This is a genomic window from Lysinibacillus sp. RC46 (genome assembly GCF_041262385.1).
In the GTDB taxonomy this organism is placed as follows: domain Bacteria; phylum Bacillota; class Bacilli; order Bacillales_A; family Planococcaceae; genus Lysinibacillus.
The window spans coordinates 57672-115342 of record NZ_JBGCCF010000011.1 but is presented as its reverse complement, the minus strand read 5'-3'; the positions used below and the strand labels follow the sequence as shown (position 1 = coordinate 115342).

Here is a 57671-nt window from a genome sequence, read left to right as displayed (position 1 = left end):
ACCGACTAAATCGACCAATTCGAACGGTCCCATTGGATAATTTAAGCCTAGTTTAATAGCTTTATCGATGTCTTCAGGACTACCTAAGCCTTCCTGTAACATATAAAATGCTTCATTCCCAACGAGTGCACTAATACGGCTTGTAACAAAACCTGGGAATTCATTGATGACGACCGTTTGTTTGCCCATTTGTTCAGCAATTTCGCAAATGTTTTGGACTGTTTCATCACTTGTTTCCAAACCTTTAATAATCTCCACGAGCTCCATCTTATGCACAGGATTAAAAAAGTGCATCGCAATCGTTTGTTCAGGTCGTTTTGCGTAGGAAGCAATTTCTGTTGGACTCATCGTTGAAGTATTTGTGGCAAATAAACAGTGGGGTGAAGCAAACTGTTCCATCTGCTCGAAGACAGCCCGTTTAATGTCCCTTTTTTCGGGTACGGCTTCAATGATTAAATCTGCTTTATTGGCGACAGTAGCTAAATCTGTCACATAAATCAAACGTAATGTTGCTTCCTGTACTTGTTGCGCTGTTAATTTTCCTCGTACAACAGATTTTTCGAAAATGGATGTAATTTCATTTTGCGCATTTTGTAACGCCTGTTCATTAATGTCTATAATAGCTGTTTCAAAGCCACTTATTGCGCTAACGTAGGCAATGCCGCGACCCATAACCCCTGACCCGATGACAATAATTTTTTTCATGAAAGCAACCTCCTTATTGTGAAAACCACATACGACGAGTGAAGATATCTCATCGCATATGGTTTTTGTGGTGGTTAGACGCCTAGTGGATTTAGTGGGCGGCTACCGTAATATGAAATGATACTTTTCGTCTCTGTATATAAATCTAATGTTTCGATGCATAGCTCACGTCCGAAACCAGATTGTTTATAGCCGCCAAATGGGGTACCTGGCATTGCGGAGAATGGGCAATTGACCATTACGATTCCTGCTTGGATTTGATTCGCAACACGAGTAGCACGTGCCCCATCTTTAGACCAGACTGCTGAGCCTAAACCAAACTCTGAATCATTTGCTAGTCGAATCGCTTCTTTTTCATCGCTAAATGGCATAACAACAACTACTGGACCAAATATTTCTTCACGCACAACTTTCATGGATTGCGTTACGTCTGTAATAATAGTTGGCTCATACCAGAAACCATTTTCAAAGCCCTCTACAGCCGCCACTTTACCACCTGTTAAAATGGTTGCGCCCTCTTCAATGGCTGATTTCACATAGCCATCGATTGTATTTAATTGGTCTTGATCGATAATTGCCCCCATGTGAGTACCTTTATCGAATGGATCACCTAATTTAATTGCTTTTGTTTTCGCAACAAATTTCTCTAAAAACTCATCATAAATGTCTTTGTGCACGTATAAGCGTGAACGCGCCTCGCAAGATTGCCCTGAGTTATAGAAAATGCCGTACAATGAACCATCTACCGCCGCATCAATATCAGCATCTTCAAACACTAGATTTGGTGATTTCCCGCCTAGCTCTAATGTAATACGTTTTAATGTTTGAGAAGCTTTTTCCATAATTCCTTTACCGACTGGTGTGGAACCTGTGAAGGCCACTTTATCGACTTGCTGATGCTCCACTAAGTAATTCCCTACATCTTTACCTGAACCAGGAATAATGTTGACAACCCCTGCTGGGACACCTGCTTCTAGGCAAATTTCACCTAACACGATCGCTGTTAATGGCGTTAAAGAAGCTGGTTTAACAATAACGGAACAACCAACAGCAATGGCTGGGGCAATTTTCCAAGCAGCCATCATGAGTGGGTAATTCCAAGGAACAATTTGTGCACATACTCCGACAGGCTCTTTTTCTGTGTAATTATGAAATTGACCTGGCATATTATTTACGGCACCACGATGGCCAACAATCGCACCTGCGTAAAATTCGAAATCTTCTATTGCTTGGTTTACTTGGCCTTGCGCAGTGCCAAGAGATTTCCCTGTATCAAGCATCTCAAGCTCTACGATTTCATTAAAGCGAGAGCGCATAATAGCAGCAATCTTATGGAGCACCTGTGCACGACGATTAACTGGATATTGCTTCCACTTCCCGAAATCAAATGCTTGGCGAGCTGCTTGCACTGCACGCTCTGCGTCTTCCTGTGAAGCTTTTGCAACAGTCGCTACGGCTTCTCCTGTCGCAGGATTAATCGTTTCGAATGTCTCACCATTACTGCTCTCTACTTTTTCACCATTAATAATTAAATGATAAAAATCGCGTTTCACTAATACTTTCTCTTGTACTTGTTGTGTCATTATCATTCACTCCTTTTTATTGTCCATTAAATTGAGGCTGTCTTTTTTCTGCAAATGCTTTCATACCTTCTTGATGATCATCTGTCGCTCCAGCAATACTTTGGCTTTGTGCTTCGTAAACAAGGAAGTCTTCGAACTTTAAGTGTTCTGCTGCCTTGATATTACGTTTAATAAGGCCGATTGCTTTTGTCGATAACTGGACAATCTGTTGCGCAAATGAATGAACGTCATCTTCAAATGTTTCATTGCTATAGACAGCAGTTGTTAAACCTAATTGTTTGGCTTCCTCTGCTTTTATACGTTGACCGAGTACTGAAATTTCAAGCGCTTTAGCATCGCCTACTAATCTTTTTAAGTAGTATAAATTCCCTGAATCCGGGATTAAACCTACATGGATAAAGGCATTCATAAAGAAAGATTTTTCCGACATTACTCGAAAGTCGGCAGCAAGCGCTAAACTAAAGCCAGCACCTGCAGCTGCACCATTCACAGCTGCGATAATTGGTTTTTCACAGCTATGTAACTGTTGAACCATCGGACCATAGTCATCTGTTAAAATATCACCAAGTTTAGTATCTTCACCAATAACCGAAAGATCTTGACCTGAACAAAATGCGCGTCCTTCACCACGAAGTACAATACAACGTACTTCATCATCTAATGATGCTTGTTTGACGGCAGTACGAATTTCATGATTCATCTGTGCAGTGAATGCATTTAATGTGTCGGGACGATTTAATGAAATATAAGCTACGGATTCATTTAGTTCGTATTGTATAGTTTCAAACATACTTATCTCCCCTTAAAGTTCGGTTGACGTTTTTCAACAAATGCTTGCATGCCTTCTTTTTGATCTTCTGAAGAGAATAATAAATAGAAATTTTTCCGTTCAAACTGCATTCCTTCATAGAGCGAGTAGTCGACAGCTTTGTTGACAGCTTCTTTAATAAGACGTAAAGCGAGGGCAGGTTTTTGTGCGAGCATCATCGCTGTTTTATGTGTTTCTTCTATTAATATCTCTGGTTGTACAACCTTGTTGATGATGCCATATGCGAGCGCTTCATCAGCAGTAATCCTCGCTGCGCTCCAAATCCACTCTAATGCTTTCGTTCGCCCTACTAATTTTGTTAAGCGCTGTGTACCACCTGCACCGGGCATAACGCCAAGGTTTATTTCAGGGAAGCTAAATTCTGTGCCCTCTGCGGCGATTAATACATCACAACAAAGGGCTAATTCAAAGCCACCTCCGAAAACAAATCCTTTAACACTACCGATAATAGGCTTTTTAATTTGTCCTATGCGATCCCAATCAGCGAATTGATTTAATAGTTCTAAACGCACTGTATTGTCTGCCGCCATTTCATCAATATCTGCACCGGATGAAAACGCTTTTCCATTCCCGGCTAAAACGATGACCTGTACGCCTTCATCACGATCAAACAATTCCATCGCCTGCACAATTTCTCGTATCATGGCACGATTTAATGAATTGTATTGGCCAGGGCGGTTTAAGTTAATAAACCCGATCCCACTGTCAATCGTTACTTCAATAAATGTGAATGCTGTCATTATGCATCTTCACCGATGATTAATGTGACGATATCACTCGCAAAGCTCATTAAATCTTTGCCCGACGCTTTCCCTTCTGGTGACCGTAGTCCATTCTTTAAATCTTCCGGGCTATCATATGTCATTTCGCACATTAAGTAATATGGCGTTTCTGTACCCATCGGAGTTGAATTAAATTTTGTTACTTTCATTTCTCGTAGGCCTGGTATTTTCGCAGTAATCGGTGTATGAACTTTTTCGTAATGCTCATCAAATGCCACCTTATCAACAGGGTGTTTATATAACGCGATTAATTTTGCCATCTTAAAATACGCTCCTTTGTCTACATGGAAGTAGAAATTATTTTCATTGCTTCAAATGGATTTTTACAGCTTTTGCAATATAAAATACTGCGACAAGCTGTTGGACCAAAAATATTTTCTAGCGTGACATAGGTAGAGCCACAGTACGGGCAATCTACATGCCAAGAGCCGTCTTCTTTTAAAAAACGAGGTGGTGGTGCAATACCAAATTTCTTTAGTCCTTCTCGTCCCTTTTCTGTTACACGATCAGAAGTCCAGGTAGGATGATTAATAAACACAACACTCACTTCCCGAACATCTTCTAGTCGTTCGACTGCTTTTTTTATATTTTGTTGAATAATTGTTAATGCAGGACATCCTGAAAATGTTGGTAGCACTTCAATACGGACATGACCATCATTCACTTGCACACGCTCAACCATGCCAAGGTCAATAATACTCACCGTATCAATTTCAGGGTCCTTCACTGTATCGAGTACTTCATAGATGTGTGCTTCGTGCAGACCCGTAGTTGCCATCGTTATCCTCCTTTTTTTTGCAATAGATCGTTACCAGCTTGCCGCTAAATCTGATCGATACACCTCTGACATTGTTTCAATAGCCGAAGTTAAATCCTCTGTATGTTGTCCGAGGCGACCATTGATGATCGGTTCTGGTAATACAGGTATTGCGATTTCTACTGCTTCAAAAATCGGACTTACAATGGCCAACCAACGTTTATTTATGGCCGCTTCTGACTCAATCAGTCCACATGCTGTTATATGCTCAGCTGTGTTGCCCAATGACAATAAATCCCCAGAATCTTTTATTACCTCTTGTAATGCTTTCGTCATACGTGAACGTGATTCTTCTGTTGCTGTACATAATTGCGTAAACCACGCTGTCCAGTGCATCTGATGATAATAAAGCTCCGTACTAATTTTCACAGCCACTTCTCGGATTGGTACATAACTGCTCGCTTTGAGTGCATCAATCTTTGCTTTTTTCGCCGTTGTATAGGCAAAATTACGTGCTACTGCGTATCCCCAATCATAATTCGGCGCTTCTTTGTAGTAACCTTCTCCATTCGGGCGTTCTACAAGTAGACTGTTACAACGCTCCTCTTTTGGTCGAAGCTGTGCTAATGAATCTGCAACGCCTTCGCCAAGCTCTTCTAAAAGCGTATAATATAATTTTGCGTGTCCCATTGTATCTTGTGTTATGGACGAGAATGCTACATCTTCCTCAATATGCGGCGCTAGCCCAAGCCACTCAGAGCCACGATACGAAAATAAGTAATCATCATCCGCTAATTGATAAAGTACTGTAATAACTGCCTTTGTATATTCAGGCGTTACTTCGTTAGTCATCTTTCTTCCCTCCTCCGCCCCAAGATAGAATTTCTTTTTCGTCCAGCATGACTTGTTCATAGTGACGCCATTTTTTCTTTAAGTAGCCGTAGCCTTTTGTTGTACGGTAATCTTTATTGTCTAGTCGTTTTAGCGCTTTTTTATTGTCTTGGGATAGTCCGTGTAAATGTTTACGATTGACTACCCAAATGTCTACCACAGGCTCACGACGCATAAAGTTTTCCTGAGCCATAACTAGCGCCATTTCTCCATTCGGTGCTAAAAGGCTAAATTGATGCTGAAAATGTGATGTTGGTGTTCGTTTACTAAATACTTCGAATTCTTGATAGAAAGATTGTTTTTCCACGATGATACCCCCTCTCTATAGCGTTAATTTACTAGAGCCGTTAATGCTTCCCGTACCCAAGCGTTATTTTCGTATGATGAACGACGAAGTGCTAAGCGTTCTTGAGAACATGGACCTTCGTTGCGTTGGATTTTTTTGAAATATTCCCAGTTTGGCTCTTGGTAAATCCATTTATTTTGCACTTCATCAAAATGCAAAGTTGGGTCTGGCACAGTTAAACCTATTGATTGAATACGAGGAACGTATTTTGTTAAGAAGCTTTGACGTAATTCTTCATTCGTTAAGACACGAATTTTATATTTAATAGTCAAATCTTGTTTGCTAGAACCTGTTGTGTCCTTTGATGCTGGGCCAAAGAAAAATAATAGTGATTCCCACCAGCGATTTAACGCGTCTTGCACAAGTGCACGTTGTTCAGGTGTACCTTCTGCCAACGCCATAATAATAGCTTCACCGTGTTGTGCATGGAATACTTCTTCTGCACAAATACGTTGTAAAGCACGTGCGTAAGGACCATACGAAGAACCTAACATGTTTGTTTGCGAGATAATGGCAGAACCATCTACAAGCCAGCCAATTAAACCCGCATCCCCCCATGATTTTGTTTCCATATGGAATACATTGTGGAACTTAAGACGCCCTTCGAATAAATCAATCATTATATCGCCGCGATCTTTACCATATGGTTTTAGTAAATCTTCTGCTACGCGTAATAATAATTGACCATGTCCCATCTCATCTTGAACCTTCGCCATAATTCCTAGCTTTCGATATAATGTCGGAGCTTTTGGAACCCATTCTTTCTCAGGAAGAGCACCCATTATTTCACTAATACCATGCATCGAAATTAATTTGATTAGTGCCAAACGATACTCTTCCGGCATCCAATCATCTACTTCAATCTTTTCACCTGCAGCAATCCGCGCCTCGAATTGCTCTTGTAATTGTTGTTCAGATACTTGAGCAACGACACTCATACTAAAAAACCTCCTTATATAACTATTATTCGATAATCGTTACTATTATGTTATGTTGAAGGGCAAAAAAAATCACACTTCCAATAAGACTTTATTATCGTTTGCTACTTTAATTGATTCTGTTGGACAACCTTCCATTGCATCCTCTAAATCATCATATAAATCGATCGGCACTTCTTTGCAACCTTGGTTATTGTCTAAAATAACAAAGGCGATTCCTTCGTCATTATAATCAAAAATATCCGGAGCCGATGCGCCACATGCGCCACAAGCAATACATGTATCTTGATCTACTCTAGTGAATTTCGCCATACACTCATTCCTTTCATAACCTTCAGCATTAGGTAAGCTGTTTCTTTTTTTCTTCCATTAGACTCGTACTATGCAACGGTTGCACTTTAGATGTCGGATCAATATATACTTTTGCGTTACTAATAGCAGTAGGCGCCTCTCCAAACCCACTAACAATTAGCTTCACTTTCCCATCATATGTGCAAATATCACCTGCCGCATAAATTCCTGGAATGTTAGTTTCCATACGTGAATTAACGACGATGGCATTTTTACTAATTTCCAAGCCCCAGTCTTTAATGGCCCCTAACGACGAAACAAAACCAAAGTTTACGATAATATCATCGACACCATAGATTGGTTGGATGGTTTCGTCTTTTGCATGCTTTAATTTGACATGTGTAATGTGCTCTTCCCCTAGAAGTTCTTCGGGTACATAAGGTGTAATGACCTCAACAGTAGATTGCATTAAATTTTCTACACTATGTTCATGCGCACGAAACTTATCCCGTCTATGGACAATAGAAACCTTTTTAGCAATTGGTTCTAGCATCATCGCCCAGTCGACTGCTGAATCACCGCCACCAAACACCATCACGTGGCGATCTTTAAAAGCATTGAGATCATCAATGAAATAATGTAAATTACATTGTGCATACTTGTCTTCCCCATCTAATTCAAGCTTTCGAACTTTAAACGCACCGTTTCCAGCAGTAATCAATATTGTGCGAGAATAATGCGTACTCTTCGTGGTAACAATTTTAAAAATACCGTTTTCATCTTTTTCGATAGTTTGTACAGATTCATTCGTACAGACATCTACTGGGAAAGTATTCATTTGTTCTTTTAAATTATTGATAAGATCTTGTGCGCGAGTTTTCGGAAAACCCGCTATATCATAAATATATTTTTCTGGATAAAGAGCCGCTAACTGGCCGCCCAATTGAGGAAGACTTTCGAGAATTTTGACGCTCATGCCTCGCATACCACCATAGAAGGCGGCAAACATACCAACAGGCCCTCCACCTATAATGGTCACATCTTTTATTTGCTCAGTATCAATCATTGAAGAACCTCCTTCTGTTCCATTCTTCTATCAATGACACGAATTGCTTTTCCTTCAGAGCGTGGAATAGCACCTCTATTTTCAATGACTAGACTAACGGAAACTAAGCAGGCATTTTTTAAATCGTGCTTGATCTCCTTTGTCAGTAATTGTATAAGCGGATGGCTGAGGTCACCTCCTACTTTTTCGTATAATTTTGGCGTTAACTCAACATGTAGTTCGATCGCATCCATATTTCCTTTTTTCAATACATGGATTTGATAGTGTGGTGCCAACCCTTCTACTTGCAATAACTCACGCTCGATTTCAGATGGAAAAACATTGACTCCACGAATAATTAACATATCATCTGTACGTCCCTTAACACGTGCCATTCGCATTGTTGTACGTCCACATTTACATTTTTCCCGTGTAATCGAAGTAATATCACCAGTTCGATAACGAATAATTGGAAGCGCTTCCTTTGTTAAACTAGTAATAACCAATTCTCCATCTTCTCCATCAGCTACAGGTTCTAATGTATCTGGATCAATCACTTCTACGAAGAAATGATCTTCCGCTATATGTAAACCATCTTGCGCTTCATAGCATTCAATCGATACGCCAGGACCTAGCACTTCACTTAAACCATAAATATCCATTGCGCGAATTTTTAATTTATCCTCTATGGCACGGCGCATTTCCTCTGACCAAGGCTCTGCACCAAAAATTCCATATTCAAGCCCGTTCGTCGCTGGATCGATTCCCATTTCCTCCATCTTTTCAGCTATGGTTAAAATATAAGAAGGTGTCCCTGCGATGCCTCGTGGTTTAAAATCTTCAATTAATGTAATTTGACGCTCAGTATTTCCACCTGAAACCGGTACAACTGCTGCGCCTAAAGTTTCGGCTCCGTAGTGTAAACCCATCCCGCCAGTAAATAGACCATAGCCGTAAGCATTATGAAAGATATCTGATTTGCGTCCCCCTGCGGTAACAATAGCGCGAGCTAAAAGTCCCGACCACATCTCGATATCATTTTTTGTATAACCAACAATTGTTGGCTTTCCACTAGTTCCCGAAGAACCATGAATGCGGACTACATCATCCATCGGTACTGCAAAAAGTTTAAATGGATATTGCTCACGTAAATTTACTTTTTTAGTAAATGGCAATTTGCGAATATCTTCTAAGCTTTGAATATCAGCTGGTTTAACGCCAAGCTGATCAAACAGTTTCTTATAGAAAGGTGTATTGTTATACACTTTTTCTACTGTTGCTTTTAATCGCTCCAGCTGAATCTTTGCCATTTCTCCCCTTGAAGCTGTTTCTATTTCTAGATGATACATTCCCTAGCCCCCCCTTTATGCTATTACAATTCCCTTTGTATAACAAATAAATTACGATAGTTATATTTTCGTAATTAAGATTAAGATAAACTTATTTGTCCGAATTGTCAATATATTTTATTATTTCTAATTAAAGTTGGTTAATTAGTCGTCTCGAACGTTTTAGCTTAAATACTATTTGTTCACAAACACAAAAAGCTATTTTCATATATCCCCTTTAAACTCGCTATTAATAAGAGATAATCAAATAATATACACAAAAATAAATCGTAAATGCAAAATAATTCTATAAAACTACGTTAATACGTTTACTTTCCCAAAAATAGGTGTTAAATTGATTTTATATTTCATTTTAATTTCAATCGTTTTTAATTTGTATGTATGATTTGTCTATATTATACATATACACAAATGGTATAAATAATTTTTATAAACAAAGGGGGATTCACATTGACATTAACTGAGGCACAACTACACGAGAAATATTATGATGATATTTTTGAAGCTTTATCAAATGAACCATTTGCAAATTATTTAGGGATGGAATTAGTAGAATTAAAAGCAGGCTTTGCAAAAGTGACACTTTCTCCAACACCTCACATGCTCAATACACACGGGACTGTACATGGAGGTATTATTTTTTCTTTAGCCGACTATGCCTTTGCAGCCGCTAGTAATTCTTACGGCAAAACAGCTGTTGGTGTAACGAATACCATACATTACATGAGCGCAGGTTTGGCAGATCACCAACTAATAGCTATCGCAAAAGAGGTTAAAAAAACACGCCGTTTAGCTTGGTATCAGATCCATGTTTGGAGCAACGATGAATTATGCGCAACAATGGAGGCGATGGTTTATCGTAAAAATGAAAATTTCATCGAATAAGAGGAAGATGTGAGTAACCTGTGTTAAATAGGCTGCTCACATCTTTTTTGACATCGTAAAATCCCTCAATTGTTACAACAAGGAGGAATCTCGATGATGCTATCTTATACTTGCATAATATCCTTCGGCGTCGTCTGTGGTTTACCGAAGTATGCTTCTTGGATTTTTGGATCATTCAACAACTCTTGTGCTGTACCTGAAATGGCCATCTTCCCATGGGCTAAAACGCATGCACGATCAGCCACCTTCAATGCAGCTTTCACATTCTGCTCGACTAAAATAATCGTGACACCTCGTTCATCACTCAATCTACGTAAAATAGTCATAATGTCTTTGACGATTAGAGGAGCAAGTCCTAATGATGGCTCATCAAGCATCAACACTTTTGGATTGGCCATTAAACCTCGCCCAATCGCTACCATTTGCTGCTCTCCACCTGACAGTAAACCACCCGGGCGATTAAGCATTTGCTTTAGTCGAGGAAATAATTCCACAATTTCTTCATAGTCTCGATGCACAGTTTTTTTATCTCGACTATAACGGTGATAAGCACCGAGCATCAGATTGTCCTTGACAGACAAAGAAGAAAAAATCTGTCTTCGTTCTGGCACTAAACATATGCCATTGGCAACTGTCTTTTGTACACCATCTTTCGTAATATCTAACCCTTTGTATTCAATTTTCCCTTCACTTGGTGAATACACACCTGCTAATGTACCGAGGAGCGTACTTTTCCCCGCACCATTTGATCCGACAATCGATAATAACTCTCCTTCTACTAGTTCAAATTCAATACCTTCAAGAACATGTAAATGCCCGTGATAAGTATGTAAATTTTCAACTTTAAGCATAGACAACACCTTCTTCCGCTTCATCATCGCCTAAGTACGCTGCTACAACCTTTGGATTTTTGTAGATCTCTTCTGGTGTACCTTCTCCAATCTTAACCCCGTTATCGACAACAACTAAACGATCTGAAATAGACATAACGGTTTCCATATCATGCTCGACGAATAAAAAAGTCATTCCCTCTGCGCGCATTTTTAATATGACATCGACTAATTGCCTTGATTCCTCAGCGTTTAGGCCCGCCATTGGTTCATCTAATAAAATGAGTTGAGGTTTTGAAATCGCTGCGCGTGCAATTTCAAGAAGTCGTTGGCACCCATAAGGTAATTTATCAGACATTTCATAAGCAAACTCAGCAATACCTACATCTTTTAAACATTGCAATGCTCTCTCCATCGTATAAACTTCTTCTTTCACAACATTCGGTAAGCGTAAACCGGCCGTTAAAATATTAGTTTTCATCGTAATATGTGCACCGATCATGACATTCTCGATCACGGTCATATTATCGAAAACTTCTAAGTTCTGAAATGTTCTTGTTACACCGGCTTGCGCAATCTGATACGGCTTTTTTCTTGTTAACCGCTTCCCTTGGAAATAAACATTCCCTGATGAACTTGGCAATACCCCTGTTATCATATTGAAAAGTGTTGTTTTTCCTGCACCGTTAGGGCCAATAACTGCGAATATTTCACCTTTATTAATAGTGAAGGATACATTGTCTACAGCAACAACTCCTCCGAATACTTTCGTTAAGTTTTCTACACTTAAGATAAGCTCTTTATTAGTCATTCGCTTCCCCTCCTGTAGCTTGTCTATCGATTGTGAACGCTATCGGTGCAGGGCGCTCTTTCTTCTGAAACTTCCCGATAATTTTCAGAAATTGAGGAACTAAACCATTAGGCATATAAATCAACGTTAAAACTAGCAATAAACCAAAGAAAACGATTTCGAATTCCCCTCCAATATTAGGGAAGAATACTGGTACAAAATGTTTTAATAGTTCCCCAAGTAGAACATAAGTAGCTGAGCCGACAATGGCTCCCCAAATATTATTTAATCCACCGATTATAACCATTATCAATAAATAAATGGAGGTATTGGCTGTAAATAAATTCGGATTAATAAATGATACATAGTGTGCTAAAAGTGAACCAGAAATAGATGTGAAAATAGCACTTATCACAAAAATTTGTAATTTATATTTCATTAAATTTACACCAACGGCATCTGCTGCAATCTCACTCCCCTCAATCGAACGTAAACCACGCCCAATTCTCGAGTGGATAATATTCCGTGAGAAAATAAGGGCCATAAAAACAAATAGCCAAATTAGATAGAAGTAACTTTGATCTGTAACGAATTCAAAGCCGAATAACTGAATCGCCGGTATACCAAAGAAGCCATTCGAGCCCCCTGTAATAGATGTTAATTCTTTAAATGCTGTATACACAATAATGCCAAACCCTAGAGTTGCTAACGCTAAATAATAGCCTTTCAACTTAAAAGTAGGAATCCCGATGATAAAAGCAACAAACGCAGAAATGAGCGCACCTACCAATATTGCTAACCATGGAGATAACCCTAATGTAGCTGTCATATAAGCAGACGTGTAGGCACCAATTCCATAAAAGGCCGCATGCCCTAGTGAAATTTGTCCAGCATAGCCTGTTAACATCGTTAAACCTATACATACTAATGCATAAAAGCCAATCATCGTAAAAATAGCGAGTGTATAATTAGATCCAACTAACGGGATACAAAATAGTAGAGCAAAAAAAATACTTGGTCCAACTAAGCTGTTATTATAGATGAGCTTTAAGCTCTTTTTGTTCATCGTAGTAACCCCCTACACACGTTTTCCAGAAGCTTTTGCGAATAGACCTTCTGGTTTTACAAATAAAATTAATAGCAATAAAGAGAAACTCACTAAATCTTTTAAACCAGATGACCATAATCCCTCTGTAAATGCTTCAATAATTCCGATGAGAAAGGCACCAGCAATTGCCGCTGGGGCATTTGTTAAACCACCGACAACTGCTGCAACAAACGCTTTAATGCCAAGCATCATCCCCATATCGTAGGATGCACCGGAAATTGGCGCGATTACTGTACCCGCTAAAGCTCCCACACCCGCACTTACAATTACAGCAAACAATGACATTTTATTTGGATTGATGCCCATTAAACGTGCAGCAAATGGATTTATCACACAAGCTGTTAATGATTTTCCTGTAAATGTATAGTTATAGAAGTACATCATGGCGATTAAAATAACGATTGAAAGGCCAATCGCCCACAAATTTTGTGGCAGTAATACCGCTTCAAAAAATTGAATAGGTGTATTATCCGTAAACGGCGGTAGTGTTTGGGCTTGTGTTCCCCAAATTAAAATCGCAATACCTCGAAATGCAATCGATACACCGATTGTAATGATTATTAGCGTTGTCATGGAAGATTTACGAGCTGTATGAATTGCTGTTCGTTCAAATACAGCACCAATTGCGGCCACAATGACGATACTCAAAATGATAGCTAACCATAAAGGTAGATTAGCTTTCGCCAATGAAATACTGATTAACGCACCAAACATAGCAAATTCGCCTTGCGCAAAATTAAGGATGCCTGTCACGTTATAAATAATGACAAAGCCAACCGCAATCAATGCATAAATGGCTCCTATTGTTAAACCTGAAAATAATAATTGCAACATTTGAGAAAATGTTTCCATATAGTCTTTCACTCCATTCTTTTCGAGGTTACTAAGCTCATAAATGAATGAACAGTGATAGAGAGATACCACTGTTCATTGAATGTGTATTATTTTGCAGGTATGTTGATTAACCATTCTTATCTTCTTAGGTTCATCACCATACCGTGGGGTTGATTTCCGTTCCGGCTGGGCGCTTTGTAGCTTCCGCTTTGCTTTCGCTACAGAAAACATTTGCCGCTGACGCTTCGCTTTCGCGCAGAGCAAAGCTTCCTGGGGGCGTCCGATGAGCCGCTTCACTCGCGATGCTCGCTCCAGGGTCTCGGGCCAACAGATGTTTTTTGCGCGAAAGCGTAGTGCTAACGTAGCGGCAGCAGCACCGATGTTGGTCACGAAGGCGTTATCACAGGACGTAATGGTTTTAGCCTTCGTTCCCCTATCGCTGATCCCCAAGGAGTCGCCCAGCCTCCACTCCAATCAACTACATGCAACTCGGTTCCTATGTCTTCCACTTTAATCAAATAAAAATGTGCATACATAAGCAAAATATCAACAAAAGAATTCTTTTATCGGTTAAATTAATGATATATTTCCCCAATAAACAAACCTGTTATTTTTATTTATCTTCTAAAGTCCACTTACCGTCAGCAATACGTACCATTGCAAAACTATCCGGACTCAATCCCATATGATTATCCGCAGTTATGTTAAAAGTACCTGTCAAACCTACATATTCACCGAGTTCTTTTTCAATGTAATCTCGAAGAGCCGCGCTATCACTACCTTTTGCTTCAATTGCTTTCGTAGCAATCGAGAAAGCATCTGCTGCATAGGCACCAAATGTACTTGCTGGTTTATTGTATTTCGCAGTGAAAGCTTCGTTATACGCTATTAATAATTCTTTTTGCGGATTTGAATCTTCTAATTTGTCCGCAATTAATAATTTACCCGTTGGTAATATCACATCGTTTGCTGCAGCACCTGCTACTTCGATAAATTGGTCCGTTGCAACACCATGACTCGCAAGAACTGGTATATCTAGTGCTAATTCACGAATATTTTTAATGACAACCGCTGACTCTTGAACGGTTCCCCATACAATTATTGCATCAGGATTTGCTTTTTTTACACGAGTTAACAACGGCTTTGCATCTGTTACCGTCGCTTCAAATTCATCTTCAATGACTGATTCCACACCGTAATTTTCCATGTGTTTAACAAATTCTTCATGCCCACCCGTTCCAAAAGAATTTGCAACGTTTAACCAGGCAACTTTCGTTAAGTTATTATCTTTTAAATATTGTAAAATCCTCTCCACAGCTTGTTGACCATCTTGCGGCATTTTGAATACCCATTTGCGTGCTTGTCCATTTTCATTCATGTAAATTTGTTTACTAGCAGCAACAGAAATGTAAGGCACCTGATTTTGCTCTGCCAAAGGTAACATCGCTAATGAGTTACCACTTGTTGTCCCTCCGATAACGAGTGATACATTGTCTTGTGTTAGTGCTTTTTTCATGGAAAGAATGGCTTCATTTTGGTCAGATTTATCATCATATGTTACTAAGTCAATTTTTCGACCGTTAATTCCCCCATCCGCATTTTTTTGATCGACTACCATTTTCAGCGTTTGCATTTCTGGTTCACCTAGAGCAGCTGCCCCACCAGATGCAGAAAAAATTCCAGCTATTTTGATTGAATTTGCTGATGCTTCACTACCAGAACTAGCGGAAGATGCATCACCTTTCCCCGAATCCGATGATGAACTACAAGCCACCATCAATAGTGCCCCCATCAATAGGAAGAGAGACAATATAGTCTTTTTCATAAACACTACACCCCTTAATAATTTTTATACCTATAGAAACCGCATCCCCTTTTAAAATGACGGTATGTATAGCCCCCGAAGTAACGAAAATAAACATCTCTGATAATGTTATATTTTTTTAAAATAATTAAAATAAATAGATAAAAATAGATTTTTGGAGATCAAAAGCTACATTAAGCAGAATTTTCTAATTTTGGTTAATCAAAAGAATAACATGTATTTTAATAAATGATAAATACTAAATATATACATTAAAAACTCATATATATATGTTTTCGGTATACTCGTACGTTAATTGTTATATAAAATCCATAAAGAACACGTCATTCAATAATAAGTGAAACCCTTGCTAATTCTAGGTTTTACTAAATTATTTAACTAAAAAATCAGAAATATCTAACAAGTTTAACGAAAACACGTGAAAAAATGTTACTATACAGATTAAGTATACAAATTGCATAAACTATCTAATTTCAAGTATAGGGGTGAGAGATTAATGGATTTAAGACAATTAAATTATTTCATTACGATTGTTGTAGAAAAACAAATTACAAAAGCCGCCAAAAGACTGCATATGGCACAACCGCCACTTAGCAATCAATTAAAAATTATGGAGAAAGAATTAAATTGTAAACTATTAGATCGAAACGGCAGAGTATTAGAGCTCACTGAACCAGGAAAGATTTTATATGAAAAAGGCAAAGCACTATTAGCCAATTTCGAAGATACAATTTCAGAAATAAAAGAAGTTGGAGAAGGGTTAAAGGGCGTACTATCAATTGGGGCAGATCAAACCTGTTTATCTTACCTTCCTGAAAAAATTAAGTTGATGCATGAAAGATACCCTAATTTATGTTTCAAAATTATCGAAGGAGATACATTTTTCTTAAAGAATAGTCTTGTAAGTAAAGAAATCGATTTAGCGATACTGCAACAACCAATAGAAGATGATAATTACTTTTCAATCGGGTTAGAATTAGAGGAGTTTGTACTAGCCACACCTGCACAATGGCATTTACCGAATCCCATTCAAATAGAAGACTTAAAGGATATACCGTTTCTTTCGTTTTATCGTCATCGTAGTTGTAGTACGTTTCGCATTATAATCGATGAATTCAAACGTCACGGTTTTGAGCCTAATATTATTTGTGAGTGCATTGATATTGCGATGGTTATTTCTTTAATAAGTGAAGGTTTGGGGGTAACGATTTTACCAAAAACGAGTCTCGATAAATTTTCAATTCACGGCATTCGAATCATTCAATTTTCTAATTGCCATATCCAATCAAAAGCGAATATTGTTTGGTCAAAAGATCGCTATTTAGCAAAGCACGCAATGAATTTTCTAGAATTATTTACAGATGAAACTCATCTACGATCTAGCAGAATAATTCGCGAGAGTTAATGAACTACATGAGGAAAATTCATCTCGCGCTAAGGTGATGAATTGAAGGTTAATAAATCTAAATCTCCCGGTTGAAATTTTGACCGGGAGATTTAGATTTATTTAACATACTTCAAATACTTTTTCACAAAGTCTACAATGTAAAGCACTTCTTCTTCTGAAATATTGAATAGACTGCTAACTTTTCGTAGTTTGGCTGGTGATTTTAATTGTTCATGCACTTGATCAATTCTCATGTATTTACATTTTCGAGGGTTTACACTATCTCGAATCTGCTTGTAACGAAGGTAAGCATACCGAGCAAAAGCATTTAACATCTCCCTCTCCTGCTCATCTCGTTGCAATTTTTTTGCCGCTTCATCGATCGTTTCCGAATCAAATGTCCATGTACCATCTGTTATTTCCATAGTACCACCTCTTTCGTTGCGTAAAGTCGATGACAAATATTGCTACACCTTAATTAGATAGCATTAAGATTGCCTCCATCTCTTCTATTCATAGCTAGTAGATGCATAAGAAAAAGCCACACCTAGTTAAATGTGACTCTTTTTGTATTTTTGTTCAGTTGGTACATTCCAATCATCGACTTTATTAAAACTGAAATCCATCAGCTATTTGCTTCCGCTTCTCTCTAAATGGTCTCAATGATTTGTTTATTCCCTTAAGTTCTACACTGAAAAATGTATTTTTAATATAATTTTAAATATAGTTTCGATTTATATCCAATGAATTTGATTTCCCTATTAAGATGAAGCACTTAGATTTATAGACTAAATCTTTCACAAAATATTTTTCCATTGGACTGAGATTTTTTCAAAAATTTTACGTTTTTTATGTAAGGAGGTGGATTTTTGTGAATGAGCAGCTTATAAAAAAAATCATAGCCGGTGATCAACAAGCATTTCGCATAATTGTTGATACATATAAGCAATCACTCGTCAGCTATTTAACGTATCAGACGAAAGATGAGGAATTGGCGAAGGATATTGCGCAAGAAACTTTTATAAAATGCTATGAAAACTTACCTAAGTTTAAAGGTGGCTCTTTCAAAGCATGGCTCTTCCGCATTGCGGTTAATCAACTTATCGATTTTAAACGGAAGCATAAAGAAGATGCAACACCCCTTGAGGAAACGCCCTCATTATACACACCTGAATCAGCAGTGATTGAAAAAGAACAGAAGGTATTGCTTCAGCAATGTCTGAAAACATTAGACGATAAAACGCGTCAAATTTTTATTCTTAAGTATGCCAGTAACTGCACATACGAAGAAATCGCTGAAGCTCTTCATATTCCAATAGCAGAGGTGCGAAATCGGCTATACAGAACAAAAAATCGGCTAAGAAAATCCAAATTGAAGGGAGAAATGAATGGTGAATTGCTTATCGACTGAAGAGATGTTTGATTTTATCGATGGACGACTTGATGAATCAACGAAGCAAATTGATTCGCATATCCAATCATGTACAAATTGTTCAGCATTATTTGAGCTACTGCTTGAAACGGAACATACAATAAACACTATGTTTTCACCTGTGAACGTTGAAGCTACTTTTACAAATCAAGTAATGGATCGATTACCGAAAGAAAAAACTGTACTCCCCAAAAAACGAGACTGGCGAGCCGCTTTCGCATCTGTTTTCGTCACCGCTGCATTATTATTTCTAGTATTTTCAATATTACAGAAGGAACCCTCAACAAGCGCTCCTTCTGTAACGATTAGTGTAAAGGACATCAAGGTATCGGATACTCACATTGAGGTGACGTTGGCTACATCCGGCTATACAGGCGATGAACTTTTTTTTAATGAATCGAATGAAGGTAATGTAAATGATGTATCACTCGTTCTACCAAACGGAGAAACTCACTCAATTGGTAGTTATGCAGATCAATCAACTAATGAAGTTACCTATAGGTTCCCACTATTTGATGTGCCTTACCCTGAATTTAAATTAGTTTTCGACTTTAAACATATATATGACATTGATGGACAGTGGTCGCTTAAAGTACCTATTGATCGAAAAGAATTGGTAGCAAAAACAGAAAATATTACACTACATTCTTCTTTTAAGAAGGATGGCATTGACGTCAATTTCATACGGGCACAACATGGACCATATAACTCCCTCTTTAAATTTGAAACAAAATTCACGGACGACATGGCAAGATTTGTAGAGCAACAAGTAGCGCAATATACAGCTGGTTTACCATTACCTGAGAAAAGTGCTTATGTTGGTTATAATGCACAAATTCTGTATAACGTAATTAACGCAGATGGGCAAACTTTAGAACGTTCGATTCCTGAGGATAACATTAATATTCAGAATGATCGATATGCTCATACTGACACACTTAGCACATATCCAAGCATACGTGATGGAGGCCATCTATCTGTGATTGGAGCAAAATTTGAGTTACCAACCAATGTAAGACATGCACTAACAGTTGACCAATTACCTTATACATTCACCTATAAAGATACAAAATATGAAGTGAAGCTCCTTCCAGATCAACGTCTTGAAATTTCTTCAGATGCAAAGTCAACGACCATTAGTAACTGGGATATTACAGTCGATCATAAAATAGCATGGGATACAGCCAAATTCCGAACAGATAAAGAGAAAAAATATACGACCTTCACAATAAACAAGGACATTCAGTTAAACTCTTTCATTCTTTACGGTCAAACGGAAACAAAATTTGTATACTTTGATGAACCGATTGATGTAGATGTTCACTAATAGAGCATCTAAGCATTATAAATAACTCCCTAAAATAAATCTGCTCGAAATAACCTTCTGAATTTGACACAAGATCTATTCAGAAGGATTTTTTTATTAGGTTAATATTTTATAATATACACGCATCTTTTAATTAACTAAAATGGAAATATACTGATTTTATAATAAATAAAAAGGACTGAAGCAGATGAACAACCAAACTTTTGTGAACTGGAGCGGGCATCATCTTAAACTGACGTGGTTACAAAATCATACAATTGACGATTTCAGCAAAGTAACAAGTGTACATGGAGTTTGTTTTTATCAAGGGAATGTTTTGTTAGTTCATGTAGACGGGAGAGGATTTAACTTTCCTGGTGGACATATTGAAAAAGGAGAAACACCGGAAGAAGCATTCCACAGAGAGGCATTGGAAGAAGGTTATGTAAAGGGGCAGATCAATTATTTGGGAGCCATTGAAGTCAGTCACGAAGAGAACCCTTTATTCAATGCTGATAGTAAGTACCCTTTAATCGGATATCAAATGTTTTATAGCATGGACATTCAAGAATGCCTCCCATTTCTTCGAGAACATGAAACGATTTCGCGTATTTGGGTTGAGCCGGAAGAAATACCTTATGTCATTAATGACCATGAGTTTGCACACATAGTATTACAAGCAGCTTTAATTGAGACTCCCACCCCTAAAGGGACAAGCTGACTAATGTCAGTGGGATTCCTGAGTAACTAAGCGTTCGCAGTCCATTTCTGTTTTGAACAGCTCTCAAGATTGGGGTATCCCATTACCCCTCCCTATCCAGTGCATATAGCAGATAGGGCTACGCTACTTTTACCATAGCGTATAGTTGGTTTCGTTCGATGTGTTTTAGCGTCTTTTTCTTGACGACACATATTGTTTTACCGATAGCATAATTAGGCTATCGAACCATATACAATATCCAATTTTCAATGAACGAGCGTGTTTTAAAGACTTTTACTTGTCTATACATGAAGTATAACACCCTTTCAGACAATTAAGGTAGCAAAAGCTATCTCTTGTCTGACCTCACTTTCATCCCATGTTTAAAGACGGGCTACACCCTGCATGGGCTTTCTCGTTCGGAAAATCTGTAACAAGCCTTCATATTTGTAAGTTACATTTGACTAGCTTCATGCATAGGCAACTTTATGTTAGGAGGTTTTTAGTCTAATAGCACTTAATTATACCTGCTATGCTTATTACTTATATTGCCTTATTAAGGTGAGTATGTAGCAAAAGTGATACAGAATTTTGAAAACTCATCTTTAGATTTATTTTTTAATTTAATTCAAAGGCATTTCACTATACAAACATAGCTATCAAATCATATTAATAGTAGTGTAAAGCTAACCTAGCTTTGCACCTCCTAGTTTGTGGTTTAGGGTCACTTTGGTTCGAGTGACCCTTATTTATTTATCTTTCATTGTTATTTTCATAACTATACTGATAAATATATAAGCATGATCCGATGAGTAATCTCAGATTTTGTATGATGGAATTTTCTTCAATGTACTTCCCGACATAAGTTCCACATACAATAACTTTGTGGCTTTTATATCCTTCCGATTAATGTCACTCTTATATTATTTTGTAATTCCATCATTTAATTTGACTGTAGCGATCTTATAGACACCTTCAGTAATAATTTGCAAAACCTTTTCTTATTATATTCGTATATTTATTAGAACTAACATAAGCGAGGTGACGAAAAATGATTGCTGGATATATTACTTGTATTGTTCTTGCATTCATTATTATTTTCATAGGTTATCTGATCCATGTAAAAAAGAAACTGTGGCTCATCGCAGGTTACCAAGAAGATAGTTTTATTGGTGATAAAGATAAACTGGCTAAGCTATTTGGTGTTTTCTCATACATAGTAGGTATCGCTACTTTTCTATTACCTTTTGGACTAGAATTTTGGGGTCTCATTAGTGGCATTTTATATGCGGTTTGTATATGTGTAGGAACAGTAGCCACTTTGGTCTGGAAACAAATTATAAATAAGCCACTTTAAAAAGAGTCTTTAAAACGAAGACCTTTATAGAAATTATAAAAATATCCCCTTGAATTTAGACACGGACAACATTATCTACTTCAAGGGGCACATTTTTTACGCACATTGTGTCATTCTAAAACATTTCGTTAGTCATTCCACCACTTTTATCTTTCCGAACTTTGAAAAACATGTAAAGGCTAAATAATAAAATGATCATGACTGTTACTGCTAAAAAATATGTATCTTGAATCTTAAACAAGAAAGTATTCAAAGAATTTAATAATCCAGCTGACACCAACAATAACCAATAATTATTCTTTCTTTTTGATTGATCACCGTTATTTAGATAACTAGCTGAAAGCCAAATAAAGAAAGGTAAATAACAGACAATTGAAAAAGTTAGAATAGCCCATCCAATATACGACATAGTACAAACACCTCCTAGAGCCTACCTTATTTTATACGATTGACATTTGTAATAGTTTCAATTTTATTATTCTGTAAAAATGTTACTTACAGCGTTTTCAAAATTTCAAGGAACACTATTCATGCTATCCCTTTCCCTTTTTGAAATTGAGTAATTCCTCATCATTAATTTTCCGGATTTTTAATTCAAGCTGAGTAAAACCAAGATGAATACCTCCCCTCCATTCTAGACCTAGACATATTATAGATTGTAGAAGGGAGGGATATTTCATGGGATATTACGGCGGAAATTTTGGTAGCTGTTGTGGCGGTGGCTACGGTGGTTACGGTGGTGGCTACGGCGGCGGAGGCTACGGCGGTGGCTGCGGTGGCGGTTACTATGGACATGGCGGAGGCCATGGTTCAGCATTCGCATTAATTGTAGTTCTATTCATTCTTTTAATTATTGTTGGTACAACATTCATGTATTAATTTTTCCAGTACTTTAGATTCTATTCAGATCTATAATGAATAAAGTTAATGCTATTTATCATTGTCACAATTAATCATTTCCATAACCTCTGTTACTAAATATCAAATACCTAGTAATAGTAGGATAACTAACCAGCCTAACATACTACAGTGAAAACGGAAAGGTCACTTTTGTCCGAGTGACCTTTTATTTTAGATTGTTCAACTTTTCTTTCCATTCAATATCATTTACTTAAATAATAAAATAAAACCGCAACAATAATATTTGGTAAAGCAATGTATAAGGAATGTAAAGTAATATTATTGCGTTCGTCCCGATGTTCTGTTGTTTCGGTAGCAAAATTTGCTCTCATCCGATCCCCACTAACCATGGACCCTGAAAAAATCATTGAAATGACAATGAAGATACAGCCAATCGCGCCTGAAACTAAATAAACCTTTTCCATTCCCCACAACATCATCGAGATCAAAACACCGCAAAGTGATAAGAAAACACCAATTAGTAAATATTTCACCTCGATCCCCCCTATCCTTATTTTACGTTTGATTCCCATACTTTGTTTCATTTTTGTAATCATTGCTTAATTTTCTTTTCAATTTTAGGAGTGACAGTGTTTGGCTTTGGAGATAGTAACAGCCAATATTTATAGTTGTATATGTACTTCTTTACGTTTTTATGCCAAAAGGATTTTTAAAATAGATTACCCACACTAAGAATAGTTACGGAAACAAATATCATAAATAAGGATGGTTGCTATTCAACGAACGAAGGAGATTAGTTGAATAAGCATTTTGGACAGTATCAAGGAAGAGCAATTAGATATTTCTGAAGGGATAATGAGTTAATCATAAGATACTTTTATTGAAAGGAAAATGAATTATGTTTTTCATAGCATATTTAGCTATTTTTCTTTACTTATTATTAGAATTTTATAGAAGTTCACCTGTTAAAGAAGAAAAACGAAATCGTGGTTCTAGTTTTTTTATCGGGGTAGTTTTAGCCTTGATGGTAACCATTCCAGAGATTATTTATTTCTTTACAATAAATAAGATTGCTGTTTTTTGGTGTTATTGTCGGGCTAATTGGTGTATGGATAAGATTTTATTCGATGAAAATCTTAGGGAGATTTTACAGTAGGAATGTCGGAATGCAGGGGGAACATAAGTTAATTCAAAACGGTCTATATAAATATATTCGCCACCCTGGTTATTTAGGGTCTTTTTTGACCTTTTTAGGATTTGCTATATCTTCATCTTCGTTCATTTCCATTATTATAAATATCATTTTATTTTTCCTTGCGTATTCGTATCGTATAAAAATTGAAGAGAAAATTCTTTTTACATTGTTTGGTGAACAATACAAACAATATCAGTCCAATACTTGGCGAATTATTCCGTTTCTATACTAGAGATTTTAGGATAAAGTAGATTAAATCTGCTTCTTATTTTTAACAGCACTTCTAAAATGAAAATAAGCCTTTTCAAGATCTGATTCTTGAATAAGCTTATTTTTCGAAGTTATTATATACTTCCTAAATATTCTACAGCTAACTCTACCTCATTGATATCATGATCCAAGGATACCTTATATGCTTTACCATTAGGTTTTGAACTAACGATTTTATGGATTTCTTGATCGATAAAATGAACGGCTACTCCATCATCAGCGGCAATTCCAGATGAGAGTTTATTAGCTTTAACCAAATTATGATAAGCAGGTCTTCGATTGATTTCTCCATCATAATGAGGGCAATTACTTCCTGGGAGAAAACCTAAACATGATATCGGCTCTAATTCTCCTCCAATTGAATCCGTTATTCCTTCCTCGAACCAACAAATTGAACCAGCGCTTATGCCTGTTAAAAGGATTCCCTCTTGCCATGCCGTCTTAAAAATGCTATCTAACGACCACTCTTTCCATAAAGCTAAAAGGTTTTTAGTATTTCCTCCGCCAACATAAATAATATCTTTTTCCATAATAAAACTTTCTAAATCTCGAGTTGGAGGAGAAAAAAGTGATAAGTGGGACGGAATACATTGTTGTGAGTTAAAGAAAGAATAAAATTTTGCAATATAATTTTCCGAGTCTCCGCTTGCAGTAGGTATAAAGCAAATCTTTGGATTGGCTTTGTTAGATTGCTGTAAAATATATGTATCTAATAATGGATTATGAGGCTCCATAGAAAAGCCCCCTCCTCCTAATGCAACAATTTGTTTCATCTTTCCCCACCCCTTTTTGAAAATACTGTATTTTCTAATTATATAAAACTTCTAGAGGAAACGCACCCATTGGATTAAGAACTTTTTCATTTTATTATTGGTGTAGGTATACCATTTCTCCAATCCTTAATAAATGAGGATTGGTGAGGATTAAGGTTTAAAGGTATTTCATCTCTCGATAAAAAGTACAATTCGCTACTTTCATCATTAATTTGTAAAGTACCTTTATAATCGCTTGAGTAAAAAATTATTTGAACACTAAATACTTTATCTCCATTTGAGTACTCTGCAAAACCATTTTTACCAGAATATAATCCAAACAATGTTATATCGTTCAGAATAAGATTCGTTTCTTCAAAGACTTCCCTTTTAACGGTCTCTTCAAAAGTTTCTCCGATTTCCAAGATACCTCCTGGGATTCCCCAAATATCACCGTCAGTCCTTTTTTGTAAAAGAATACGTCCCCTATCATCTTCAATTATTACTCCACAGCCAATAGTCAATAGAGTTTCATGCCCGATCATTTGTCTCATCGTTTTAATGTAATCATTCATAATTGATACCCTCTTTCCTTGTTGTAGATTCCTAAAACACCCATTTTCATAATTTACTATTTCAGCCCACTAAAAACTAAAATATCCATAAACAACCTTATTTTACATTATTTCTCCAAAAATAAATACAAATGGTTCAATAATGCAAAAAAGCAAAGCCCAAATTACATAAAAAAATGAGCCCTGCCTATATTTATTTTCCATCTTTATTACTTAACTTTTGAATCTCGAGTAGCTCAGAAATCGTTACAAATTTATATCCCTGCTCTTCAAGCCCTGGTAAGATTTTTTCTAATGCCTTCACAGTTTGCTCACGATTTCCACCGCCATCATGAAATAACACGACACTTCCAGGCTTAGCACCTTTTAAAACAGTATTGACAATTTTCTTTTCTCCAGGACTTTTCCAATCAAATGTATCTAAATGCCATGACCACATGACAACTTTATAGCCTTCTTTTGCTATTGCATCAATCATGGAATCCGTGTATTGGCCTTCAACTGGTCTAAATAAAACAGGGACATAACCTGTAATACCATAAATTGTTGCATGTGTTTGTTTTATTTCTTTCATCAAATTGGAAACATTCGTTCTAAAAGGATGCGTATATGTGTGAATGGCTAGTTCGTGACCTTCTTCATGTATACGTAAAGCGAGCTCTGGATTTTTTTCTGCATTTTCACCCACAATAAAGAATGTGGCCTTTGCATTGTACTTGTCTAATATATCTAAAATGTCAGGTGTGTACTTTTTATGAGGACCATCATCAAAGGTTAGGGCGATTACTTTTTCATCCGTATTAATATCCCACAAAATTTGTCCTGCCTCTTCGTAATACTTCCTTCCCTTGTCTGCAAAAGATTTTTCATTTACAAAAAATAAAAATACCCCGAAAAAGCATAAAGCGATCAGTAGATAGTATTTCCTCAAGTTTTCACCTCCTGCAAATAATTATTTCTAATCATTATTATTTGAGGTTTAAAGTAAAAAATGCTTTTATTTTTGTTCTTTTAATTGTATATAAAACCAATAACAATCCAAAATGAATGTAAATAACGCTGCACATTCTAATCCTAAAAATGTTATATTATTTGGAAGGAGTGTGATTATTTTGATAATAACTGTAAAGAAAGAGGATTTAGATTTTAATTGCTCCAGTTTAAGTCAAAGGTGTTTCGAACCGCTCATTAAGATTTATAAGGTAAGAATGTCTGAAGAAACTAATATCGGTGTAAAAGAACGTTTTTATGAGGAACTTACCGAAGGTCAAAGAGCATTGTTTATGTTTTATGTTTATTATAACCATATTAGTAAATCTCTTATCGAATTTTATTGGTGGAGCTCTTATTTCATGGCTCAGTCTAAAAAATGGGCAGCTCTCAAAGCCTGTTTTAAGTATTTTAATGATGAACCTTTTCTTTTACTTATTGAGAAAATTGAACAGGAACTAAAACAACATAATCACCCTACTACATTAGAGAATTTTACAATCACTCGAGATGAATTAAATCAAAATAAAGAGCTCCATGCATCATTTGAATCGCTATATGCAATATTCGAAAACATTTATCCAGCTACTATAGAAAAAATAAATATTTTCATCGAAAAAAATTTACAAGACTTTATACAAATTGAAAAGTAAGGAGTATTTTTTATGGCAACTATAGAAGACTTTATAAACCTTGATATTAGAATTGGGACAGTTATCCAAGCGGAAGAGCTTCCGAAAGCAAGGGTTCCTGCTATTAAAATGATAATTGATTTTGGAGAAGATATTGGCATCAAGCAATCCTCTGCTCAAATTACTAAACGCTATACGCCAGAAGAAGTTGTTAATAAACAAGTAGTTGCGATCGTTAATTTCCCACCCCGTCGTGTAGCAGGCTTTAAATCTGAAGTTTTAGTGATTGGCGGAGTTCCTGTAGAAGGAGATGTGATTTTATTAGCTCCTGATCAGCCTGTACCAAACGGAACTAAAATTAGTTAAGTTTAGGATTTTGTGATAGTGTTAATTTCTTCAACATCATATATAGTAGAGAAAAACTAACTTAGCCTTACACCTCCTGACTTGGTACTAAGGGTCACGAATGTGTGGCCCTTTTATTATTTTGTAACATCTAGTACCACATGTTACAATTTTTGTTACATATAAATTGTAAGTAGAACAAATCCCCTAAATCGAGAGGATCATAGAAAATGAAAATTTATTTTGATTGGTGTTACATCATTAAAATCTTCAAATAAAAAATAGAAAGGAGCCTGATAATCAAGAGAAAAAGGAGAGAACATTATGAAAAACAGACAAGCAACAACTAATGACTATGAAACTATTATAAATCTTTGGGATAGATCCGTTACCAAAACCCACGATTTTTTAAGTTTAAAAGATAAGGAAGACATTAAACAGGAAATTCCTATGTATTTCCCACATCTTGATGTGAGACTTTGGTATGCGGAAAATAAATTGATAGGTTTTTCAGGCACCAATAATCAGCACTTAGAAATGCTGTTTTTAGAACCTACTGAAATAGGAAAAGGTTATGGAAAACAAATAATACAACAACTCATTAAAGATTTTAATATAAGGTCTGTTGATGTTAATAAAGATAATGCAAACGCAAAGATGTTTTATTTAAAAAATGGTTTCACGATTGTCAGTGAAGAACCAACAGATAGTTCAGGCCGCCCTTATCCAATATTACATCTTGGATTGAAGTAACAAGAGAAATTGCCCTCCCTTCCACAGGAGCAAACTGAAATACTTAGAAACATTTCAGATAAGTTAAATCGATATAGTTAAATGTGAAATCTGACTGAAATCAAACTTATAACAACAAGTTTGACTTCAGTCTTTTTTGTAATTAAGCACGAAACTTACCTTGAATCCCCTATTTTATACAACTGATAATATCCAAATTAATTATGTACTTAAACAGAATTCTTTCCAATAAAATGATATGTATAAAATACGATGAAAAGAGGCATTTTTGTGGAAACTAGAAAAAGCTGTAAATCCCTACTCATAACAATTGGTTGGTTAAATGCTTTGTTTGCACTTTTCTTTTTTCAATTATTTTGTGGTATTATGGCCATTTGTATGGGCATCGTTTTAAGAAGTGATTATCATGCGAAGAAGCATGGACTTGTCTTAATTATTGTAGGAACTATAGTTGGGATTGCCGGATGGGTACTCAATTATTTATATTTGTAGGCTATGAAAAGTATTATGAAAAAAAGCACTAACATGTATTCGTCCGTCAGTGCCTTCTCGTATCAATATGGTGCTTATTTCTTCACTTTTGAAAGTGTCATACCATCACCAATTGGAATAATAATCGACTCTAATTGAGGGTGGTTCGCTACTGCTTCGTTGAATTTCTTCATTATTTCCGTGTATCGTTTTGGTTTGGCAGTTGGATCTGCCACACTTCCTGCAGCAAGCACATTGTCAGTAACTATGATCGCATCGGGATTTGCTAGCTGTACACAGTAATTTAAATAGTTTTCATAATTATCCTTATCAGCATCGATAAAGAAAAAGTCGAATCGTTCATTACTTTGTACCAGCTTTTCAAGGCTTTGCAATGCAGGTCCTGTTATATATGTAACTTGTTCACCAAAACCCGCCTTTGATAAATTACCATACGCTAACTGTGCGTATTTTTCCTCTAATTCTAGAGAAGTTAATTTACCATCACTGCCGAACCCTCTAGCTAAACAAATTCCACTATATCCACCGAGAGCCCCTACTTCAAGAATGTTTTTAGCTCCTGTCATCGAGACAAGCATTGTTAAAAGTTTTCCAGAGGAAGCGGAAACAGAAATGGCGGGCATTCCGTTTTCTTCAATAGATGTAATGACCTCCTCTAAAATTGAGTCTTCGCTATGAAACACAGTATCAATGTAATGATTAATTATTTTCATTCAGGTTCTTCCCTTCCTCATCATGATTTAAAGATTTTTCATCAACTTCTTGACTGTCGGATGTAGCCAGCGTTTCGCTTTCGTGTAATTCAAATAATTGAATGAACTCATTGATGACCATATCAATGGCTTTTAATTCACCCACTAATATTGGCTGAATCGATTGAAACTCTGGTTGCTCTAATTGTTGCTTAATCGTTGCACGCTTTAGATTCATCATCTCTAAAAAAGCAATGGCTCTTCCACGTCGGAAAGTTTTAGCTCCACGTTGTTGAGAGCCGTCTCTTCCTCTATGACGTCCTCCACGATGATGTCCCTCTTCTCTAAATTCCTTAAATTTTTCACTTTTCATTTAGTGTCCTCCTCACAATGTATACATTTGCATACACTTCGTTTCGATTTGATTGTATACAAATGTATACACCTTGTCAATCATCCTTCTCTTTAATTTCCATTATTTCACCGCAAACATTTAAGAGGTTTGTAATATTTACCTCTGCCAGTTTTTCCATTAAACTGTAAATATCAGCTAAATTAATTTGGGAGTGAAATTTATTGGAGAAAAAGTCCTGTTTATTATTTGTGGTATTGTTTAGTTTATTTTTAGTTGGTTGTAATGAAAAAGGCACAGTAGCTACTATTAAATCTAAAAAACCTGATGCAGCAGAAGTTTTAAGATTGGACAACCAAGCAGATATTTTTCAATGGAAAGGTAACATTTTAAAAACCAATATAGAATGGATTGATGAACTTGAAGTCAATGAAGATAAAAATATTGGTGAGATAGAATTTAATGCAACTAAAGCTGAAGATTTTAAAAATGGTACAGCTAACCTTTTACCCATTGGTACAAAGATTTATTCTGTAAAAGAACGTGATGATATTTTCATCGTGAAATATGACAATGTGGTTAAACGATATTTAGTACTATCTGAGGGCTAATTTACTAGAAGGGAGACGAATATGTTCATTCATGATACAGTTACAGATTTTACCGATAATTATGTGCCTACTATTGATTATTTAAAGAAATATTATAAAAAGCATGCGAGCTATTTTGATGAATACTTTCGATTTCATTGCCTGAATGTAGATGAAAAAATGAAAATGGCTATTCCAAAGCACCAGGAAAAGATTTCAGCGTTAATTGAAATAAAAGATAAAATGCCTAAGCTTATTCGTGATATTGCAAGGGACTATGAACAGATGTACGATCTTACATTTACAAAGGATGTACATCTGATTGTAGGTTTATATGGCAGTAATGCTTTTACTTACCGACAGTTCATACCAGAAATTGCATTTTGCTTAGAGAAACTTTCCCATCTAGGTCGCCATTTACAAATTATTATTGCTCATGAGTTTGGGCACGCTGTACACCATTTATTATCCGAAAAAAGAGGTATTAATTGGGCAATGGTAGACTGGGAGAGCCCATTCACTTGGCTTTTACAGGAAGGCATTGCAACGCATTTTTCTACAAAGGTGGTAAGTACAAGGAAAGATGAATACTTTGCATTTGAAGAAGACTTAGAGTGGCTAACATTTGCTTCAAATAATAAACAAATAATTATTGAAGAGTTTTTAAGGGATGTGACTTCACTCGATGCAAGAGCAGTGTTTCTGGAATGGTTCTCTATTAATGGAGGTAAACGATTTGGTTTTAATCGCTTAGCTTATTTTATCGCTTATGAATTCATACAAAGCAGCCTTCAAGAACTCACAGAATTGGATGTTATTACATTATGGCGAGACGTAAACTATCAAGATGTTATTTATCAACAATTAACCAGAATGGCAAAGAAAAATGTATGATTCGTCTATATCTTTTTGGGGAGGTCACCTTTCATTTTTGAAGGTGACTTTATTTTTTAGCCTATGGGCAAAAAGAAAAGACGTCATAAGACGCCTTTTATTCATTTAGTTTATCGTTCATCTCATTAATTAGTTGAACAGCTTCATCAATATGAGACACATCCAAAATTTTTATGTCGATATTTTGTTCCTTTTGAATCTGTGCGGCTTCTTCTGCATTTTTAGTGGGAATAATTATAAACGGTAAACCGTATTTTTCTGCGATTAGCATTTTTTCTTTTAGTACCCTTATTGGTAAGACGTCACCCGTTTCGCTTATTGCCCCAGTCACTGCAATGGCTACGTTGTTTTGTAAATCGCCTCGTATAATGAGTCCTGTTAGTGCTAGCCCTAACCCAGCACTATTTCCACCAATATTATCCTGATTAAAAAATTCATTAATACGGACATCTTCTTTACCTAGATAATGATTAACGTTGTCTTTCATTTGCTCTGCTTCATTCTTTTGAAGATGAAGCCACTTTAATATTTGCTGGTTTTTGCTCTTGTACAGAACAAAATTCGTAATTTCATCCACATCTATAAAAGGAACTTGCTGTTTATTTAAAAGATCTTCAACAGATTGAATACTCTCCATTAATTGAAAATCTACTCTATTTACGCCTATTAAATAGATTTCACTACCTTTGGCATTTAATGGCTCAGTGTATATGTATGCGACATGAGAAGTTCCTTCATAAAATATAAGAGGCAATTCGAAGCAAAACAGCAAGAACATCATGCAAGTAGCGAGCGTGATTTTTCTTTTATATATTTTGTTTCTCAGTAAGATCCGAGCTATTAATAAGATGATAAAATTAATCAAGAGTATAGCAACAAAAGAAATTCCACCTATCACGTCTTGAAGATACAAAAATAAAATTACACCATAATAAAGAAATATTAAAAAGATAGTCACGATATAAAGCAAACTTCTTTTACGATTAGAAATATTATCCACTCCTTACTTTAATATTCGTCTATTTTCAAACTTTAAGACATTACATGTAATTTCACATCTCAGTTTATTTATTCCAGAAATACGCCGAGAATCCTTCTTATTCAAAAAATAAGTCATTTTCTATAGCTAGCATCTTTTTAACAACTGAGTCCATTAGAGCTTTAGTTTGCGTTCAATCAACATTTCTAATTGATTTTTACTTATTCCTATTTTTAGGTAATCATTCTTTCAACAAAAAAAGCGTTAATCCTTATCGATTAACGCCTCCAAAGCTCTACCAACCTTTTTTCAGTTTCTTTTTGTCCTCTTCTTATTTAAAATCTAATATGCAATACCTACACGCGATTTCACATATTCCTTACTCTGAATCTGTTGATATGCAAACTCTGCAGTATCTGCTACAGATATTTCTACCCCACCATCCGGTAAAAAGTCTCGTTCGATACGATAGCTACCTGTGTATTCACCATCAGGTAAGTATGTAGGACAGACGATTGTCCAATCAGTATTAGAGTTCTTCAAGAAATGATAAACTTTATGATGTTCCGCTGCCGCAATGGTTGTTTTTCTTTTGGATTCGCTCGATTGATAACGTAAAATACTTGGAGTCAATCGACTTTGTAGAATACCAGCCGTTCCGACAGTTATAATTCTTTTTACGTGCTCTTTTTCCATTGCATCAAGAATTAGCGGCATACTTTCAGTTAATGTATTAGTGCCATCTGTGTTTAATGCACTCATCACAATATCAACATTCGCCATGACATTTTCTATATCTTGTTTTTCTAAAACATTTCCTTGTACAATATGTAAATTTTCATCATTTATTTGTAGCTTATTTGGGTGACGAACTAAAGCTGTAACGCTATGTTCATCTCGTAACGCTAGGGAAACAATATGGCTACCCACGCGCCCAGTGGCACCTAAAACTAAAATTCTCACTATGATCACCTCTTTTCTTGATTATAGCATACAAATTTTTTGTAACTATTTAGAAGTTTCTTAGCGTGGTTAATGAACATCAGTAAGTCTGATATTAACAAGAAACTGTTGAAGATCATTAGTTTCTGCAATACTGTTGACGATATTTTGAATTTCGCTTTCTGTACTCTTTTCAAGTTTATCCAGATTATGTAATTGTATAGTCATTACTTGATTATTTGGAGATTCAATTAAGTAGCTAATCATACTATCTGGAAAATAGCCTGCTGCTCGTAACGCTACTATAATTTTTTGTGTAAAATTCGTGCTTTGTAATTTTTCACCAATTTCTTCACTATAATTTGTATCGGGATTTTTTTGAATGGGTCTTTCATATGAAGGTTGATTATACTTAAGCAATGCTGCAGTTACTAACATCAAGGAAAATAAAATAAAAAGGCCTTTTATTAATCCTCTCATATTTTCACTCCATTTCATCTTTTTAATAGAATACGCTTATCATATTAAATAATGAATAAATCACACTGGCTCAGTATGAACTATTTGTTTAATAAACCTTATAATATTTGCCAGGCTAACATTTAGATAGCCTGACAAAGGGACAACATTCATCCTAATCGTTTATTCGTTTACGATGACTTTCACAACAGGTTCTAATTTTCCTACATATGCATCTCCAACATAATCAACATCTATTACTATAGCTCGTGGCACGAAACGTTGAATGCTTTCCAAAAGACGTGCGGTATTACGTCTTTTGACAAGCTGGAAAGGTGGAAGAGTGTCTAGTTTTAAACCAAAATCTCTGTAAAAAGGGCAAGATATTACGAAAGTAGATAGTATATAAGCTACATTTTGTAATATTTCATCAACGCCTGTAGCATTAAAATCAATATTGCTTGTGGCGGTCACTTGATGTGTCATCCTATCAACCTTTCTTCTACGATACATGGAAAGATGTCAGCAATCTTTCTTAATATGAGCTTTTCATCGAAAAAAGAGCACTTAGTTATTTATGCTAAATGCTCAAATGTTATGAATAGCACACGTTCACTATTGTATGTATATGATGCAATGTATCGCTAAACAATTGCACAGCGTCAGGTTCAACTTCTCCCGCTTCTTTGATTGGATTCCACATGCTAGTCATTATTTATGTTAGTAGCGTGATGCATAATAGATGACATACAACCAACTAAAACAACCATGTATGATTGCCCATAATATCGAATGATTAACACTCCAAGAAATAGTAATGGCCAATACGGAGCCAAAACTAATACCGCTCTTTATAACTGTTTTGTTTTCCATTTTCTTCACCTTCTTTACTCTTCTAATTTCGGAAGTTTGCCTCCTCATCATTATTCCTCCTAATCATGTCATCACGGATGTATCTAAAATACTTTTACCGCTAATAAAAATCACAATGAACACGCCATTCTTTTAGTTCTGGATTAAAAAAGAAATAGAAATTTCCATTATCGACGATATTGAAATATGCCTTCTCGTCTGAGGCAATCTGTAATACAAAGGGAAAGTCCTCACCGTAATCATGACCACTTTGACAAAAAGCTGGATAGCCACCTATTTTATGGATGGCATATATTTCCTCTACGATATCATCGAAGTATTCAAAATCCTCCTCGTGCTCTAACCTCAAAATTTCATCCTCCACATCAGATGGAATCCCTCCTCCATCCCATGTCGGATAATCATTATCAATATGTTTTGGAATAAGCGGGAAAGCGCGAATACGGTCATGCTGCCAATTTTGCTGGATTAATCCTTCTATAGATGTATATGCTCTTATTTCAAAAAAACGGCTTAAATCATCTTCTATGAGGTGATCAAATATTTTTTCATTCATAAATAATGTTAGTAGCTCAATATGCTTTAGTGATGCGGGCACAAAAGAAAGGTCCTTTAAAAATAATGTCGCTAATGGCTGAAACCCTTGTGGCCTCTGTTCTCCAGGTAATGACCATCCTACATAGCCAATCCAGCTTTCTAGCATGTCATGTGTAGGTCTAACCCCACCTGTTTTAAAGATTGTTGCCTGTCTCACTAGCTGTGACTTAATTTCATCATTTTTCATTAACTGAACCCTCACTGCGACAAATACAATCTACGACATGATCATTAACCATCCCAGTAGCCTGCATAAATGAATAGCAAATCGTACTTCCAACAAATTTAAAGCCGTCTTTTTTTAATTGCTTGCTCATTCGTTCACTAATTTCTGTTGTAGCAGGTACATCTGCTATGGACGACCATTCATTGATGATCAGCTGATGATCCACAAAGCCCCAAATATATTCAGAGAAGGAGCCATATTTCTCCTGTATCCGTAGAAAAGCTTGAGCATTCGTCACGACACTAGCAATTTTAAGCTTATTACGAACGATGCGAGAATCCTGACGAAGCTCCTGTAGCTTGTCATCCGTATAGAGTATGATTTTCGAAGCATCAAATTGATCGAAAGCTGCACGATAGCCCTCTCTTTTTTGTAGAATTGTCCACCAGCTAAGTCCTGCTTGTGCCCCTTCTAGACAGAGCATCTCAAATAAATGCTGATCATCATAGACGGGAATACCCCATTCCTTGTCATGATACTCAACATATAAAGGTTCATTTAACTTTACCCAGTCACATCTTTTCATTTATACCCTCCATTTTATGTATCATTTAATCCCTGTTATACAAAGCCATCCTTTTTGTGTGTTTTCCCTTATAGTAACGGTTTGAAACCCAACACTTTCAAACAACTGCTTGATTTCAGGTTTTGTTTTATAGGCTTTCATATGATAATTAATTTTATAGAGCTCCGAAATTATAATAAACTTACCATCGTCCTTCAACACTCTAAATACTTCTTTCACATCATTTGCCAAGTCTGGCCAAAAATAATGCGTTTGGAACGCTGTAATCGTATCGAAAAACTTATCTGTGTACGGAATGCTTGAAACACTTGCTTGCGTCACGATCACTTTGCCATTTGCTACATCCATTTGATTTGTTTTTATAGAGTCTTTGACAGCCTGCGCAGAAAAGTCTATACCATAGATTTTACCACTTGGATTAATTTTCGATAAGGATTGAAGTGTTTTTCCGCCTCCACAGCCAATATCTAATACAATATTACCATCATTTATTGGTTCATATTTCATTAGCCAAGTATTCATACTACTATGTGCCTTATTCATAATTCGTAACATTAATGAGCCTACGAATCCTCTTGGGTTTTTAGCTTGCTCAATTAATCGTTGTAAAAGCGTCATTTCAAATTTCCCCCTTGTCATTTTTACTTATCAATTATGCCTTGGTATAATTGCGTCCGCTTTATTTTTTTGAAAAACAGACACCATTAGATCTTAATAATCATTCATCCAATTCAGCACCTTTACTGCCTTTTAACGCAGTGAATTTTCGTAAAAGGTTGGAAAGTAATTGCATTCGCTCAAATCCATTCCTAATATAGAGGATAGGGACATTTGACTTTTCAGCTCTTTTTATCAGGTCATTAATGCAATTTATAGTTGACTCAATTTGTTGCTTGGCGATAGGCATTCGAGCTTGATCACTAAAGTAATCATTTTGAATATCAAGTATCATTAACGCTTGCTTCAAAAATAGTAACCTCCCTGTATTTTTATATCTTATATTTTTTACGTTTAATAAAATCAAAAGTTTCAATTTTTACCATTTTATAAAAAGGAGACTCAATATGATTAAACAAGCCACTATGGAAGATGCTCAAACAGCAGCATTATTAGCACTACAACTTTGGCCAAATCATTCGTTAGAAGAATTTAGTGAGGAGATGACGCAACTAATTAATGCTGAAAACGCTACGATTTTCCTTGCCTACGAGGATGAGGAAGCAGTCGGTTTTGCACAATGTCAACTCCGAACAGATTATGTTGAAGGTACCCACTCTAGCCCAGTTGGCTATTTAGAAGGGCTCTTCGTAAAAAAACAATATCGACAGAAAGGCTTTGCAAAGCTGCTTATTGAGAGCTGCGAGCATTGGGCTAAACATAAAGGATGTAAAGAATTCGCGAGTGATTGTGAAATGCAAAATCTCGAAAGTTTAGCAGTCCATCTTAAATTAGGTTTCACCGAGGCAAACCGCATTATTTGTTTTACGAAGGAATTGTAAAAACAAGGTCATCCTTCTATGGGATGACCTTATTCAAATGTCAATACTTATCTGTTATAACTCCGATTGAGGATGCTTTAATATAATCAAGATTTTGTAAGCTTGAAAGTGTCTTCGTATTTCCAGTTACGACAGCCCCATATATCACAAGATCTTTTACTGATAGACCATCCGCACCACCAATTTCTTTTTCTAACCGTTTATACTCATCTTGTAAACTTGATTTTTGTCTAGTTCCACTAGTTAGTTCACGCACAAATAGCTCAGCTGGGTTCTCTTCTAAATCACCGTTCATGTTTAAAAGTGAAAAACCATATACATTTTGTTCTGAACGCAAAAGATAATCCCCTTTCTCAACTGTTCCATCACTATTGATAATCTTAACAATATTGTCATCTGATTCGTTAATATCCTTCACCCATAACCAAGAAGTAGTCACATTTTTCGGCAGCTTTGCAAGCGCTTCTTGCACTGTGTAGCCTTTATCAAAAGATAGAGCAATCTCCATAATTTTATCGTCACTAATTTGAGGCAACAACGCTAAATCATTTCGTGTCTTTTTATAATTTAAAAATGGATAGAAAAACAACATTTCGCGCTGTCCAAGCTCATTGTAACGCTGAACATCTAAATCTCCTTCCCTGCCGCTCTTTCCAAATGGAAGAGGAGAAATAGATCCTTCATAAAGTATCTCATCTCGAAAAAGACCGTAGCCATACGTGTCATCTCCAGTAGGAACGATTTTACCTTCAATGTATTTAAACGTTTTATAATGTGTTTCACCGCCTAAAATGCCAGGGTAATTCTTCGTTGTCCCAATAAACTCATTCGCTCCTTTTACTTGATGTAGTGTATTAAAGGAATTCTGTGCATGGAATTGCAAAAAACTAGTAATTGCATCATTAGCTAATTTCCCAGCAAACGATGTCACAATGATGACGCATAAAGTAATAATGATTGTTTTCCATGTTGCACAACGTTGTGCTTTTTTCATTGTTTTTTTCATCTGTTCTGTATTAAAAAGGTTGTCCATCTTCTAACGCCTCCCATTGTTTTTTAAATGCTTTACGTGCTCGCTGTAAATAAGTTTTTACATGCGACTCACTTACGGCTAGAATCGTAGCAATTTCTTTATAGGACAATTCCATATCGTATTTCATTAAAAGCAATTGCTGAAATGTTGGCTGTAGCCCCAACAAGGCTTCATTAATCTTTGCATTTTGCTCTTTTTGTAAAAAATGTTGCTCTGCATCATCCAATGCAGTTTTTAATTTTTCAATTTCATCATCACCAATTAATGTTGCGCGCTTTTGCTTGTTATACAACGTATAGTAACGATTAAGGGCGACCTTAAATAACCAAGCTCGTAAATTATCATGTCGAATTGTAGACAGACATTCAATTGTTTTAATGATTGCTTCTTGCACTACGTCCTCTGCATCTTCTTTTGTAGCCCCTATTTTTATCAAATATTTGAAAACGACTTCTGCATGCGCTAGCAATAGACGCTCCCACTCATTATTCATACTTCACCAACTTTTGGATATCCATTTCGTAGTTAACTCAACTATATAACCAATTAAACCCTAAAATGTATACAATTGTTTTAAAAAAAAAAAAAAAATCACAAGTGCTTTTCTTTACACACTTGTGATTTATATTTTTTCAATATATGAAGGATCTATATAGAGCACAAACCTTAAAAATCCTTTTATTTTGGATACTAAATAATATGTAATTTGTCAAAAAGTTAAATTTCTTTTTCTAAGTCATTTTTAATTTAAATATGTATTGTTTGAAATATTTCTTTCGCGTTCATCAATTACTAGGTCGATAATAAATGCAAGTTGTTGCTCTATTCGCTTATTGTTAAGATGCATGATGTTCGCTATTGCATTTTTTTGTTTTTCTTCTAATCCTACCTTCTCAAGCAATAACATAATTTCTTCTTTCGAAAGCCCAAACATACTTTTTTCACCTCCAGTTCATCCATTCATTATTTCACAATCATTACTCAAGTTTCTTAAACAATTAACTAATACAGCCATTTTATGACCTATTTTCAGGATAACATATGGACTTAATTAATCCAAATTTTACTTTATTTTAATAAAATTCCAACCTCTATAAAAAATCATTATTATTCAATAATAATTTTTAATGAAGTATATGTAACGATTTTTGGTATTCACTTAATTCTATTATAAAAATAACAATCCCTTTTGTCGAATTTTCGCATTCTGCAGCACAGCTTAAAAGTCTAAATACGAAAGCATGATTGAATGAATAAAGACAACAAATAAAAATAATTATTTTTTAATATTTTTTTATATTAATGATACATTACCAGCAGTTCTCACAGTACTTTTAACTCATAAAAAAAGTAATTTCAAAATAATTGAAACTACTTATCCTACTTTATTATTCGGTTATTACATTGTTTTATTAATATTTTTCTTCAAAATATTTTTGTTAAATTTTTGTAAATTTTCAACTGGTATTCGTAATTTTACATCCAATTTTCTGATATCAACTATATCTACTTTATTTAATATTACGTTCTTTGTCTGATCACTAGTATTGACTGGCAAATTAACTATTCTCGACGTTGCATCAGTCTTCCATATTGTCTCGTTAGTGTACCCTTCGATAAATAACTGACTCTTCCCCTGTACAATAGCAGGTATTTTTACAGCAGTTAGATCAGTGTACACCATTTCAAGTAAAGATTGATTGGACATCGCTAAAAATGGACGATCTCCTTTATCAATCGTACAATGTTTAATACGCCCCATTGATTTATCAGACCATACTATTGCATATGGGCCATCATAACAGTTGTTAAATTCACTATTCACAACTTCAAAAATAGCATCAATACAAGTAATCGCATTTCCGCTAATGTGATCAAAAGTACAATTATCAGTAAATAGTCGAGCATTATTTATATAAATATGATGACTGTGAAGCTCTTGAATTATTGTGTTGTGCAGCGTAATCTTGGCGTGATCATTGCCATAAATACCACCAGCCTGTCCAAATTGGATCTTGCACTGATTGAGCTTTAACCCGCTTGAATCAACAATAAAGTGAAATTGCGGGTGATCTTGGAGATCACACTCTGTCATTGATACATCGGCTTCGTTGACAATCGTAACGCCTGTCGCCTTTCCCTTATCTATGCTACATGTACGAAACTCCGCTTTACTATTTTCAATTAACAACTGCGACTTGACATGTCGATGGAACTTACAATCATACAATTTCGCCTTAGATTTCTCACCAAGATAAAGCCCATTCCCTACACCATCAGTCAAGATAGAATCTGTCACCAACAACTCACTTTGATGAACAACCAGTTGCGTGTCTTGATGATGTTTGATTTCACAGCAATCCATCGTTAGTTTCGAGCTATCGAAAACTCGCACCCCTACATCTTGCCCTTGGTGAATAAGTGTATTGGTCATTGAAATTGTACTGGAGGCTGCTACAATTTGTGCCTTTTTATGTCCATGAATTTCACAATCCACAAGCTCCATTTTTACATCCCGTATTGCATAAATGCCATTCGTTCGCCCTTCTAACAGCATGCAATTAGTCAATGCGATTTCACTATTTTGCACATTAATTTGAGCTTTAACATGATGCTGGATCGTTGTATCCACTAGAATAACGCTTGAGCCATTATCGATATTTAGGCCAAAATGATTGATTGGGCTTGCTAAAATATCAACATTTTTCATCATTAAACTACCGAAGCTTACGGTCACTTGTGCCTGTACCATTTGTTGCTCAATAATACAGTTTTCTAGCTGTAAATCGCCCTTTACGTAAATTCCCTGCCCTTGAGTAAAACGCAGGTTTCGCATATTTACAAGTGTCTGATAGCGGATAAATACGCCACCTTTAATGATCACATTCCCCACTCCATAAAGTGTCAGCCTTTTGGAAATTTCGAAGCTTTCTTCATATATCCCATCCCGGATTTCAATGAAATCCCCCGGCTCTGCCACTTGAATCGCCTGCCCAATACTTTGGTAACGGTGCATAATACTTCTCTTTACAACAAGTGTCGCCATCTCTACACTCCTATTGTCGGTTTTCTTTTATTTATATCCCCATTGAACTTCCTATTATTCAATTTTGTACAAATAATTTACAACCGGTTTTTATTTAGAGCGATGACAATACATATATCTTCTATTTCATCCTTCTAAACCAAACAATAAAAAACCAGCAATTAAACGTTTTTCTCGTCAATTGCTGGTTTAACTGATTCTTAATTTTCGATGGAGCATTTACTGTCTAATTATGATTCTGCATTAAATACATGTCCAAAATTACAATTTAAATTTCCTAACAAGGTCGTTTAAACTCTCTGCCATTTCCGCTAAATTGGATGAACTGTTTTTGATTTCATCCATCGAGCTGGCTGCTTGTTCGATCGTTGCGGAAGTTTGCTGTATGCCTGCAGCGGATTGCTCTGATACAGCAGCTATTTCGTCCACTGATTTATTAATATTGACAGTGTTTTGTACTACGTCTTCTAGCTTTGTCGTCATGCTATCAATGTTTGTTGACATCGAGTACACTGCCTCTGCAATGTGGCCGAATGTTTCGTTTGTAGATGTAATTTGATTTGTACCTTTTTCAACTTCTTCATAGCCGTTTTCCAGTGAAGATGTCACCATGTTCGATTCTTTTTGGATTTTTTGTACAATATCCGTGATATCGTCAACTGAGACTGCTACTTGTTCAGCGAGTTTACGAACCTCATCTGCAACGACCGCAAATCCTTTACCATTCTCCCCAGCTCGCGCCGCTTCGATCGCTGCATTAAGTGCCAGTAAATTCGTTTGTGCAGCAATACCCTGTATCACTGCCACGATTTTTGAAATGTCCTGAGTTTGTTTACTTAGTTCGTCCACCTTACAAACTGCATCCTTCACAATATGATGAATAGATGTCATTTGCTCTGTGGATGCGTCCATTAAATTTTGGCCCTCTTTCGTTAAAGCCATAACATTTTGGGAATATTGCTGAACATCCGTACTGCTATTATTGACATCTGTTATCTTCAACGTAAATTCTGTCATTGTTGTAGCTACATCTGATGCATTACTTGCCTGCACTTCTGTGCCACTCGCGATTTCAGTGACTGTGTCGACAATTTGTTCCGTACCAGTTTTCACCTCTGTTGCTGATTGCATGAGCTCCTCACTATACGCAGCTACATCATTAGACACGGTTTGAATTTGCTTTAATAAACGGTTCAAAATATCGGACATCGTATTAGTCGCTTCTGTAAGCCGTCCTACTTCATCTTTTGATTTCACAACAAGTGCAGGCTCACTTAAATCACCTTCAGTAATTCGTTGCATACGTTTTGTCACAGCGATGATTGGTCTAGAAATGATTCGAGCACTTAATAATGCAATCACGATAGCAATGATAACAATCACAACACCTACGATTATTCCTGTAAGCTGCTTAGTCTCGCCTGCACTGACAATGTCTGCACCAGTCGCATTAATCAATTGCTTACGATGCTCTGCTAACCCCTCAAAGCCTTCACGTATTTCCGTAGCCTTATCACTCATAGTTGCTAAATTTTTTGTTGCTTGTTCAATTTGGCCTTGGTCATAAACAGTAAATACTTCTTTTTCAACATAACTGCTCCATTCTTTAGCCATTTCCGCAAATTTGTTGAAATCACCTGTCTCTGATATTGCTAAACGTAGTTTCTCATTGTCATCAGCATGCTTGACATTATCTTCAAAAATTTTCTTATACTTTTCATCACCAGAAAGTACATACCCTCTAGCTGCTGCAATTCTTAGCCCTATCGTCTGAGCTTCCTCATAATCTGTAATTAATAATTGCATTTCTTCATCAATAATTTGTTCCGTTGCGCTGTTGCTTTGGTTGACTGCATAAAAATTGTAACCAATATATAAAACCACTACTGCTACTACAATGCTGAAGGAAAAAACGATTCTCTTACTTATTGATTTAAAATTCATTTCAAATTCTCCTTACTTTCCAAATGCAATCTAATGTGCATTGTTATAATTTGCACACCATTAGTAATTTAACACTCTCGAGCCAAGTTTGGATTGATTTGGAATTTTCCCTAGATTAAATGAAATAACTAGGTGATTTTCATGTAATTTTCAGCGGATTATTAAAGCCAAAATTTTCAGACAGACGGACTACCCCCCAAAAAACCAAACAGGACTTTTGACACACAAAAAGAACAGCCTCAAAAGTAAGCTGTTCCTTCTATTTAAATATTAATCCCAATAATTAAACATAACATCTCCGATTGTTTTACTATCAAAGCGTGAAATGTATTTCCATTCCACTTCAGATAAACTGTGCAACTCCTTATCCTGCGTCAACAATGTGTTTAGTGTATCGGCAGGAAGGCATTTACGCATCGGAAAATATTTGTGTAATGGAGATTTTGTTAAAAATCGGAATATTAACTCTTCATCAAACTTAGCAAACGCAATATAAGGCATCAGCCTATGATGAAGTATCGTCAAACGTTCATCTTCCAGTTGAATCACCGCTTGCATATAAACAAAATGAGGCTGATCAATAAATTGGATAGCTTTTGCTCGTTGTTCACTTGTAACTAAATGATAAACCATCGACTGGAAAGATCGCATATCCTGTTCAATTAGATGTCCTGCATCAAAACCTGAAATCCCTTTAGTTAATCGCAACGAATCACCCCTTTATTATTATGTCTATATGACCTTCTAGTAAAGATAGGCAGATTCCTTCAATAAGGATCTATTTTCTTGTTATTTGATAGTTTATTTCTAAAAAGGGAAGTCCGAAAATACGCATCTTGTGCACAGCCGTTAGTGTTGTTTCATCTTCTGCCTTTATCTTAAAATGCTCCTGTAAAGGTAATTGAAATAAAAAACGGTTAATGTCTAAATAAATCCCAGCATCCCCATCGTAATTACTCGTTAAATATAAAGCACCATTATCTTCATGTAAATGTAACACCCCAATCATTGTTGAGAAAGGCAGTGGAAGTGCAATATTCATATAGGTAGTTTGTCCTATTGTATGCTTTGAATAGATTGCGACAAAGGTTGTTTGTTTGTCTATTTTACGAATCCATGCACGTGGAGCTGGACGTCCATCGCGCAGCTCATCTACTTTAACAACCATTCCTGTCATCTCAATTTGCTTACTGGAGAAGGGTAAATTCAGCTGTTGCATGAAGCGACTTAAGCCTTGATAAATCAAAGCAAACGGTTTAAACCAGCTTTTCCACTTTACAGATGCCATTAAACGATACTGATTGGTTTCTTCATAAAAATGTGGAATGATGTGTGGCAGCTTTGTCGTATCCACAAAATCACTAAGCGCATCGACTAAACCAGGGTGCGGGTCTTTTCGTTCTCGCAATTTCCCCCTAATTTGGCTAACTGGAAAATGAAATGGTTGAAATTTAGTTTCCGGAATAGCTATAGCCCAAGCCAGCACCCCTACACTACCGAAGAAAATACCATTCATAAATCCATGGAATTTTAGCATTTCTGGTATCCCTACATATCCAAATGCATATATAAACGACCATAATATCGTAATACATAGAGACCCATAGGAAATGCGTAACAGTAAACCTTGTCCACGAGGAAGTTTCGTTTTTAGAGCAAGGAAAAATAAACTGTAAATCGCAGCGATATAAAGTGTCACTGAAATAATTTCTATTATTGTAGAGAACGTTATACCAATTGCAACAAGAAGTGGGCCTGTCAATAAAATAACAACGACTGCATTGTACCATCTACTATTATGTATTCGCCCAAAAAGACCTATAGAAATAGCTAATAAACAAGCTGAGTAATGAAAATGGATGGCTGTTAACCACGTTATTAACGATGAAAAACCTGTATCGATGTTTGCGATAAAAGCAAAAAACCATAGTCCACCGATCAATATATAAATAAGTCCCACATCAATCGATATCTCCGCCATGTTTGTAAAGCCTCGTTGTAAAAATCGCTTCACACCTTGTATAGCTATAAACGCCGTATAAAGAACATAAATAAGTACGAGAACGATGGCTATCCAACCTTCAGAGCACCAATGTAGCATCGTAATCGCAAGCATCATCGCGACAATAATAGCATCACCGGCTTTGTTAAAGGAAATGACCATTTTCACCATCGCAGGAACAAAGATCAGCTGTGCAACTGTGAGTAGCAACATATATCCAGGCTGCGGGCTAAACAAATAACAAACGACCGACAGCATAAGCCCTACTATTAGGACAGGACTACATAGATTGTTGCGTAAATTCACCAGCATACATCATCAGCCTCCCTATCAATGGATTATGGATGGACACATGAATCGTAAACACATTCCTTTTGTCATCAAATCCTTCCTCGACGATTACACGCCCCTCTAATATTTTTGGTATTGGACATTCCATTTTGGAAACTACAAACCGTTGGACACCAGAACGAATGATTAATCTCCCCTCCCGTGTCACTGAAAAATGTAAATCTGAATAAAAAAGAGCTGGTGATCCTAAGTAATCCTTGACTATTTTTCGGACTGGATCAATCGTCATTCTCGCATCGAAATGTCTAGTTCTGGTTGAAAAATTGAAAGTACGCTCCCATAACACTTCAAGTTCTCCACTTGGTAATACTCGACAAGTATTACAAATTGAGAATGGAACACCGTCGCCTGATTCAGGAAACAGGAATTTAGTTTTGGTAGCTATCGCATAAAAAGGACGCAGCCACTTTGTACCAGATTCAATTTTATGCATTACGCCAGTAGCATAAAAAGACTGATCTACAGGTAACATATAACGCTTCTGCAGCATCGGATGGAGTCGAGTAAAGTCCTCGCCCAATAAAGTTTGATAAATCGTCATGTTGTTTCTCCTCGCTTTCGTTTACAGCTTTTGGCACTAGGCATATCTTTACTTAGAATCAACCCGATAATGGACAATACCCACAATGCTACATTAAGTGTTACAGGATTAAACGGAGCAGTAGCAATCGTTTTATCTGCTAGAACGGCACCCAATGTTAAAAACGGAAATAACACTATTTGCACACCAAACAATAAACGCTTTCCTCGAGGCAATAGCCAACACAGTGCAAAGATTATCTCCGCAAGTCCAATCCAGTTTACTATTTGGCTAGTGTTACTTGATCCATTCAACTGACTATAATCCCCGCCTAGTAATTTCTCAATCATCATCACCTCAGTAGGATGTTGTACGATGATTTTCGGTACAAGACCGTGGTACAACCACACAAAACAAAAAAGCACACTAATGAGCATAGTTAAAAAGAAGCGACGATACTGAGAAAAAGGATTTTCTCCTTTTTCAAGCCATCTTTTTAAAACATCGAAACTAAGAGCTGTTGCCCAGCCCATTACGGGACGAAACACAGCATCAAATAATTTCCCTAGTTTCCCGTAGCGAACATCATAGTCATACTGGGTTAAAAATGTGAGCCCCTGGTCTTTAGGAATATATCGCCAGTACCCTTTCCCCTCTGCAATTGGAGATATTTTTTGGGGTGTACCAAAATGTAACGAGGATGTTTTCGTACCATCTTTTTTATGATGCTCTCCTTTACTCTCACCCCAGCCACTAACTGCTATGCCCGGCATCACCTTCGTTTCATAGGTAAAGCGCTGAGGTTCTTCAGGAGATTTTTTATCGATATATGTAATAGAAGTAAAACGTAAATCCCATTGCTCATGCAGCTTAGGGTTTTGGGTATAATTCCAAGCCTCGTCGATAGGTGCTCGTATATCCAGCTCCACATAAATAGGCTTTTTCTTCATCTTTATTTCCTCCTTAAAACAAGCTTATTAGTTATTTTAGTTTACTTTCCATGAACTTCCATAAATCCCACTCTATTAATGTTATTATAGCAATAAATTAATCTTTAACCATAAATTGGACTTTATCTATTAAATTGGAACAACACCATAACATAGGGTTGATTCCCGTTCCTACTGAGCGCTTTCGCACAGATAAAACTTTGTTGCTGCTGCTACGTTAGCTATACGCCTTTTGCACAGAAAACACACGCTTCGCTCCAGGGTCTTGGGCTAACACGATGTTGGTCACGAAAGCGTTATCACAGGTTTAGCCTTCTTGCCCTATCGCTAATCCCCAAGGAGTCGCCAAGAACGAAGATCAACTGATATGCATTGTATAGTCTTTAACAAAAGTAATCTCCTGTTTTCGGAAATGACCCATTAAATTCCCATAAAATAAAAAAAGTTGAATCGAAATGATAGTTTGCCAAGTCTAATAGTCGGAAGGAGGCGTTTTTCATTACTACAAAGCAAGAATCATTGGTACAGTTAGCACAAAACGGAGATGAGCAAGCTTTTTATCAGCTTATTGAGCAGGAGCAACATAAGTTATATCGAATGGCTTATGTTTATGTCCAAAATGAAAATGACGCCGTAGAAGTTTTTCAACAGACCATTATCCGTGCATATGAGGGCTTACCTAAATTAAACGACCCTCAATATTTTTCTACCTGGTTAACGCGTATTATTATAAATTGCTGTAAAACCTATCTTGCCAAGAAAAACTCGGTACAGCTTGTTGAACCACATACATTAGAGGATCTCAATAGTACTTCACCTACATATATCGAAGAAGAACTTGATTTATGGCATTCTCTCTGCGAGCTAGAGGAAAAATACAAAACGGTTTTACTATTACGTTTTTATCAAGACTACTCGGTAAAAGATATTGCAGCGATTTTACAATGTCCTGAGGGCACTGTGAAAACGCATATTCGCCGAGGCTTACAAGCTTTACGACAACAATTAAAGGGGGCATATATAGATGAATGGGTTCAATCCGTTGAAAGGAGTTATTAATGCGATTCCGATCCCCGAAGGACGTTTAACAGAAGTGTTACGCATCGAAGGGATGTCAAAAATCTTTCAACAAAAGCATCATACGGTCAATGCTTTGAAAAATATCCATTGTACGGTTTATCAAGGTGAAATGGTGGCCATTATGGGGACGAGCGGTTCTGGTAAAAGTACACTGCTCAATATGATTAGCGCCATCGATGAACCGACTGAAGGAGCGTTATTCTTATTTGGAAAGGAAGCGCATGATATTTATCAAGAGCCAAAAGCATCGAAATTCCGCAAAGAGAATATCGGCTTTATCTTTCAATCGTTCCATCTGCTGAAGGATTTATCAGTTGAAGATAATATTGCGCTCCCTCTTATCCTCAATGATGTACCAAGTAAAGACATCAAAGTACGCGTACAGCAAATGATGGAAAAGCTAAATATCGCTGCATGGGCAAAGCATCGACCAAATGAGCTTTCTGGTGGTCAAAAACAACGAGTGGCCATAGCCCGCGCCATTATTGCAAACCCACCAATATTGCTGGCAGATGAGCCGACTGGTGCATTGGATGTGAATACGACTGATGAAATTTTAGGGCTGTTAGTAGACTTGCAAAAAACTATGAATCAAACCATGTTACTCGTGACACATGACCCTTATGTTGCGACTTATGCAAATCGTGTATTATTTTTCCATGATGGTGCCATTGTGGATTCCTATCAAAATACGCAAACAGCGGAGGATTTAGATTGTATTTTAGCGAAGTTCAAGCTGATTACTAGAGGTGATGTGTAATGTTTACGATGCGTACCATTGCTCTGAAGCTATTTCGTGCAGCATGGGCCAATGTATTAACGAGTATTAGTATTATTACCATTTCCATTTGCCTTGTCATGACAATGAGTGTTTACATATGGAATGCCCATAGTCAAATGAAAGAAGACATACAAGCATTATATGGCGAAATGGATTTAATGGTCGGCTATAACCCCGATCAAAATAGGCTGTTAACTTCACAGCAAATCGAAAATTTCGAAGCAATGCCTGGTGTTACAAAAGTTTCGAGTGTGTCACTAGCTCAAACTAATGTTGAAAATGAGAAAAATACATCATTTTATACAGTTGGTGTGGAAAACGACGACTTAGTGAAAAGCCGCTATCATTTTAATGTCGATCTTGGCCCGAACGAAGTTGTGATTACTGAAAATGTGGCACGTCTTTTCCACAAAGAGGTCGGTGATACGCTAAACGTTACTTTCAATAAAACGATTGGAGATACTGTTGAAGCAAATACAGGTAGCTTTACGATACAAGAAATCCTTTCACCCCTTAAAGGCACAGATAGTCCTAATTTTATCCTTATGCAAAATGATGAGTTGAAAACTTGGATGAATAATAGTAATGCACAAACGGCCGGTATGTTTGCACTCATTAAAACGGAAGATAATATGGCTACCTCAGTTGGTACAGATTTGAAACAACTTGATGAAACATTACGTGTAGATGTCATGAGTGACTATGATGAATTTAAGAGAAATATACAAGCATTAATCATTTTTATGGTTGTACTTTCATTCTTTATATTACTTATTTCAAGTGTTTTACTGCTATCAACGTTCCAGCTATTATTTTACAAAATTAAAGAACAGCTTATGGTATTTCGTGCACTTGGCGCCTCTACCAAGCAAGTAGGACGCATTGTACAATTGCAATTATCTACAATTATTGGCGTTGGCGTATTGCTTGGGACAGCGGTCAGTTTATTGATAATAAAAAGTTGGTTACCACAGCTCATTAGTTTGATGAAAATGCCAGATGCAAAAACTGATTTACCGATGATCTTTGTATTGGCGATTGCTATTGTAAGTTTTTTATTGCTCCAGCTAATCACACAGTGGCAAGTTCATAAAAGCTCAAGTCTATTACCTTTACAAATCGCAACAGAGAATGAAAATTTAAGTTTACGGTGGACAAAATGGAAATCGATTATTGTGAGTGGCGTTGCGTTCATATCCCTATTCTTGTTTTTAAATGCTTATAAAATCGGAAAGAATAGTGGACAAGGTGCACTTATGATTTTAATAGGCACATTACTCGTCAGTGGAATCTTCCTTTACCTGATGCCATACCTCTTTACAGCATTATTTAAATTTTCATTGAAGCCTATTCGTACTGTGCTCGGCAAAGAAGCATACTTAGCGTGTCAGCAGCTTATGCCACAAGTACGAAGAAATATGCCGATTATACTTAGCATTATCGGCTTAATGGTCATTTTAATTTTCGGCAGCTCTTTATTTAAATCAGTTCAGCAAAGCTCCTATGAGTATATTAACTCTCAATATGAAACATCGATTAAAATTGATAATGAATTAAATGACCCAACCGTTACACCGGATCTAATAAAAGAAATTGAGGCATTGCCGAGTGTGGCCTATGCCTATGCACGAAGTGAAGCACCTTGGATCGCGCTTGAAGGCGAAAATGGCTGGGAAGAAGGTAGTAACTTCGAGGCCATTGATGTCGAAAAATACGTCCAGTTAAAAAAGCTTGATGCTGTTAAAGGAGATTTGAAAAATGGAGTGATCATTACAGAAAGATTTGCTAAAAAACATCAATTAGCAGTTGGTGATCGTATAATGGCAGGGACATTTGATGAAACACTTCAACAAAATGTGCCAATTGGTGAATTACTAGTAATTGATGTAGCTCTTGATTCTTATAATAAATATATAGATTTATTTGTGGATTGGTCCTCTTTTATAGTATCTTCTGATTCAACTATCATTACAAACATAATGGTGGAAGCAGATAATACAGAGCAGGCATTAGCCGATCTCTCATACTTACAAGAAAGTTGGCCAGCTTTAAAAATTACTGATAAAGAGACATTTATTAAGCAAAACGATGAAATGACCTTCCAGCGCTGGAGCCTTTTTGTTGGAGTCTTTGTTATTTTAATTTCTGCAACTTGTCTCGGCGTATTGCAAACACTGCTTCACTCCATTTACTCAAAACGTGCCGATTATGCAATTCAGCGCCTTATAGGTCTTTCACCGCGAGGATTAATCAAGCTGATTTTGACGCAAGTGTTATCCTTTGTACTTTATGGACTGGCTGTTGGGACATTTCTCGGACTTCTAGTTACAAAATTACTGTTCACGATTGACGGAGGATCTTATGACTTCGTTACATTAGGTGTTACGAGTATCGTCTTTTTAGGCGCGACACTTATTGTCTTTACGCTACAAGGTTACTGGATAAGTCGTAGAAAATTAGCGAATGAAATGCTAGATATTTAAATGAAAGTAGACTCTCTTAAGTAGCAGAGGGTCTGCTTTTCATTTATCGCTTAAATTTTCAGTTTATCGCCCTATTTTTCGGATTTATCGCCCAACTAAACAGAGTTTTATTAAAAATAGCTTTCTAAGAAATAAGCTATTTTTTATGCTAATCCGACTATGAATATGTGAACTTTTGTACTTAAACTAAACGAACGTAGCAGATTAGTATAAAAGATGTTCGCTTCTTGTGTAAGATTATGTAAAATATATGTAGACTAATACAATTTTACTTATAAAACTAACTAAGCTAATAGAATAGTTATTAGGAGGAGATACCGTTGAATCAGGCTGTGGAAGCTTTTCTGAATAAGGTATGGAAGGAAATCACTACACTTTACGAACAAGAAAGCAAAAGAATCAATGAGTTTAAGGATCAAAGAACGTTGCAAGCTGGAGTGCACAACTACCTCCGGGTGGCGTGGAGAAAAGGCAAGTTTACCTGGACTAAGGGGAAAATTTATATAGATTTCTCCAAATTATTATCCAGCTCGAACAAATTTGGAGCGGATACTTACATCATGGAGTTGACCGATGAACTTCTGACTGAGGAGTTCTTTCCTACCTTGTGCGGGCTTGTAGACGACCTGTTCCGCTCGGAAAAACTGGGGCCCGATTTCTTTGATTACAAGTTTGAAGTTGTGTTTGAGTTTGAGTGGGAGAATTCGAAATTAACCCTTAACAAACAGCTATATAATGTGCCCAAGTTGATTCAACTCCAAAAGAGGCTGGATCATTTTATTCAAACAATGATTCTGTCTGATCTACCTGTGTTACCTGTAGAGATTGACATTTTCTTTTTCGCCAAGCATTTGGTCAATCCTGATTTGATGAAACAGGAAGTGGAAGTAATTGATCTGTTAATTCGTCGTCTCTCCGACAAGTTAGATAACGACCAGGAGCTCAAAAATGATTGGATCAGTCGGTATACTTATACGTTTAAAAAATGGGCGCTGGATTACTTTTTACTGCAGCATTTTACCCGATCCGGTCATTATGGAATGATTTGGACTTTGAAAGAGGATCATCCTTCCGTAGATATCGGAGAGATGGATTTCTTTCTTTATGCAGCATTGCAGATTGGCTTCACTGAGCCAGATATTCGGCAAAAGTATATGGAACTAGCAGTCCAATTGGGTTCCAAGGAGGCTGCTATTTATTTAAAAGAAGGCAGTGGAAAATTTGCTCGTACATATCGTGGAGAGCTGATAGAAGGCAGAAACAACGATATTACACAAACGATTGAAATTCGAATTCTCTCCGAAGAAGAACTTGCTTATAAAGAAGCGTTGGATTATATTATCAATCTTTTGAAACAAGAGTTTCCTAAAAGTTATCAACTAAAGTTAGAGAGTAGCCAAAAGAACTTCCTTCCCGTGGAGGAACTGGCGAAGTCCGAGCTACATCAGTTTTTTGCAAATGCACTTAGCTACCCTAATTTGTTCCCGAAGATTGCAGAATATGTAGATATAGCTATGGAAGAGTTCGCGTGGTACGGGGACGTGGAGCCAAGCGAGGAATCGGTCATGCCGGGCACTTATGCAGTATTGGGCCTTGGCTTGTACAGCGAAGCTTATTTTCCGCTAGTGTGCCGCTATATGGAACTGGTAGATACAGAGCATCAGTCAGCGCAGGATGGTTATGCAGAGGCGTTTATTGATGCGCATGGCGTAAAAGTAGAGCTTATGCCAGTGATTGTATCCATTTTACAGGGAGGAATTGATGAAGGCACGTTGGTCACCAATTTAACCATCGACACTCCTGAGCTAGCCGAGGCGCTATTCAAGGCGCTAAAAGGCAAAGAGATTTATGAAAGCGAAATGGTACTGCACCGGATTTTTGGGAGCATAGAGGAACTTGAAGAGGCAGCCCGAGAGGCACAACCGCCATTAAAAGAAGGATTGGAGCAGCTGATGGCCCTTCAAATCGAAATGACCTGATAGCTTTATCTTCTAATAAATTAAAAAGAGCATGTTTTGGAAATAATAACCAAGATATGCTCTTTAGTTTTGTTCTCAAATTATTAAAAGATTTATCGTTTAACTATTTCAGTTTATCGGACACTTTTTCAAATATATCGACATCTTACGCTCCTACAAACAGCACTGCCTGTCCAATCGCAATAAAAAAGGCTTCATGCTGTATCGGGCTGTTGTCTTCGATTTGCAGAGTAATCTCAAAATGGGTTTCACAAAAGACAGCATGCCAGCGTGCTATCGGTTGTTCCTCTAACGAAAATACGGACCAGTCCTCCATTTCCTTGTTGAGTTTTATAGTTTGGACATCATCCGTGATAATTAAGTCAGGAATCATAATTTGCCAACCATCATAGGCAATCATGTACTCTTTGCCTGTGACGAAATCCTTCCCTTTAAAATGCACTCGACCCCGACGCGACACCTTCTTACATGTGAAAAGAGGCTGACCAGTGACATCACTGACATCAAAACGTACAAAATAGCGATAGTCCATTGTGCGGTCAAATGCCTTTTTCAGGCCATTCGAATAAACACGTTGGACATTCGACGATACTTCCCCCGCTTCATTTAAAATGGCTACTGCCTCTGTTGACTCAATGGCCGCTGGTTGTTTGTATGTATAAATCTTCAATCCGTTCGCTCCTTCATTCAGTTGCTTTCTATAAACTAACATAAAATAAGCGCCAAATACAAAGGTTGTATTTGACGCCTGAATGTTTATTTATTTTGCTTAGGTAATTCTACTGTGAATGGTTGGAACTTCACTTCTTTTACACATGGTTTATTAAATGGAATTTTAGTTTCTACGCCAGCAATATCAACATGTACACCGCCTCCACCTGAAGGAATCACTAAATATGGTGTAATCATTAATTTTTGAACATTGCTTGAAATCGGGTCAAAGGACTTGGTACTGCTAAAGTTCCATTCACCATTATCGAAATGACCTTCTCCTCCACCAGAATGCGAAGTAATCTCCTTGCCATTCTGATCGGTAATACGGAATTCTATAAACGATGCACCTACTTGTGAATTATCAATTGTCCCCTTTTCAGAAGCTTTATAGTCAAGTGCTATACCTGATGGGCTTAATGAAATTTTTGACACATCCAGTTGAATGCCCTCTGCTTGTTGCTGATGATTAACTGGCACATCAATAGTATTCGTAATCTTTTTAACAGGAACTGAAAATTCCCATTTTTCCCCTTCTTTCCCTTCTAACGTTAAGCCCATTTCAAAGGAATCCGGCATGTCTTCCTTCACTTCAAATCTTGCGATGCCTGTACGGACTGTTGAACTTAAAACTTTTTCACCATAGCCACCAGAACTTACTTTAGGGTTTTTACCATTAATAGTAAAGTTCGGTCCTGCCCCTAAGTAATAATCACCTAATTTCTTTTCAGAATCAATTGTAAGTCCTACCGTAATATTTGACGCGTCATAAAGTACTTCATCTATTGTTACGGAAATACCGTTAATTGTATGTTTTTCTCCAATAGTGCTTGTTAGCCCTTGTTCACTTGCTTGTTTTAGTCCAAGGTAACCAGAGTTACTGAATACCGACCCGACAATCGGTAGCTGTGACAATGTGCTTGCGAAAGTTGGAGATACATACGCTGCAGAACCTACCATAATACTAAATGCGGCTGCCGCACTTGCTACATATAATAATGGTTTACGTTTACTTTTTCTTTTAATTTGTACAGGTTTTTGAGTCATATTTTTTTGCTCCTCTGCTTGTTTTATTCCATTGGCAATCGCTGTTCGTACCTCATCTCTTGGGAATTCTGGAAGGGTACTGTTTTCATTAAATGGCTTTTTCATTAAACGTTGCACTCCTTTCTAATTCTCGTTTTAATTGTTTTTTTCCACGATGCAAATACGTTTTAATCGTGCTAACCGGCTTTTCCATTACTTCTGAAATTTCTTTAATTGGTAAATCATGATAATAAAATAAAATGATGGCCATTTGCTGAGAGTGATTCAAAAGCTGTATAGCATCCGATAAATCGATTGGATTCGCCAGAACATTTTCTTGCTCCCGTAAACGATTTAATAATTCATTTTCTTCATAAGGAATGATTTTTTGCCCTTTTTTTAGCAAACGATAGCATTCATGTATTAAAATCCGAAACAGCCATGTGGAGAAAAATTCTGGATGCTTTAGTTGATGCACGGTTAGATAGGCTTTACATGCTGCTTCTTGAATAGCATCCAGTGCATCCTCTTTTTGGCCAACATAAGAAAGCGCAGTATAAAATAATTTTTCTTCCTCTAGAATGAGTAGCTGCTCAAACGCTTCCTTATTCCCTGCAATAGCCTGTTTGACGATCGATAAGTCATGTTCCACGCTGTCTCCCCCTTTCAATACTTAGAGTAATTAACTCTATCAAAAGGTTTCACTTTGATAAAATTCTTTTTACAAATAGATAAAAGTGGCTCTGCTTTAAATATTGGGGTGACGTTCAAACCGTCATTCCTGCACTTTTATCGTGCATTTTATTCGTTCTATCCATGACTTTGACTCTTCTTTCCACGGCTTTGGCTCTTCTATCCACGTTTTTGGCTCTTCTATCCACGTTTGGCTCACTATCCACTACTTCGGCTCTTCTTTCCACGATTTTGATCGTTCTAGCGACGACTTTGGCTCTTCTTTCCACGTTTGGCTCTCTATCCACGTCTTTGACTCTTCTATCCACGGCTTTGGCTTTTCTATCCATGGCTTTGGCTTTTCTATCCATGACTTTGACTCTTCTATCCACGTTTTTGGCTCTTCTATCCACGTTTGGCTCTCTATCAACGACTTTGACTCTTCTATCTACGTTTTTGATCGTTCTATCCACGTCTTTGGCTCTTCTATCCACGTTTTTGATCGTTCTATCCACGTCTTTGGCTCTTCTATCCACGTTTGGCTCTCTATCCACGTCTTTGGCTCTTCTATCCACGTTTTTGATCGTTCTATCCACGTTTTCGGCTCTTCTATCCGCTACTTTGCTCATTCTATCCGTCACCTATGTTTCTACAAAAAAAAGTAGACTACTTCACTTAAAGTAGCCTACTAAATTTTTCATTATTTATCCAATTTGAAAGTAATGTCGCCTACTCCGATTTCGGAATTGACCTCTATTTTTACATCTGCTTTGTCATACGCTTCGTTTACATAAACCCCTTCTCCTTTAGAAATGAGGCCTTCAATATTTGATGTGCCAATGCCTTTTTCTGTCGTAAGCTTTACCCCAACCTTTGACGGTAAAGTGACAGTAGTGTTCCCAACACCTGTTTCAATATTCGTTTCGAAGCTTTTTTTCCAATCGCCACCTAAATTTACTTCAAGATCGCCAACACCTGTGTTAATATCTAATTTTTCCAGCTGCAACCCTTGTAAATCTAGTTCTGCATCCGATGCTCCCGTTTCGATTGAGAGATCCATTGGAATATCTTCATTCAGTTTAATATCCCATATATTTTTTATTTTCCCTAAACGCACGCTAGTTGAACCTTTATGATCAATCGATATTTTTCCTGTCTTGCCACGTAAGTCATATTTTACTTTTGGAGCAAGTTTATCAATATTGTATTGAGCAGTACCTTCAACCCAATCCTTAGCACCTTTTTCTACTGTTATTTCCCCAATTCCAAGTTGTAATTCAACATCTAACTTTTCTGCTTTATCCTTTTCGACTAAAATCGTTTCATCTTTGGTTTTACCTGGCATGACTGAGTTGCACCCCGATAACGCAATTAATGAGGCACCTATTACCAAACCAAGTCCCATAAATTTTTTCAATGTAATTTCCTCCCGCTATATAATATTCCAATAAATTCATTATATAGGAATTTTCATTTATAAAAACGACCCTCCGCTTTAAAATCTTCTAAGACCTAAGACGTAGTGAGCACTCCTTCCATGGATATGTCAAAAATGAACCCCGTATGAAAGCATCATATTCATACGGGGTAGCAGTTAATAGGTGAAAATACGTGAATCTTTATAAAGAA

69 protein-coding genes (2 of these 69 cut by a window edge) are annotated in these 57671 nt (G+C 36.6%); 20 read left to right on the top strand and 49 right to left on the bottom strand.

The annotated features are described in order from the left end of the window. The 12 genes from ABH966_RS12205 to ABH966_RS12150 all read right to left on the bottom strand — a co-directional run. A protein-coding gene (locus tag ABH966_RS12205) for a 3-hydroxyacyl-CoA dehydrogenase (RefSeq protein WP_370078745.1) crosses the window boundary here: on the bottom strand, window positions 1-705 show its 5' portion. The gene continues 165 nt to the left of window position 1, outside the view; the window shows 705 of its 870 coding nt (coding positions 1-705); the start codon lies at window positions 703-705; its stop codon lies off the left edge, out of view. A 74-nt stretch (window positions 706-779) separates the two neighbouring features. After that, window positions 780-2288 carry an aldehyde dehydrogenase family protein gene (locus tag ABH966_RS12200; RefSeq protein ID WP_370078743.1) on the bottom strand — a complete coding sequence of 503 codons (1509 nt, stop codon included), beginning with the start codon at window positions 2286-2288 and terminating at the stop codon, window positions 780-782. Window positions 2289-2304: 16 nt separating this feature from the next. Continuing rightward, window positions 2305-3078, bottom strand: coding sequence for an enoyl-CoA hydratase/isomerase family protein (locus ABH966_RS12195; protein ID WP_370078742.1), 774 nt, complete (start codon window positions 3076-3078; stop codon window positions 2305-2307). Window positions 3079-3080: 2 nt separating this feature from the next. Next, window positions 3081-3857 (bottom strand): enoyl-CoA hydratase/isomerase family protein, encoded by a 777-nt coding sequence (locus ABH966_RS12190; protein ID WP_370078740.1) that lies wholly within the window; start codon window positions 3855-3857, stop codon window positions 3081-3083. Next, window positions 3857-4159 (bottom strand): EthD family reductase, encoded by a 303-nt coding sequence (locus tag ABH966_RS12185; protein ID WP_370078738.1) that lies wholly within the window; start codon window positions 4157-4159, stop codon window positions 3857-3859. The genes ABH966_RS12190 and ABH966_RS12185 overlap by 1 nt, the downstream gene beginning before the upstream one ends. 20 nt (window positions 4160-4179) lie before the next feature. Continuing rightward, a complete protein-coding gene (gene paaD, locus ABH966_RS12180) occupies window positions 4180-4677 on the bottom strand; it encodes a 1,2-phenylacetyl-CoA epoxidase subunit PaaD (RefSeq protein ID WP_370078736.1) in 498 nt (165 codons plus the stop codon). Window positions 4678-4707: 30 nt separating this feature from the next. Beyond that, window positions 4708-5508 (bottom strand): 1,2-phenylacetyl-CoA epoxidase subunit PaaC, encoded by an 801-nt coding sequence (gene paaC, locus ABH966_RS12175; protein ID WP_370078734.1) that lies wholly within the window; start codon window positions 5506-5508, stop codon window positions 4708-4710. Then, window positions 5501-5854, bottom strand: coding sequence for a 1,2-phenylacetyl-CoA epoxidase subunit PaaB (gene paaB / locus ABH966_RS12170; protein WP_370078732.1), 354 nt, complete (start codon window positions 5852-5854; stop codon window positions 5501-5503). Before paaB ends, paaC begins: the two co-directional genes overlap by 8 nt. A gap of 23 nt (window positions 5855-5877) precedes the next feature. Then, on the bottom strand, window positions 5878-6831 hold the full coding sequence (gene paaA, locus ABH966_RS12165) for a 1,2-phenylacetyl-CoA epoxidase subunit PaaA (protein WP_370078730.1): 954 nt from the start codon (window positions 6829-6831) through the stop codon (window positions 5878-5880). Between the two features lie 72 nt (window positions 6832-6903). Continuing rightward, the gene (locus ABH966_RS12160) at window positions 6904-7143 is read right to left on the bottom strand and encodes a ferredoxin (protein ID WP_370078728.1); all 240 of its coding nucleotides are present in this window, start codon (window positions 7141-7143) and stop codon (window positions 6904-6906) included. A gap of 28 nt (window positions 7144-7171) precedes the next feature. After that, window positions 7172-8188, bottom strand: a complete 1017-nt coding sequence (locus ABH966_RS12155) for an NAD(P)/FAD-dependent oxidoreductase (protein ID WP_370078726.1) — start codon at window positions 8186-8188, stop codon at window positions 7172-7174. Beyond that, window positions 8185-9516, bottom strand: coding sequence for a phenylacetate--CoA ligase family protein (locus ABH966_RS12150; protein WP_370078724.1), 1332 nt, complete (start codon window positions 9514-9516; stop codon window positions 8185-8187). The genes ABH966_RS12155 and ABH966_RS12150 overlap by 4 nt, the downstream gene beginning before the upstream one ends. 450 nt (window positions 9517-9966) lie before the next feature. Here ABH966_RS12150 and ABH966_RS12145 point away from each other — a divergent pair, with 450 nt between their 5' ends. Continuing rightward, on the top strand, window positions 9967-10401 hold the full coding sequence (locus tag ABH966_RS12145; protein ID WP_370078722.1) for a PaaI family thioesterase: 435 nt from the start codon (window positions 9967-9969) through the stop codon (window positions 10399-10401). Window positions 10402-10505: 104 nt separating this feature from the next. Here ABH966_RS12145 and ABH966_RS12140 read toward each other — a convergent pair whose 3' ends face one another. The 5 genes from ABH966_RS12140 to ABH966_RS12120 all read right to left on the bottom strand — a co-directional run bounded on the left by ABH966_RS12140 (window position 10506) and on the right by ABH966_RS12120 (window position 15788). Beyond that, window positions 10506-11252, bottom strand: coding sequence for an ABC transporter ATP-binding protein (locus ABH966_RS12140; RefSeq protein ID WP_370078720.1), 747 nt, complete (start codon window positions 11250-11252; stop codon window positions 10506-10508). After that, window positions 11245-12042, bottom strand: coding sequence for an ABC transporter ATP-binding protein (locus tag ABH966_RS12135; protein ID WP_370078718.1), 798 nt, complete (start codon window positions 12040-12042; stop codon window positions 11245-11247). The genes ABH966_RS12140 and ABH966_RS12135 overlap by 8 nt, the downstream gene beginning before the upstream one ends. Next, entirely contained in the window at window positions 12035-13087 is a 1053-nt protein-coding gene (locus tag ABH966_RS12130; protein WP_370078716.1) for a branched-chain amino acid ABC transporter permease, read from the bottom strand. Before ABH966_RS12130 ends, ABH966_RS12135 begins: the two co-directional genes overlap by 8 nt. A gap of 12 nt (window positions 13088-13099) precedes the next feature. Beyond that, window positions 13100-13981: a branched-chain amino acid ABC transporter permease gene (locus tag ABH966_RS12125; protein ID WP_370078714.1), complete on the bottom strand. Its 882-nt coding sequence runs from the start codon at window positions 13979-13981 to the stop codon at window positions 13100-13102. Window positions 13982-14576: 595 nt separating this feature from the next. Then, the gene (locus tag ABH966_RS12120; RefSeq protein WP_370078712.1) at window positions 14577-15788 is read right to left on the bottom strand and encodes an ABC transporter substrate-binding protein; all 1212 of its coding nucleotides are present in this window, start codon (window positions 15786-15788) and stop codon (window positions 14577-14579) included. A 496-nt stretch (window positions 15789-16284) separates the two neighbouring features. Between ABH966_RS12120 and ABH966_RS12115 the strand changes: the two genes are divergently transcribed. After that, window positions 16285-17193 (top strand): LysR family transcriptional regulator, encoded by a 909-nt coding sequence (locus ABH966_RS12115; RefSeq protein ID WP_370078710.1) that lies wholly within the window; start codon window positions 16285-16287, stop codon window positions 17191-17193. A 98-nt stretch (window positions 17194-17291) separates the two neighbouring features. On the opposite strand, the gene ABH966_RS12110 is transcribed toward ABH966_RS12115, so the two are convergent. Then, window positions 17292-17600, bottom strand: a complete 309-nt coding sequence (locus ABH966_RS12110) for a hypothetical protein (RefSeq protein WP_370078708.1) — start codon at window positions 17598-17600, stop codon at window positions 17292-17294. 446 nt (window positions 17601-18046) lie between these two features. Here ABH966_RS12110 and ABH966_RS12105 point away from each other — a divergent pair, with 446 nt between their 5' ends. The 4 genes from ABH966_RS12105 to ABH966_RS12090 all read left to right on the top strand — a co-directional run bounded on the left by ABH966_RS12105 (window position 18047) and on the right by ABH966_RS12090 (window position 21970). Continuing rightward, window positions 18047-18586, top strand: coding sequence for an RNA polymerase sigma factor (locus ABH966_RS12105; protein ID WP_370078706.1), 540 nt, complete (start codon window positions 18047-18049; stop codon window positions 18584-18586). After that, window positions 18567-19934 (top strand): anti-sigma factor family protein, encoded by a 1368-nt coding sequence (locus ABH966_RS12100; protein ID WP_370078704.1) that lies wholly within the window; start codon window positions 18567-18569, stop codon window positions 19932-19934. The genes ABH966_RS12105 and ABH966_RS12100 overlap by 20 nt, the downstream gene beginning before the upstream one ends. A 187-nt stretch (window positions 19935-20121) precedes the next feature. Further along, on the top strand, window positions 20122-20634 hold the full coding sequence (locus ABH966_RS12095) for an NUDIX hydrolase (protein WP_370078702.1): 513 nt from the start codon (window positions 20122-20124) through the stop codon (window positions 20632-20634). A 1030-nt stretch (window positions 20635-21664) separates the two neighbouring features. Further along, entirely contained in the window at window positions 21665-21970 is a 306-nt protein-coding gene (locus ABH966_RS12090) for a DUF3784 domain-containing protein (RefSeq protein ID WP_370078700.1), read from the top strand. Between the two features lie 115 nt (window positions 21971-22085). Here the strand turns inward: ABH966_RS12090 and ABH966_RS12085 are convergent, their stop codons facing one another. Then, window positions 22086-22379, bottom strand: coding sequence for a hypothetical protein (locus tag ABH966_RS12085; protein WP_370078698.1), 294 nt, complete (start codon window positions 22377-22379; stop codon window positions 22086-22088). Between the two features lie 269 nt (window positions 22380-22648). Here ABH966_RS12085 and ABH966_RS12080 point away from each other — a divergent pair, with 269 nt between their 5' ends. Next, on the top strand, window positions 22649-22849 hold the full coding sequence (locus tag ABH966_RS12080) for a YjcZ family sporulation protein (RefSeq protein ID WP_370078696.1): 201 nt from the start codon (window positions 22649-22651) through the stop codon (window positions 22847-22849). 224 nt (window positions 22850-23073) lie between these two features. On the opposite strand, the gene ABH966_RS12075 is transcribed toward ABH966_RS12080, so the two are convergent. Then, window positions 23074-23364 (bottom strand): DUF5316 domain-containing protein, encoded by a 291-nt coding sequence (locus ABH966_RS12075; protein WP_370078694.1) that lies wholly within the window; start codon window positions 23362-23364, stop codon window positions 23074-23076. A gap of 365 nt (window positions 23365-23729) precedes the next feature. Here ABH966_RS12075 and ABH966_RS12070 point away from each other — a divergent pair, with 365 nt between their 5' ends. Both ABH966_RS12070 and ABH966_RS12065 read left to right on the top strand, forming a co-directional pair. Beyond that, window positions 23730-23987: a hypothetical protein gene (locus ABH966_RS12070; RefSeq protein WP_370078692.1), complete on the top strand. Its 258-nt coding sequence runs from the start codon at window positions 23730-23732 to the stop codon at window positions 23985-23987. After that, window positions 23959-24258, top strand: a complete 300-nt coding sequence (locus tag ABH966_RS12065; protein ID WP_370078690.1) for a methyltransferase family protein — start codon at window positions 23959-23961, stop codon at window positions 24256-24258. Before ABH966_RS12070 ends, ABH966_RS12065 begins: the two co-directional genes overlap by 29 nt. A 112-nt stretch (window positions 24259-24370) precedes the next feature. Here the strand turns inward: ABH966_RS12065 and ABH966_RS12060 are convergent, their stop codons facing one another. The 3 genes from ABH966_RS12060 to ABH966_RS12050 all read right to left on the bottom strand — a co-directional run bounded on the left by ABH966_RS12060 (window position 24371) and on the right by ABH966_RS12050 (window position 26554). Continuing rightward, on the bottom strand, window positions 24371-25069 hold the full coding sequence (locus ABH966_RS12060) for a Type 1 glutamine amidotransferase-like domain-containing protein (RefSeq protein WP_370078688.1): 699 nt from the start codon (window positions 25067-25069) through the stop codon (window positions 24371-24373). Window positions 25070-25155: 86 nt separating this feature from the next. Beyond that, window positions 25156-25623, bottom strand: coding sequence for an NUDIX hydrolase (locus tag ABH966_RS12055; RefSeq protein WP_370078686.1), 468 nt, complete (start codon window positions 25621-25623; stop codon window positions 25156-25158). A 193-nt stretch (window positions 25624-25816) separates the two neighbouring features. Continuing rightward, window positions 25817-26554, bottom strand: a complete 738-nt coding sequence (locus ABH966_RS12050; RefSeq protein ID WP_370078684.1) for a polysaccharide deacetylase family protein — start codon at window positions 26552-26554, stop codon at window positions 25817-25819. Between the two features lie 181 nt (window positions 26555-26735). On the opposite strand from ABH966_RS12050, the gene ABH966_RS12045 reads away from it, so the two are divergent. From ABH966_RS12045 to ABH966_RS12030, 4 genes are all read left to right on the top strand, one after another. Next, window positions 26736-27266 (top strand): hypothetical protein, encoded by a 531-nt coding sequence (locus tag ABH966_RS12045; RefSeq protein WP_370078682.1) that lies wholly within the window; start codon window positions 26736-26738, stop codon window positions 27264-27266. A 12-nt stretch (window positions 27267-27278) separates the two neighbouring features. After that, entirely contained in the window at window positions 27279-27611 is a 333-nt protein-coding gene (gene csaA, locus ABH966_RS12040; RefSeq protein WP_370078680.1) for a chaperone CsaA, read from the top strand. A gap of 303 nt (window positions 27612-27914) precedes the next feature. Then, complete coding sequence (locus ABH966_RS12035; protein WP_370078678.1) at window positions 27915-28343, top strand: GNAT family N-acetyltransferase; 429 nt, start codon at window positions 27915-27917, stop codon at window positions 28341-28343. A gap of 270 nt (window positions 28344-28613) precedes the next feature. Further along, window positions 28614-28835: a hypothetical protein gene (locus tag ABH966_RS12030; RefSeq protein WP_370078676.1), complete on the top strand. Its 222-nt coding sequence runs from the start codon at window positions 28614-28616 to the stop codon at window positions 28833-28835. Between the two features lie 74 nt (window positions 28836-28909). On the opposite strand, the gene ABH966_RS12025 is transcribed toward ABH966_RS12030, so the two are convergent. Both ABH966_RS12025 and ABH966_RS12020 read right to left on the bottom strand, forming a co-directional pair. Further along, complete coding sequence (locus ABH966_RS12025) at window positions 28910-29548, bottom strand: O-methyltransferase (RefSeq protein ID WP_370078674.1); 639 nt, start codon at window positions 29546-29548, stop codon at window positions 28910-28912. Further along, window positions 29535-29900: a hypothetical protein gene (locus ABH966_RS12020; RefSeq protein ID WP_370078672.1), complete on the bottom strand. Its 366-nt coding sequence runs from the start codon at window positions 29898-29900 to the stop codon at window positions 29535-29537. The genes ABH966_RS12025 and ABH966_RS12020 overlap by 14 nt, the downstream gene beginning before the upstream one ends. Before the next feature lie 203 nt (window positions 29901-30103). On the opposite strand from ABH966_RS12020, the gene ABH966_RS12015 reads away from it, so the two are divergent. After that, entirely contained in the window at window positions 30104-30490 is a 387-nt protein-coding gene (locus ABH966_RS12015; RefSeq protein ID WP_370078670.1) for a hypothetical protein, read from the top strand. Window positions 30491-30511: 21 nt separating this feature from the next. Next, complete coding sequence (locus tag ABH966_RS12010; RefSeq protein WP_370078668.1) at window positions 30512-31363, top strand: hypothetical protein; 852 nt, start codon at window positions 30512-30514, stop codon at window positions 31361-31363. A 97-nt stretch (window positions 31364-31460) separates the two neighbouring features. Here ABH966_RS12010 and ABH966_RS12005 read toward each other — a convergent pair whose 3' ends face one another. The 9 genes from ABH966_RS12005 to ABH966_RS11965 all read right to left on the bottom strand — a co-directional run bounded on the left by ABH966_RS12005 (window position 31461) and on the right by ABH966_RS11965 (window position 36932). Then, window positions 31461-32276, bottom strand: a complete 816-nt coding sequence (locus ABH966_RS12005) for a S16 family serine protease (protein WP_370078666.1) — start codon at window positions 32274-32276, stop codon at window positions 31461-31463. 408 nt (window positions 32277-32684) lie between these two features. After that, the gene (locus ABH966_RS12000; RefSeq protein ID WP_370078664.1) at window positions 32685-33305 is read right to left on the bottom strand and encodes an NAD(P)-dependent oxidoreductase; all 621 of its coding nucleotides are present in this window, start codon (window positions 33303-33305) and stop codon (window positions 32685-32687) included. Window positions 33306-33374: 69 nt separating this feature from the next. Next, window positions 33375-33764: a hypothetical protein gene (locus ABH966_RS11995; protein ID WP_370078662.1), complete on the bottom strand. Its 390-nt coding sequence runs from the start codon at window positions 33762-33764 to the stop codon at window positions 33375-33377. Between the two features lie 162 nt (window positions 33765-33926). Further along, window positions 33927-34217, bottom strand: a complete 291-nt coding sequence (locus ABH966_RS11990; RefSeq protein WP_370078660.1) for a hypothetical protein — start codon at window positions 34215-34217, stop codon at window positions 33927-33929. Between the two features lie 246 nt (window positions 34218-34463). After that, entirely contained in the window at window positions 34464-34664 is a 201-nt protein-coding gene (locus ABH966_RS11985) for a hypothetical protein (protein ID WP_370078658.1), read from the bottom strand. 52 nt (window positions 34665-34716) lie between these two features. Continuing rightward, entirely contained in the window at window positions 34717-35400 is a 684-nt protein-coding gene (locus ABH966_RS11980; RefSeq protein ID WP_370078656.1) for a DUF1963 domain-containing protein, read from the bottom strand. Then, a complete protein-coding gene (locus ABH966_RS11975) occupies window positions 35390-35965 on the bottom strand; it encodes a DNA-3-methyladenine glycosylase I (protein WP_370078654.1) in 576 nt (191 codons plus the stop codon). The genes ABH966_RS11980 and ABH966_RS11975 overlap by 11 nt, the downstream gene beginning before the upstream one ends. Window positions 35966-35986: 21 nt before the next feature. Continuing rightward, window positions 35987-36583 carry a class I SAM-dependent methyltransferase gene (locus tag ABH966_RS11970; RefSeq protein ID WP_370078652.1) on the bottom strand — a complete coding sequence of 199 codons (597 nt, stop codon included), beginning with the start codon at window positions 36581-36583 and terminating at the stop codon, window positions 35987-35989. Window positions 36584-36683: 100 nt separating this feature from the next. Then, entirely contained in the window at window positions 36684-36932 is a 249-nt protein-coding gene (locus tag ABH966_RS11965) for an isochorismatase family protein (RefSeq protein WP_370078650.1), read from the bottom strand. Window positions 36933-37029: 97 nt separating this feature from the next. Here ABH966_RS11965 and aac(6') point away from each other — a divergent pair, with 97 nt between their 5' ends. Beyond that, window positions 37030-37464, top strand: a complete 435-nt coding sequence (gene aac(6'), locus ABH966_RS11960) for an aminoglycoside 6'-N-acetyltransferase (RefSeq protein ID WP_370078648.1) — start codon at window positions 37030-37032, stop codon at window positions 37462-37464. A 40-nt stretch (window positions 37465-37504) separates the two neighbouring features. Here the strand turns inward: aac(6') and ABH966_RS11955 are convergent, their stop codons facing one another. The 9 genes from ABH966_RS11955 to ABH966_RS11915 form a co-directional block, all read right to left on the bottom strand. Next, window positions 37505-38497 (bottom strand): anti sigma factor C-terminal domain-containing protein, encoded by a 993-nt coding sequence (locus tag ABH966_RS11955; RefSeq protein WP_370078646.1) that lies wholly within the window; start codon window positions 38495-38497, stop codon window positions 37505-37507. After that, on the bottom strand, window positions 38481-38990 hold the full coding sequence (locus ABH966_RS11950) for an RNA polymerase sigma factor (RefSeq protein WP_370078644.1): 510 nt from the start codon (window positions 38988-38990) through the stop codon (window positions 38481-38483). The genes ABH966_RS11955 and ABH966_RS11950 overlap by 17 nt, the downstream gene beginning before the upstream one ends. 249 nt (window positions 38991-39239) lie before the next feature. After that, window positions 39240-39431 carry a hypothetical protein gene (locus tag ABH966_RS11945; protein WP_370078642.1) on the bottom strand — a complete coding sequence of 64 codons (192 nt, stop codon included), beginning with the start codon at window positions 39429-39431 and terminating at the stop codon, window positions 39240-39242. 465 nt (window positions 39432-39896) lie between these two features. Continuing rightward, entirely contained in the window at window positions 39897-41543 is a 1647-nt protein-coding gene (locus ABH966_RS11940; protein ID WP_370078640.1) for a right-handed parallel beta-helix repeat-containing protein, read from the bottom strand. Between the two features lie 261 nt (window positions 41544-41804). Further along, window positions 41805-43487, bottom strand: a complete 1683-nt coding sequence (locus tag ABH966_RS11935; RefSeq protein WP_370078638.1) for a methyl-accepting chemotaxis protein — start codon at window positions 43485-43487, stop codon at window positions 41805-41807. Between the two features lie 270 nt (window positions 43488-43757). After that, window positions 43758-44195: a hypothetical protein gene (locus ABH966_RS11930; protein ID WP_370078636.1), complete on the bottom strand. Its 438-nt coding sequence runs from the start codon at window positions 44193-44195 to the stop codon at window positions 43758-43760. A gap of 70 nt (window positions 44196-44265) precedes the next feature. Beyond that, window positions 44266-45801 (bottom strand): YndJ family protein, encoded by a 1536-nt coding sequence (locus tag ABH966_RS11925; protein WP_370078634.1) that lies wholly within the window; start codon window positions 45799-45801, stop codon window positions 44266-44268. Beyond that, window positions 45770-46381 (bottom strand): DUF4166 domain-containing protein, encoded by a 612-nt coding sequence (locus tag ABH966_RS11920; protein WP_370078632.1) that lies wholly within the window; start codon window positions 46379-46381, stop codon window positions 45770-45772. The genes ABH966_RS11925 and ABH966_RS11920 overlap by 32 nt, the downstream gene beginning before the upstream one ends. Then, window positions 46378-47310: a DoxX-like family protein gene (locus tag ABH966_RS11915; RefSeq protein ID WP_370078630.1), complete on the bottom strand. Its 933-nt coding sequence runs from the start codon at window positions 47308-47310 to the stop codon at window positions 46378-46380. Before ABH966_RS11915 ends, ABH966_RS11920 begins: the two co-directional genes overlap by 4 nt. 519 nt (window positions 47311-47829) lie before the next feature. Between ABH966_RS11915 and ABH966_RS11910 the strand changes: the two genes are divergently transcribed. From ABH966_RS11910 to ABH966_RS11895, 4 genes are all read left to right on the top strand, one after another. Then, window positions 47830-48369 (top strand): sigma-70 family RNA polymerase sigma factor, encoded by a 540-nt coding sequence (locus ABH966_RS11910; RefSeq protein ID WP_370078628.1) that lies wholly within the window; start codon window positions 47830-47832, stop codon window positions 48367-48369. 52 nt (window positions 48370-48421) lie between these two features. Beyond that, window positions 48422-49150: an ABC transporter ATP-binding protein gene (locus tag ABH966_RS11905; RefSeq protein WP_370078822.1), complete on the top strand. Its 729-nt coding sequence runs from the start codon at window positions 48422-48424 to the stop codon at window positions 49148-49150. Further along, on the top strand, window positions 49150-51654 hold the full coding sequence (locus ABH966_RS11900) for an ABC transporter permease (RefSeq protein WP_370078626.1): 2505 nt from the start codon (window positions 49150-49152) through the stop codon (window positions 51652-51654). Before ABH966_RS11905 ends, ABH966_RS11900 begins: the two co-directional genes overlap by 1 nt. A 320-nt stretch (window positions 51655-51974) precedes the next feature. After that, the gene (locus ABH966_RS11895) at window positions 51975-53633 is read left to right on the top strand and encodes a DUF6138 family protein (RefSeq protein ID WP_370078624.1); all 1659 of its coding nucleotides are present in this window, start codon (window positions 51975-51977) and stop codon (window positions 53631-53633) included. Between the two features lie 145 nt (window positions 53634-53778). Here the strand turns inward: ABH966_RS11895 and ABH966_RS11890 are convergent, their stop codons facing one another. From ABH966_RS11890 to ABH966_RS11865, 6 genes are all read right to left on the bottom strand, one after another. Continuing rightward, complete coding sequence (locus tag ABH966_RS11890; protein WP_370078622.1) at window positions 53779-54303, bottom strand: tubby C-terminal domain-like protein; 525 nt, start codon at window positions 54301-54303, stop codon at window positions 53779-53781. 86 nt (window positions 54304-54389) lie between these two features. Beyond that, a complete protein-coding gene (locus tag ABH966_RS11885; RefSeq protein ID WP_370078620.1) occupies window positions 54390-55496 on the bottom strand; it encodes a DUF4179 domain-containing protein in 1107 nt (368 codons plus the stop codon). Beyond that, window positions 55480-56022 carry a sigma-70 family RNA polymerase sigma factor gene (locus ABH966_RS11880; protein ID WP_370078618.1) on the bottom strand — a complete coding sequence of 181 codons (543 nt, stop codon included), beginning with the start codon at window positions 56020-56022 and terminating at the stop codon, window positions 55480-55482. Before ABH966_RS11880 ends, ABH966_RS11885 begins: the two co-directional genes overlap by 17 nt. 115 nt (window positions 56023-56137) lie before the next feature. Beyond that, window positions 56138-56671, bottom strand: coding sequence for a hypothetical protein (locus tag ABH966_RS11875; RefSeq protein ID WP_370078616.1), 534 nt, complete (start codon window positions 56669-56671; stop codon window positions 56138-56140). A 71-nt stretch (window positions 56672-56742) separates the two neighbouring features. Further along, complete coding sequence (locus ABH966_RS11870; RefSeq protein ID WP_370078614.1) at window positions 56743-57459, bottom strand: toast rack family protein; 717 nt, start codon at window positions 57457-57459, stop codon at window positions 56743-56745. 177 nt (window positions 57460-57636) lie between these two features. After that, on the bottom strand, window positions 57637-57671 hold the 3' end of the coding sequence (locus ABH966_RS11865; protein ID WP_370078612.1) for a hypothetical protein. 847 nt of this gene lie beyond the right edge of the window; 35 of the gene's 882 nt are visible here — the last part of the coding sequence; its start codon lies beyond the right edge, outside the window — the gene reads right to left on this strand; the stop codon is at window positions 57637-57639.

Coding starts and splice junctions, on each gene's coding strand:
- ABH966_RS11985 (WP_370078658.1), bottom strand. CDS start 34,664: ATGAGGAGGCAAACTTCCGAAATTAGAAGAGTAAAGAAGGTGAAGAAA.
- ABH966_RS11900 (WP_370078626.1), top strand. CDS start 49,150: ATGTTTACGATGCGTACCATTGCTCTGAAGCTATTTCGTGCAGCATGG.
- ABH966_RS12090 (WP_370078700.1), top strand. CDS start 21,665: ATGATTGCTGGATATATTACTTGTATTGTTCTTGCATTCATTATTATT.
- ABH966_RS11980 (WP_370078656.1), bottom strand. CDS start 35,400: ATGAAAAATGATGAAATTAAGTCACAGCTAGTGAGACAGGCAACAATC.
- csaA (WP_370078680.1), top strand. CDS start 27,279: ATGGCAACTATAGAAGACTTTATAAACCTTGATATTAGAATTGGGACA.
- ABH966_RS12070 (WP_370078692.1), top strand. CDS start 23,730: ATGTTTTTCATAGCATATTTAGCTATTTTTCTTTACTTATTATTAGAA.
- ABH966_RS12065 (WP_370078690.1), top strand. CDS start 23,959: ATGAAAATCTTAGGGAGATTTTACAGTAGGAATGTCGGAATGCAGGGG.
- ABH966_RS12010 (WP_370078668.1), top strand. CDS start 30,512: ATGTTCATTCATGATACAGTTACAGATTTTACCGATAATTATGTGCCT.
- ABH966_RS12195 (WP_370078742.1), bottom strand. CDS start 3,078: ATGTTTGAAACTATACAATACGAACTAAATGAATCCGTAGCTTATATT.
- ABH966_RS12125 (WP_370078714.1), bottom strand. CDS start 13,981: ATGGAAACATTTTCTCAAATGTTGCAATTATTATTTTCAGGTTTAACA.
- ABH966_RS11875 (WP_370078616.1), bottom strand. CDS start 56,671: ATGAGCAAAGTAGCGGATAGAAGAGCCGAAAACGTGGATAGAACGATC.
- ABH966_RS12200 (WP_370078743.1), bottom strand. CDS start 2,288: ATGACACAACAAGTACAAGAGAAAGTATTAGTGAAACGCGATTTTTAT.
- ABH966_RS12150 (WP_370078724.1), bottom strand. CDS start 9,516: ATGTATCATCTAGAAATAGAAACAGCTTCAAGGGGAGAAATGGCAAAG.
- ABH966_RS11925 (WP_370078634.1), bottom strand. CDS start 45,801: ATGCTGGTGAATTTACGCAACAATCTATGTAGTCCTGTCCTAATAGTA.
- ABH966_RS12120 (WP_370078712.1), bottom strand. CDS start 15,788: ATGAAAAAGACTATATTGTCTCTCTTCCTATTGATGGGGGCACTATTG.
- ABH966_RS11905 (WP_370078822.1), top strand. CDS start 48,422: ATGTCAAAAATCTTTCAACAAAAGCATCATACGGTCAATGCTTTGAAA.
- paaA (WP_370078730.1), bottom strand. CDS start 6,831: ATGAGTGTCGTTGCTCAAGTATCTGAACAACAATTACAAGAGCAATTC.
- ABH966_RS11950 (WP_370078644.1), bottom strand. CDS start 38,990: ATGAATAATGAGTGGGAGCGTCTATTGCTAGCGCATGCAGAAGTCGTT.
- ABH966_RS12135 (WP_370078718.1), bottom strand. CDS start 12,042: ATGACTAATAAAGAGCTTATCTTAAGTGTAGAAAACTTAACGAAAGTA.
- ABH966_RS12095 (WP_370078702.1), top strand. CDS start 20,122: ATGAACAACCAAACTTTTGTGAACTGGAGCGGGCATCATCTTAAACTG.
- ABH966_RS11935 (WP_370078638.1), bottom strand. CDS start 43,487: ATGAATTTTAAATCAATAAGTAAGAGAATCGTTTTTTCCTTCAGCATT.
- ABH966_RS12140 (WP_370078720.1), bottom strand. CDS start 11,252: ATGCTTAAAGTTGAAAATTTACATACTTATCACGGGCATTTACATGTT.
- ABH966_RS12160 (WP_370078728.1), bottom strand. CDS start 7,143: ATGGCGAAATTCACTAGAGTAGATCAAGATACATGTATTGCTTGTGGC.
- ABH966_RS12155 (WP_370078726.1), bottom strand. CDS start 8,188: ATGATTGATACTGAGCAAATAAAAGATGTGACCATTATAGGTGGAGGG.
- ABH966_RS11955 (WP_370078646.1), bottom strand. CDS start 38,497: ATGGACAACCTTTTTAATACAGAACAGATGAAAAAAACAATGAAAAAA.
- ABH966_RS11940 (WP_370078640.1), bottom strand. CDS start 41,543: ATGGCGACACTTGTTGTAAAGAGAAGTATTATGCACCGTTACCAAAGT.
- ABH966_RS12110 (WP_370078708.1), bottom strand. CDS start 17,600: ATGGAAATAACAGATGGTACATGGACATTTGATTCGGAAACGATCGAT.
- ABH966_RS12035 (WP_370078678.1), top strand. CDS start 27,915: ATGAAAAACAGACAAGCAACAACTAATGACTATGAAACTATTATAAAT.
- ABH966_RS12130 (WP_370078716.1), bottom strand. CDS start 13,087: ATGAACAAAAAGAGCTTAAAGCTCATCTATAATAACAGCTTAGTTGGA.
- ABH966_RS12185 (WP_370078738.1), bottom strand. CDS start 4,159: ATGGCAAAATTAATCGCGTTATATAAACACCCTGTTGATAAGGTGGCA.
- ABH966_RS11915 (WP_370078630.1), bottom strand. CDS start 47,310: ATGAAGAAAAAGCCTATTTATGTGGAGCTGGATATACGAGCACCTATC.
- ABH966_RS11970 (WP_370078652.1), bottom strand. CDS start 36,583: ATGACGCTTTTACAACGATTAATTGAGCAAGCTAAAAACCCAAGAGGA.
- ABH966_RS11920 (WP_370078632.1), bottom strand. CDS start 46,381: ATGACGATTTATCAAACTTTATTGGGCGAGGACTTTACTCGACTCCAT.
- ABH966_RS12115 (WP_370078710.1), top strand. CDS start 16,285: ATGGATTTAAGACAATTAAATTATTTCATTACGATTGTTGTAGAAAAA.
- ABH966_RS12020 (WP_370078672.1), bottom strand. CDS start 29,900: ATGAAAAGTGAAAAATTTAAGGAATTTAGAGAAGAGGGACATCATCGT.
- ABH966_RS11945 (WP_370078642.1), bottom strand. CDS start 39,431: ATGTTTGGGCTTTCGAAAGAAGAAATTATGTTATTGCTTGAGAAGGTA.
- paaD (WP_370078736.1), bottom strand. CDS start 4,677: ATGGCAACTACGGGTCTGCACGAAGCACACATCTATGAAGTACTCGAT.
- paaC (WP_370078734.1), bottom strand. CDS start 5,508: ATGACTAACGAAGTAACGCCTGAATATACAAAGGCAGTTATTACAGTA.
- ABH966_RS12085 (WP_370078698.1), bottom strand. CDS start 22,379: ATGTCGTATATTGGATGGGCTATTCTAACTTTTTCAATTGTCTGTTAT.
- ABH966_RS12060 (WP_370078688.1), bottom strand. CDS start 25,069: ATGAAACAAATTGTTGCATTAGGAGGAGGGGGCTTTTCTATGGAGCCT.
- ABH966_RS12025 (WP_370078674.1), bottom strand. CDS start 29,548: ATGAAAATAATTAATCATTACATTGATACTGTGTTTCATAGCGAAGAC.
- ABH966_RS11995 (WP_370078662.1), bottom strand. CDS start 33,764: ATGAGAGGATTAATAAAAGGCCTTTTTATTTTATTTTCCTTGATGTTA.
- ABH966_RS12190 (WP_370078740.1), bottom strand. CDS start 3,857: ATGACAGCATTCACATTTATTGAAGTAACGATTGACAGTGGGATCGGG.
- ABH966_RS11885 (WP_370078620.1), bottom strand. CDS start 55,496: ATGAAAAAGCCATTTAATGAAAACAGTACCCTTCCAGAATTCCCAAGA.
- ABH966_RS12080 (WP_370078696.1), top strand. CDS start 22,649: ATGGGATATTACGGCGGAAATTTTGGTAGCTGTTGTGGCGGTGGCTAC.
- ABH966_RS12055 (WP_370078686.1), bottom strand. CDS start 25,623: ATGAATGATTACATTAAAACGATGAGACAAATGATCGGGCATGAAACT.
- ABH966_RS11975 (WP_370078654.1), bottom strand. CDS start 35,965: ATGAAAAGATGTGACTGGGTAAAGTTAAATGAACCTTTATATGTTGAG.